Source organism: Acidovorax sp. BLS4, from assembly GCF_032929295.1.
Lineage (GTDB): Bacteria > Pseudomonadota > Gammaproteobacteria > Burkholderiales > Burkholderiaceae_C > Paracidovorax.
The window spans coordinates 726,311-780,552 of record NZ_CP136797.1; the positions used below are offsets into that span (position 1 = coordinate 726,311).

Consider the following 54,242-nt stretch of genomic DNA (forward strand, 5'->3'; position numbering starts at 1 on the left):
GCAGGCTGTCCAGGTAGTTGGGCGGGCAGATGGGCTGGGCATAGCGGTAGCGGCTGGCGCGCAGGGCCAGGAAGTCGCTGTCCTGCAGCTTCGGGTTGATGGCCTTCAGGTAGCGGCGCACCTTGTCGAGGAAGGCCGCGTCGGGCTCGGCGAACTTGGGGTGCTCGCCGGGCATGTAGAACGGCACATACACCACCGACTCCGCCAGCGGGCGCAGGTTGCTGTATTCGACCAGGCCGGGAATGTCCATGTCCGGATCGTTCACGTTGAGCCAGAAGTTCTCGGTCAGCGGCTGGCGCAGCTTGGCGATCACGCAGACCACGGCGATGTTCTGCAGCGCGCCGTACTGCGCCAGCAGCGCGGGCGGGAGGTCGGGCATGGTGCGCGGCACGTAGGGCAGGGGAATGGTGCTCACCACCTTGTCGAAGGCCTCGAAGCCCTGGGCGGTCTCCACGCCCTGCACGCGCGTAGCGTCCATGCGCACGCGGGTGACGGGCGTGGACAGGCGGATCTCGCCGCCGTGGCGCTGGATGTCGGCCACCATGCCGTCCAGCAGCGTGGCCGAGCCGCCGTCGAGGTGGCCGAGCTTTTCGCGCATCAGGCTGTAGCGCGAGCGGCCGATGCGGCGGATGCGGCTCCAGATCCACGCGGCGGACAGGTTGCCGGCGTGGTCGTAGAACTTGTAGTCGAACAGGCGCCGCCACAGCACCTCGTAGGCCTCCTTGCCCACCCAGCGGCGGATCCAGCCCGTGGCCTCTTCGCCGTCGAGCGGCTTCCAGTCGGTGCGCTTCGTGGACAGGAAGGCGTGCAGGCCGTAGCGGAACTTGGCGACCAGGCCCAGACCCTGAAAGCGCAGCAGCGCCACCGGGTTGCCCCAGGGCTGCAGGCGCTTTTGGAACCAGTAGCCCATCCGCGTGGCGCGCCAGCGCATCCGGTCCGAAAGCCCCAGCTCGTCGAGCATCTGCAGGAAGGCGTGGTCGGAGGTGCAGTGGAAGTGGTAGTAGCGCTCGATGGGCAGGCCGTCGAAGTCGAACATCGCGGTCATGCCGCCCACGCGGTCGTCGGCCTCGAAGATCACGGGCCGGTGGCCGTCGCGCGCGAGCTGGTAGGCCACGGCCAGGCCCATGGGGCCGGCGCCCAGCACGGCGATGCGTTGGCCCGGCGCGGCGGCCGTGGATGCGGAAGGAGAGGGGGTCTGCGCGCTCATCAGAACTCCAGCACCACGCGGCTGTATTCCGGGTGGTTGAAGGTTTCGTGGATGGCCTCGGCGAAGGGCGTGGCGCGCACGCCGAAGATGCCGGGCCAGTCGATCACCTCGAACTCGTCGTGGGCCACCAGCGCCTTGAGCTGGTCGGCGGTGAACGGCGGGTCCTTGTCGAACAGCGCCCACACCTTGAGCAGCAGGTAGAAAAGGCCGTAGGGGATCTTCACGATCCAGGCGCCCGCGCCCGTGGCGGCCTTGATCTGGCGAATGATGTCGATGTAGTCCACCTTCTCCAGCCCCGTGATGTTGAACACGCCGCCCACGCGGCGCTCCTCGATGCAGCGCACGATGATGCGGCAGAAGTCCGCCGCGTACAGCGGCTGGCGCATGTAGCGGCCGCTGCCCGGAATGGGGAACACCGGCACCTTGCGCATGAAGCGCGACAGCCAGCCCAGGTGCTTGCGGTCGAACCAGCCGAACATCAGCGTGGGCCGCAGCACCACGCAGGGAATGCCGCTGTCCAGCACCATCTTTTCCTGCGCGCGCTTGGTCTCGGTGTAGTGGTCCTGGGCGACCGACTCGACCACCGAGGAGCTGATGTGCACGGTCTGCGGGATGCGGTGGCGCTGGATCAGATCGAGGATGCGGCCGGTGGAGGTGAGGTTGTTGCGCACGAACGGGTCGGCCTGCGGCGCGCCGATCTGCGCCTGCAGCATGACCACCACGTCCGCGCCCTCGAAGTGGCGCTCCCACGCGCCGGGCTCGGCCAGGTCGGCGTCCTCGGCCACGATGTCGGGGTGCACCTGGCGCAGGATGGCGAGGTTGCTCGCGTGCTTGTCCAGCACGACGAGGTTGTGGTAGCCGTGCAGCTTCAGGTGGGCCACGAGGTTCTGGCCCACGAGGCCGGCGCCTCCCGGCAGGATGATTTTGGCGTTCTTCATGGTGTTGGTTTTTCTCGGCGGGTTCGGGGCGCTCACTGCGGCGCCGGTATCTGCAGGGCCACCGAGCAGTCGGTGCCGGGTGCGGTCAGGGTCACGGCGGTGGGCAGCGCCTCGGGCGCGGCCTGCAGGTAGGCGGTGAAGGTCAGGTAGCGTGCGGGCGCATGGGGGCCGCCCGGCGCGCTCAGCTTGCGCCAGCGGTGGGGCACGCCCAGGCCCACCACGGTGCCATCGGGCGCGACGAGGCGCATCGATGGCGGCGGCGCATCGCCTTCGGAGGGCAGCAGCGCGCCGCTCACCGAGACGAAGCGCGGATCGCCCTGCACGCGCTGCACCCAGTCCACGAAGGCCGTGCAGCGGGCGGGCGGCACGTCGGTGTGCGAGCCCAGGGCCGTGGCTGCGTCGGCGAGCGGCGGCCGACCGAAGATCGAGTGGCCCTGCTGGCGGGCCTTGGCGACGATGCGCTCGCCCAGGGCCCGGTCCCAGATCAGCATGCCGATGCGCCGCTCGTCGTGCACGCCCATCGCCAGCGCGAGCGCGCCGGTCATGCGCAGGTGCGCGACATCGCTGCGCCGGGTCTCGCGCAGCTGCACCGACAGCATCTGCGCCAGCACCGCCACCAGCAGCACGGCGGCACCGGCGCGCGCGAGGCCGCGCAGGGCCAGCACGCGCGGGGCGTACAGCACGCCCAGGGCGGCCCAGGCCATCATCGTGGGCGTGGTGTAGCGGCTGGCCAGCGAGCCCTCCATGCTGAACTGCAGCCGGCCGCTGGCGGTGGCGAAGGCGATGCCCGCCACGAAGGCCACGAAGGTGAGCAGTGACAGCTCCAGCGCGTGCGTGCGCGGGGCGCGCAGCGCGGGCACCAGGCGGGCCAGCGCCAGCACGGTGAACAGCACGCCGAAGGCCTGGCTGATCCACATCGTCTCCATCTTGCGCGCCAGGTGCTGGAACGGGCTGCCCAGGTACTGCAGCGTGTACTGCAGCAGGCCCAGCGGCCGGCTCTGCAGCATGGCCAGCAGGCCGGGCCGGGGCGTCGGCGCGGCGAAGTCCGCCATGTACACGCCGATGCCCGCGGCGCCCAGCAGCGCCAGCAGCGCCACGCGGCGCCAGCCCATGCGCGCCACGGCGGCGTAGAGCGCCATCATGGGCAGCGCCATGATGCCGTTGGCCATGGTGCCGATGCTCAGCACGCCCAGTGCGCAGCCGCCGGCGAACCAGCCCACGTCCTGCGGCGCCTGCGTGGCGCGGTACAGGCAGTACAGCCCGGCCAGCGGCAGCCACTGGGCCAGGAAGAACTGGCTCTGGAATGCCCAGGTGAGGTTTTCCTGCTGCACCCACGACAGCAGCCAGACGGACAGCAGCGCCAGCGCCGCCACCGACGCCGTGCGGGTCATCGGCCCCAGGCGCGCCTTCAGGAAGGCCCAGAAGGTGGCGATGCTGCCCGCCACCAGCAGGTAGTTGACCGCGATCAGGAAGGCCTGCGTGCCACCGAACCAGCGGTATTCCATCCAGAACAGGGCCTTGGACAGCACGAGGCGGTGCTCGTTGAAGAGCCGCCACCAGGCCTGCCAGCCGGCGCCATCGCGCACATCGGCATAGAACTCCAGTGCGCCCCACATGTCCCAGATCGGCACGGACGTGAAGGTGCGCCAGGCCGCCACGGCCGTCGCCAGGGCAAAGAGCGTGGCATAGCCCGCAAGGGCCACCGCCGCCCAGAGGCGGCGGCGTTCAGGGGTCCACGGCATGGCTCAGATGTCCATCTTGTGGAAGACCGCGCGCGGCAGGTTGCGGATCACGGCCATGATGAGCGCCCATTTCGCCGGGGCATACACCACGGGCGTGCCGCGGGCCATGCCGCGCACCACGGCCTGGGCCACCTGCTCCACACTGGCGAGCTTGGCGCCGCGCGCCTTGAGGTGCGCCGTCATCGGCGTGTCGGTGGGGCCCGGCTTGATGAGCACCACCTTCACGCCCGAGCCCGCCAGGCGGTGCTGCAGGCCTTCGGCATAGCGCTCCACCAGGCCCTTGGCGGCGCCGTACACGTAGTTGGATTTGCGGCCGCGGTCGCCGGCCACCGAACCGATGATGCCGATCGTGCCCCGCCCCGCCACCTGCATCGCGCCGGCGAACGCCTCCGCGCACAGCGCGGGCGACAGGCCGTTGACGGCCATGGCCTGCTCGGCGCTGGCCAGATCGCCCTGGCACCGGGCCTGGTCGGGCAGGCTGCCGTGGGCGATGAGCACGGTGTCCGGCACGCCCTGCGCCACCAGGTGCTGCACCAGCGCGGCGATGGAGGCCGCCTGCGTCACGTCGCCGGCCATCACGTCGATGCGGGCCTGGGACTGGCGCACCTGCAGGTCGTCGGCCACGCCCTGCAGACGGGCCGCGTCGCGCCCCACGAGCACCACGCGGCCGATGCCGCCGGCCTGCAGCCATTGGCGCGCGCAGTGCTGCGCGATCAGCGACGTGGCACCGACGATCACGAGGGTCTGTGGTGCGCCGCGGTCGTTGTGGTTGTTTTGCATGTTGGCGGTGACTTCGTTCGTTCTTGTGTGGTCTTGGGGAAAAAGCCGCAGGTCAGTCGCCCATCAGGCGCTGCGACATCGCGGACCGGATGTTCGGGTCGCGGTACGGAAGGAATTGGGCGAGCTTCGGGTAGCCGGCCTCGAACAGGGCGCGCGGCATGCGCGCGTCCTTGGCGGGGTACAGGCGCCCGCCGGCCTCGGCCACGACGGCATCGAGCCGGTCGAACAGCCGCAGCGTGCGCTCGCCGAGGTTGGGAAAGTCGAGCGCCAGCGTGACGCCCGGCTGCGGAAAGCTCAGCAGGCCCACCGATTCGCGGTCGCCGAAGGTCTTGAGCACGCCCAGAAAGCTGCCCTGGCCCGACGCGGTGATCTCGCGCAGCAGGGCGCCCACGGCATCGGGGCCGTGCGGGCGGGGCACCACGCACTGGTACTGGTAGAAGCCCCGGCGGCCATAGATGCGGTTCCATTCCTGCAGGTTGTCCAGCGGGTAGGAGAACGGTTCGTAGTGCTGCAGCGCGCGGCCGGCGCGGCGGCGGTTCAGGTGGTAGTACGCCGCGTTGAAAGGGCGCAGGCTCAGGCGGTTGACGAGCGAGACGGGCGGCGCGAACGGCACGGTGCGCTGGCGGTCCTTCGGGGCGGGGCCGTGCTGGGATTCGGGCGCGGCGGCATTGGCGCGCAGGAAGATGCCGCGCGTGCCGCCGGCCCGGGCGCCCGAGAGGCAGTCGATCCACGAGACGGTGTGTTCCCAGCCCGCCTCGGAGGCATCGGCCAGGGCGAAGAACTCGCCCAGCGACCCGTAGGGCAGGGTCTCGGTGTCCAGCCACGCGCCGGGCACCCGCCGCAGCCGCAGCGTGGCCTGGGTGACCACGCCGGTCAGGCCCAGGCCGCCCACCGTGGCGGCGAACCAGTCGGGGTGCAACTGGGGGCCGCAGCGGATCGACAGCCCGTCGGTGCGCAGCAGCCGCAGTTCCTGCACATGGTCGCCGAAGGAGCCCTGCACATGGTGGTTCTTGCCGTGCACGTCGTTGGCGATGGCGCCGCCCACGGTGGCCAATTGGGTGCCCGGGGTCACGGGCAGCATCCAGCCGCGCGGCACGAAGGTGCGCTGGATGTCGCGCAGCAGCATGCCGGCCTCGCAGGTCAGGTCGCCGGTGGCTTCGTCCCAGGCGATGAAGCGGTCCAGCCCGCGCAGCGACCACAGCGCGCCGCCGGGGTTCAGGCACACGTCGCCGTAGCTGCGGCCCATGCCGAACGCCAGCCCGTACTGGCCGGGCTCGCGTGGCAGGTGCGCCAGCGGCCGTTCGGCCAGGATGCGCAGATCGTGGTCGTCGGCGCTCAGGCTGCCCCAGGAGCGCACGGCTACCACGGCAGTCCCAGGGCGGCGGCGACCATCGCCAGGCTGAACAGCGCGCCCGCGGCCAGGCTGGCGCGGTCCTTGAAGGCGAAGACCAGCGGGTCGTCATGCATCTGCCCGCGCACCGCGCGCAGCCACATCCAGCTCACCCAGAACACCATCACGGGCACGGCGGCCCAGATCATCTCCGGCGCGCGGTACATCAGCAGCACCGATTCGCTGTTGAGGTACAGCGCCAGCACCACCACGGCCGTGTAGCCGGCGGCGATGCCCAGGTTCTGCACGATGGGTGCGTCCGAGGTGAGGTAGCCGCGCCCGTGCGCCTGCGTCTTGCCCGCGGCCTGCTGCACCATCAGCTCGGCATAGCGCTTGACGAAGGCCAGCGACAGGAAGAGAAAGCCCGAGAACGCCAGCAGCCAGAACGACAGCGGCTGCGTGATGGCGTAGGCGCCCGCCACGATGCGCAGCGTGTAGAGCACCGCCAGCGCGATGCAATCGACCAGCACCCAGCGCTTGAGCGCCAGCGAATACGCCCAGGTGATGGCGAAGTACCCTAGCAGCCAGCCGAAGAACCCCTGGCCTACCTGCCAGGCCAGCGCGAAGCTCGCCGCCGTGAGCACCGGGACCAGGGCCACGCCCTGCCAGGCGGCCAGCGCTCCCGAGGCGAAGGGCCGCAGGCGCTTGCGCGGGTGCCGGCGGTCGCTCTCCAGATCGAGCAGGTCGTTGGCCACGTAGACCGACGAGGCGCACAGGCTGAAGGCCAGGAAGGCCACCAGCAGGAGGCCCCAGGCCTCGCCGTCGGCCACGCGGTGGGCGGCCACCAGCGGCACGAACAGCAGCAGGTTCTTGAGCCACTGGTGCAGCCGCAGGGCCTTGCGCCAGGGCTTGAGGCCCGCGGGCTCGCGGGGAAAGCGTTCGGCCACGTTGCCGTGCGCCTCGGCCCGCCGGGTGACGGCGCCCGAGGCATTGACCACGATGGCCGAGCGCGCGGCCTGCCACACCGGCACGTCCGCCTGCGAGTTGCCGGCGTAGTCGAAGCCGCGCTCGCCAAAGGCCTGCACCAGCGCGGCGGCCTTGGCCCGCCCGGCGAGGTTGGTGGCGCCATCGCTGGCCATCACCTGGTCGAAGCACCCCAGGTGGGCGGCGATGGCCTGCGCCACCGAGCGGTCGGAGGCCGTGCACAGCACGGTGCGCCGCCCGGCCGCGTGCTGGTTGCGCAGCCACTGCACGAACGGCACGTTGTAGGGCAGCGTGGCCACGTCCATCTGCACCCGCTGCCCGATCTCCTGCTTGAGCGCCGCCTTGCCCCGCGCCAGCCACACGGGCAGGGCCAGCGCGCGCCACGGCCCGTCCCGCAGCAGCTGCAGCGACGATTCGTGCAGCATGTCCGTCAGGATGAGCGTGCCGTCCAGGTCCACCACCAGGGGCGGTTCCGAGGACGGGCCCGGGGTGGGCAGGGACGAATCGAGGGGCGGGCGCAAAAGGAACCTTTGGTGGGATGGCGTGATGGGGAGGCGCGGCGCATTGGTAACGCTCTGTGCGCAATGGCAACAGGACATTGTAAAAGCCGCCATCCACGCCGCCGCCACCGCCGCCCCGGCGTTACACCCTGCCCGCACGGGTGTGGCGAAGATGCCGCAGCCCGCCCACCACCCCCCGCCGCGCTCAGCCCTGCAGCGTGTACGACACGTCCGGTTCGCGCTGCGTGGCGATGAAGCGCTCGAACCGGCGCGATTCCAGGTGGAAGACCCCGACCCGGTCGTTGTCCTGGCTCACGAAGGCCCAGGGCCGGGTGGGATGCAGGCTGACCGCGATGGGGCGCGCGTCCATGGGAATGTGGGCCTGCTCGGCGAGCGTCGCCGGGTCCACGATGGACAGGCTGCGGTCCCCATAGTGGGACACCAGCAGCCGGCCGTCGCGGCAGCGGTAGATGCGCGTGGGGTCGTTGCGCGCGGGCGCGCTGCGCACGACCTTCATGGTGGCCGTGTCGATGGCGCACAGCGTGTTGCTCCAGCGGCAGGTGACGTACAGCGTGCGCTCGTCCGCGCTGAGCGCATTGCCCTCGGGCTTGTCGCCGGGCACGCAGGCCACGGGCGCGAACGCGGCGTCGTGCGGCCTGAACTGCGTCACCGAGTGCGTGAGCAGGTTCATCGCGTAGGCCGTCTGGCCGTCCCGGGTGAGCGCGAACAGGTGGCTCTTGATGCCGCCCACCGGCACCGCGCGCCGCACGGCGGTGTCGGTCTCGGGCCGGTCCAGCACGGCCAGCTGCGCGCGGTCCTCGCTCAGCACGTAGAGGCGGCCCGACTGGTCCATCTGGATGCCGTGCAGGCGGTTGAAGGGCGCCAGGTCGATGGTGCGCGCCAGCGTGCGCGTGGCCAGGTCGATCTGCAGCACGCTGGTGCCGCCCGGGCCCGGGTGCCCCGAGGTCTCCACGCCGTAGTGGCCCACGTAGGCGTAGCGCTGCGCGGCGTCCACCACGAATTCGTGCGGAAACGGGGGCAGGGCGATCGTGTGCAGCCGCTCGCCGCTGGCGATGTCGTAGTGGCTGATGCAGTGGCTCGATTTCTCGATCAGCAGCAGCACCTCGCGCGGCGCGCGCCCCGCCGGGGCCTGGGCGAGGACCGTGGCCGGCCCCAGGGTGGATGCGGCCAGCGAAAGGCCGGCGGTCTTCAGAAGCTCCCGACGTTGCATGGTGGTGGTCTCCCTTGGTGTGGATCGAACAGCGCCCTGGCGGTCGCGCGGCGGGCGCATCGCCGCTTTTTTTCGCGCGCTTCAGCGCCCCCAGCGCAGCACCAGCGGATCGAGCCGCCGTGCGATGCCGATGAGCTGGCGGCGCACCTCGGGGTGCATCGGCGGCCAGGGCGCGCGCGGCGCCTCGCAGGCGATCACGCCGCCTTCCTTCATGAGCGCCTTGGCGGCCAGGAAGCCCGCCTGGCGGTTCTCGTGGTTGATGAGCGGCAGCCAGCGCTGGTAGTGGGCGAAGGCCGCGTCCGCATCGCCCTGGCGGTGCGCCTCCAGGATGGGGCGGATGCCGTCGGCAAAGCCCGCGCCGGTCATGGCGCCGGTGGCGCCGGCCTCCAGGTCGGCCAGCAGGGTGATGGCTTCCTCGCCGTCCCACGGGCCTTCGATGGCCTCGCCGCCCAGGGCGATCAGCTCGCGCAGCTTCGTGGCGGCGCCGGCCGTCTCCATCTTGAAGTAGCACACCTGCTCGATCGTCGTCGCCATGTCGGCCAGGAAGGCGGGCGACAGCGGCGTGCCGGCCGCCGGTGCGTCCTGGACCATGATGGGAATGCCGATGGCGTCCGACACGCCCTGGTAGAAGGCGCGCACCGGCGCCTCGCCGAAGCGGAAGGTGGCGCCGTGGTAGGGCGGCATGACCATGACCATCGCCGCGCCCATGTCCTGCGCGCGGCGGCTGCGGGCGGCGCAGACGGCGGTGCTGGTGTGCGTGGTGGTGACGATCACCGGCACGCGGCCGGCCACGTGTTCCAGCGCTGTGCGCGTCAGCACCTCGCGTTCGTCGTCCGACAGCAGGAACTGCTCGGAGAAGTTGGCCAGGATGCACAGGCCGTCCACGCCCGAGTCGATCATGAAGTCCAGGCAGCGCCTCTGGCTGGCCAGGTCCAGCGTGCCGTCTTCGTGGAACGGGGTGGGCGCGACGGGGAAGATGCCGCGGTAGCGGGGGTTGGAGAGACTGGCCATGGGACGCCGCCTTACTCGATGATGTCGAACTGGTCGATGTACTCGGTCTTGAGCGAAAGGCCCAGGCCCGGCACATCGTCCTGGAGCTGCAGGAAGCCGTTCTCCGCGACGGGCTCGCCGTCGAAGAGGTACCAGAACAGCTCGTTGCCCACCTCCACGTCGAAGATGGGAAAGTACTCCGCCATGGGCGAGGCCAGCGTGCTCATCGTCAGGTGGTAGTTGTGCATCTGGCCCGCGTGCGGAATCACCGGCACGGAATGCGCTTCGCACAGCGCGTTGATCTTGTGCGCGGCGGTGATGCCGCCCACCCGGTTGGTGTCGTACTGCACGACGCTCACGGCCTTTTTGTCCAGCAGCTGCTTGAAGCCGTACAGGCCGAACTCGTGCTCGCCGCCCGAGATGGGGATGATGTTCATCGCGTTCAGTTCGGCATAGCCATCGATGTCGTCGGCGATCACGGGTTCCTCCAGCCAGCGCGGCTCGAATTTCGCGAGCTTGGGCAGCATGCGCTTGGCGTATTCGAGGTTCCAGCCCATGTAGCACTCGAGCATCAGGTCGGTGTTGTAGCCGATGACTTCGCGGATGGCTTCGACCGACTTCAGGTTCTCCTGCACGCCGTGCTGCAGGTGCGCGGGGCCGTAGCCGAAACGCATCTTGAAGGCCTTGAAGCCCTGGTCGAGGAAGGTTTGCGCCTCGTCCTGCATCGCCTTCAGGTCGGTGCGGTAGAGCTTGCTGTAGTAGCAGGGGATCTTCTCCTTGGTGCGGCCGCCCAGCAGCTTGAACACGGGCTTGTCCACGCTCTTGCCCAGGATGTCCCAGATGGCCAGGTCCACCGCCGAGATGGCGGCCATGGCCACGCCCTTGCGGCCCCAGGCGTGCGTGCTGCGGTACATGCGCTGCCACAGGTACTCGTAGTCCCACGGGTCGTGCCCGATGACCAGGGGCGCGAGGTACTCGTCGATGATGGCCTTGGCGATCTTCGGCGCCAGCGCCACGTTGCCGAGGCCCACGATCCCGTCGTCGGTCTCGATCTCGACCACCGTCCACGAATGGAAACGGAAGGTGCTCATGCTTTCGGCCGGCGAATACAGCAGGTCCATGGCGTTGGAGCAGAAGTGGCCCTGCGGCGGCACGGTCTGGCCCTTCCACTGGAATACACGGGCGCGGACGGATTGGATTTTCATGGTGGAGTCTCTGAACGGAGGGAGTGGGATCAGGCGGCGGCCAGCGCCTTGGCGCGCTGCGCGCTGCCCATGCGGCAGGCGATCTGGAAGGCCTGCCAGGTCGCCTCGGCGCTGGCGCGGCCCTGGCCGGCGATGTCGTAGGCCGTGCCGTGCGCGGGCGTGGTGATCGGGATCGGCAGGCCGCCCTGCACCGTGACCCCGCGCGAGAAACCCAGCAGCTTGATCGCGATCTGGCCCTGGTCGTGGTACATGGTCACGATGGCCTGGTACTCGCCGGCCTGCGCCTTCAGGAAGATGGTGTCGGCCGGAAACGGGCCGTGAAAAGGCGCCGGCGTGGGCCAGTCGCGCGCCTGCAGCGCCTGCACGGCGGGCACGATGGTGTCGATCTCCTCGCGCCCGCACACGCCGCCATCGCCGCCGTGCGGGTTGAAGGCGGCAATGGCCACCTTCGGTGCCGCGACGCCGCTGGCGAGCAGCGAGCGGTAGATCAGCTCGGCCGCCTGCTGGATGCGCTCCACGCTCAGGTAGCTCGCCACGTCCTTGAGCGGCACGTGCGAGGAGATGCGCGAGGTCCACAGGTCGCCCAGCGTGTTGAACTCGCAGAAGTAGCCGGTCACGCCCAGGTGCCGGGCGAAGTGGTGCAGCTCGTCCTCGTGCTGCATGCCGCCGATCTTCATGGCCTGCTTGTTCAGCGGTGCAAAGCAGATGGCGTCGATGTCGCCGGCCAGCGCCGCGTCCATGCAGCGGTCCAGCACCTGCAGCACCGAGCGGCCCCCGGCCGCCCCGGCGCGGCTGCGCTGCACGTCGGCCGGGGCCACCGTGTCCAGGGCCAGGAAGGCGGGCCGCGCGGTGCCGGCGCGGCCCCGCACATCGGCCAGCGCGCCCACGGCATCGGTCGCCACCTGCACACCGGCGATGCGCTGGCCGTCCTCCCACAGCCAGGGGTCGCCCACCAGCACGGTGTTGGCCCGCTGCGCGGTTTCGGGCCTGGCCAGCAGGCGGGCGATGAGTTCGGGGCCGATGCCGGCGGGGTCGCCGAGCGTGAGGGCCACCACGGGGCGGTCTTGCGTGTTCATGGGCGGCTTGTCCTGCTAGTCGATGCGGATGTGGTTCTTGCGGATGAGGTCGCCGTAGCGCTTGAATTCGGCGTTCTGGAAGGCGATGAACTCGGCCTGCGAGATCGGCTTGAGTTCGGCCCCGACGGCGCCCAGGCGGGTCTGGGTCTCGGGCATGGCCAGCACCTCGTTCACCGCGTCGTGCACCTTCTGCTGCACCGCCTTGGGCGTGGCGGCGGGCATGTAGATGCCGTACCAGGCGCTGATGTCCACCTGCGGCAGGCCGGCCTCGGCCATGGTGGGCACCTGCGGCAGCTGCGGGTTGCGCTGCGGCGTGGTCACGGCCAGGGCGCGCATCTTGGCGGACTTGATCTGGCCCAGCACCGAGGGCATGGTGTCGAAGCTCATCTGCACCTGGCCGCCCACCAGATCGACCAGCGCGGTGCCGCTGCCCTTGTACGGCACGTGCATCAGGTCGATGCCGGCCGCGTCCTTGAACATCTCGGCCGCGATGTGCTGCGTGCTGCCCGCGCCGCTGCTGGCGAAGTTGATGGTGCCGGGCGCTTTCTTCGCCAGGGCCACCAGCTCCTTGACCGACTGCGCGGGCAGGGCGTTGGTCACCACCAGCACGTTGGGCACCGCGCCCACGAAGGCCACCGGCACCAGGTCGCGGTTGTTGTCGTAGGCCAGCTTCAAGAGGTGCGGGGCGATGGCGTGCGCGGTGACCACGCCCATCACCATCGTGTGGCCATCGGTGGCCTTGGCGGTGGCATCGGCCGCCAGCGTGTTGGAGGCCCCGGGGCGGTTTTCCACCACCGTGGGCTGCTTGAGCAGCGGGCCCAGCCGGTCGGCCACGGCACGGGCCATGGCGTCGGTGCCGCCGCCCGGGGCCGAGCCCACCAGGATGCGGACGGGCCGGGTCGGCCAGTCCTGGGCGCTGGCGCCCAGGGGGATGAGGACGGCGGCGGCCAGGGCCAGGCCGGGCAGGGGGATGCGGCACCACATGGTTTGTCTCCTGTTGTATGCATGCCCATGGACCGGGCATTGAGGGGCATCCTAGGGCGCGGCCTGCGGGCCGTAAATTGAAATGAAATGATGAATTGATATCCATTGGTTATCGTTTCCGGTCGCGTGTGGATGCCACCGGAATGGGGGCCTGCGGTTGAATGCCCCGCGCGCGGCTCACTAAACTCGGCGCTGCTCCCTCCCCACCGGATTCCCACCCTCCATGCACCGACTGCCCTGGCCCCTGCCCGCCCTCCTGGCCTGGGCCGCCGCATGGCTGGCGTACCTGGGCCTGCAGGGCCGGGTGGCGCCGGTGGCGGCGCTGATCGCAGCCTGCGCCGTGGGCACCGCGGCTAGCGTGCTGGGCACGGGCTGGTGGCGCCGCGGGCTGATCGCGGCGGGGTTTCCGCTGTCGCTGGCGCTGTCCGGCGCGGCCAGCGTGCCGGCCTGGGCCTGGCTGGTGCCGCTCGCGCTGCTGCTGCTGGTGTACCCGCTCAACGCCTGGCGCGATGCGCCCCTGTTTCCCACGCCGCACGATGCGCTGCTCGGCCTGGCCCGCGCGGTGGCGCTGCCGGCGGGCGCGCGGGTGCTGGACGCCGGCTGCGGCCTGGGCGACGGCCTGCTCGCCCTGCGCCGCGCCTACCCGCAGGCGCGGCTGGCGGGCGTGGAGTGGAGCCGGCCGCTGCGACTGCTGTGCGCGCTGCGTTGCCCGTGGGCCGAGGTGCGTCGGGGCGACCTGTGGCGCGCCGACTGGAGCGGCTGCACGATGGTGTATTTGTTCCAGCGCCCCGAGAGCATGGCCCGCGCCTTGGCCAAGGCGCAGGCGGAAATGGCGCCGGGCACCTGGCTGGTCAGCCTGGCGTTCGAGGTGCCGGGGGTCACGCCGCATGCCCGGCTGCCGCCGGACGGCGGGCATGCGGTGTGGATCTACCGCATGGGCGCCGCGCCGGTGGCCGGCCGCCCGGCCGCGGCGCTATGATCCGTCGCTGCCCCTGGCAGGCCGGGCGTTCCGGCCGACGCCCTTGCTCGCGCCCTTTCGCCGCAAGGTGGCGTCTCCACCCTTTTCCCTGAGAGGTACCCTCCAATGTCCAAGAAGACCTTGCCACTGCTGGCCGCCGCCTGTGCCGCCGTCCTGCTGACGGGCTGCGAAACCACCAACATGAAGATGGGCAGCGCCGAGTCCAAGACGGTTGCCACCGGCGCGGCCGCGGGCGGTGCCACGGCCAACGAAAGCAGCGACCTGCAAAAGTGCGCCTCGCCCCTGGGCACCGTGTCGCTGGTGGAAAACCAGCAGGCCGGCTGGTACACCATCCTGCGCAACGAATACCGCCTGCCGCCCACGGCCAACCTGCTGCGCCTGCTGATCCAGCAATCGAACTGCTTCATCGTGGTGGAGCGCAGCGCCTCGGGCATGACGGCCATGGACCGCGAGCGCGCGCTCATGCAGTCCGGCGAAATGCGCGGCGGCAGCAACTTCGGCAAGGGCCAGATGGTCGCCTCCGACTACGGCCTGTCGCCTGAGATCGTGTTCTCCAACAGCGATGCCGGCGGCATCGGCGGCGTGCTGGGCGGGCTCATCGGTGGCGGCAGCGGCCGGGCCATCGGCGCCCTGGGCGGCGGGCTCAAGACGCGCGAGGCCAGCGCCATGCTGACCCTGGTGGACAACCGCTCGGGCGTGCAGATCTCGGCCTCCGAGGGCAGCGCCTCCAAGAGCGATTTCGCCGGCTTCGGCAGCCTGTTCGGCGGCTCGGCCGGCGGCTCGCTGGGCGGCTACCAGAACACGGCGCAGGGCAAGGTGCTCACCGCCGCGTTCATGGACGCGTACAACCAGATGGTCGTGGCGCTGCGCAACTACAAGGCGCAAAGCGTGCAGGGCCAGGGCCTGGGCGGCGGTGGCCGCCTGGGCGTGGACGGCGGTGCCGCACCGTCGCAGACCCGTGCCGGCGTTCCCGCGCCCGCAGGGGCCCCGGCCGGCGCCCCTGCCATGTCGGTGCGCGAGGCGCAGGAGCGCCTGAACGCCCTGGGTTACAACGTGGGCACGCCCGATGGCGCTGCCGGCGCCCGCACGGCCACCGCGCTGCGCAACTTCCAAAAATCGAAGGGCCTGCCGATCACGGGCCGCGTGGACGCCGCCACGGCCGACGCGCTCTCGCGCTGAAGCCAAAAGCGCGAAGGGGACCGCAGGCCCGTGCCTGCCCGTCCCCTTTTGCGCGGCGCCGGGCCCCGGCGCCGCCATGCCACCCCGGTCACTGCCCCCCGATGGGCGCCACCGTGTTCCACAGCGCGGTGCAGTGGGCCGCCGAATCGATGGACGATGCCGGGAGGCTGCTGGGGCTGCCCGCGGTGCTCCATTGCGAAAGCGAGGAGGACAGGCCGGCATAGGGCGTCCAGGCCGTCGGCAGCTGCGCGCCGCTGGCGGCCACCGGCGTCCATGGCGCCGGGCTGGCGGGGCTGTTCACGAAGCTCGCCCAGGCGGCGGCCATGGTCTGGGCCAGGGCCTGGTCGGCGGGCGGCGGCGGCTGGCTGCCCCGGGTGTACACCGCGTAGGCCGTTCCCAGGGTGTTGAACACATAGGGCAGTTCGTTGCCGTGGCAGACGTTGCCGTTCTTGCCCGGTGCGCAGGCCGCGACTTCCGTGGGCGGCTTGCCGGCGCTGTAGAGGTCGATCAGCGGCGGCTGGGCGAACAGGTAGCCGAAGGCCGGCAGCGCGGGGCTCGCCTGCGCGTTGCGGGCGGCCGCCCGGTTCGCCATGGCCAGGTTGCCGCAGCGGAACGCGAAGTCGTTGATCACGCCGGACAGCGTCGCCGCCGTGCCGTTCATGTAGCTCGGCGCGGGCCGGGTGGGCGCGCGGTACGGGAAGACCGGCTGGCCTTGCGCCGTGGTGCTGTAGCCCAGAATGGTCTTGGCGTCGTCCGGCCAGACCATCGACACCAGCTTGCCATTGAAGAACAGGGGATCGAGAACCAGCCCCAGCTTCAGGAAGGCCAGGTTGGCGAAGACGGCGCCCTCGTCGCGGTTCACGCCGAAGACGAAGGGCTTGGGCGGCATCGAGGCCGTGGCGGACACCGCGTTGTAGCCGGCCAGGGGCTGGCCCACGATGACCTTGCCGTCCACGGTGGGCGACCAGGGCAGGCCATCGTTGACCTGGGGCGACGCCTGGGCCAGAAGCCCCACCAGCGGGCGCGTGGCGGCCTCGCGTTCGGCGGCGGCGAGGGCCTTGGGGTTGCCGGCCTTGCCCCGGGTGCCAAACAGCTGGCCCGCCTGGGCCGCGACGATCTGCGCCGGCGTGGCCTTCAGCAGGATGGGCTTGCCCGCGAGGCACCCGCCCACCTGGGTGCACAGGGCATCGCGGAACAGGCTTCCTATGCCTTGCGCCTGCGCGGGCGTGCGGTACACCGAGCCCACCGGGTTGCTCTCCATGATGGCGGCCTGAAAGCGCGTGGCGCTGTCCGGTGCCGAGAACAGGTGCAGCCCCGCCGACATGGCCCCGGCGCTCTCGCCCGCGACCGTCACCCGGGTGGCATCGCCCCCGAAGGCGCCGATGTACTTCTGCACCCAGTCCAGCGCTGCCTGCTGGTCCAGGATGCCGAAATTGCCCCGCAGCGGCCCCCCGACGGTGGGGTTTTCCACCGCGTTGTCGAGGGCCAGGAAGCCCAGCGCCCCCAGGCGGTAGTTGATGGTGACGACCACCATGTCGCCCGCCGCCGCGAGGTACGAGCCGTCGTACAGGTTGCCCACCGTGGCGCCCTTGGCGCTGTCGTACAGCGGCAGGTAGCCGCTGCCCTCCACGAACGCGCCGCCGTGGATGAAGAACAGCACCGGCCGCTGGGCCGGCGCGCTGATGGCCGACTGCGGCGTGAAGACGTTCAGGTACAGGCAGTTCTCGCTCTGCGCGCTGGTGGGGAGGTTCGGCCGCGCGGCCTGCGGGCAGAACGGGCCGGCGGCCGTCTGCGCCACGTTGCTGCCGGCCGGGACCGTCGCCGCCGGGGGCTGGAACCGCGCGGCCGTCGCGTACTGGATGCCCAGGTAGGCGTTCACCGGCACCGGGGCCGATGCGCCCGCGGGGGTGACGGGCGTCTGCAGCCCGCACAGCGTGGGCGCCGCGGGCGCGCCGGCGATGGTGACGGTGGTGCCGCTCGCGCAGGCCGGTGCCGTGGCGGCCGCGGCCATGTTCGGGGCGCCCAGGCACAGCAGGGCAGAGGCCGCCAGCGCCAGCAGGGCGCGTCGGGCGCAAGGGGGTCGTCGCATGGAAATCTCCCTCTCTTGTTCGATGGATCGGTGTGTCGCGCCCCCCGGGCGGGGGGCGGCTCCATTCTTGGAGAAAGCGCGGGCCCCGGGCCGCCGCAGCGCCTGAAGCCTTCTGAATCGTTCTGGGGTGGCGGTGCTGGCCCAGGGTGCCGTGTGCAAGGCGTTACCTGTGGTCACAGCTCCTTGGAATCCTTGGCCTGGCCTGCCATGTTTGCTATTGAAATAATAGCTGCCAAGGCATGTTTCACTAGGGCGTGAGGCCTGAAAGGCTTGCAATCGATCTATACTCCCGCCCGTTGGTGCTCGCGCGGTCATTGCGACCGCGCAGTTAAACGGGAACCAGGGAGGGCGCGTCCGACGGACCGCGCCCCAACCTGGGCTGCCCCCGCAACGGTAAGCGAAAGAAGGCCTCGCCTTCACCCCGTGGAATCGTGCCCACTGGATGCCTCGGCATCTGGGAAGGGTCCACGGGTTTTCGCCAGCCCGGAGACCGGCCGACAGGGGGCCGCGCGCCCCAAGGCACAGGCCTTGGAGCGCGCGGCCCATTTCACGGAACCTGCGGGGAGGCAGGGGTCCGGGCGAATGCATTCCTGTGGTCCCCATGCAAATCTTCTCTGTGCTGGCGCGTGCGCCAGCCCCGCGGCCATGACGCCGGGCACCGTCTGGTTCGTCGGCGCCGGGCCGGGCGATCCCGAGCTCATCACCGTCAAGGGCCGCGCGCTCATCGAGCGCGCCGGTGCCATCCTGTTCGCGGGCTCGCTCGTCAACGAGGCGGCCACGCGCTGGGCCCCGCCCGGCTGCACCATCGCCGACAGCAAGGACATGACGCTGCCGCAGATGGCCGCGTGGCTCATCCTGCAGGCGCAAAAGCACGACACCGTGATCCGCCTGCAGACGGGCGACCCGGCCCTGTACGGCGCGCTGATCGAGGTGGTGCAGCCGCTGGACGCCGCGGGCGTGCCGCTGCGCGTGGTGCCAGGGGTGTCCTCGGCCATGGCCTCGGCCGCGGCGGCGGTGGAGAGCTTCACCCTGCCCGAGGTCACGCAGAGCGTGATCTTCACCCGCGTGGAGGGCCGCACGCCCATGCCGCCGGGCGAGTCGCTGGCCGAGCTGGGCCGCCACCACTGCACGCTGTGCATCTTTCTGTCGATCACGCTGCTGCACAAGGTGCAGGCCGGGCTGCGCGAGGCCGGCTGGGCCGAGGACGCGCCCCTGCTCGTGGTGCACAAGGCGAGCTGGCCGGGCGAGGAGCTGATCGTGCGCGGCACCCTCGCCGACATCCGCGACCGCTGCCGCGAGGCCCAGGTGGTGAGCCAGGCCATGGTGATCGCCAGCCCCACGCTGGGCGCCCGCCAGTGGACGGAGCTGGCCAAGTCCAAGCTGTACGACCCCACCTTCACGCACCGCTTTCGCCGGGCGAGCGAGCCCGCCCGCCCCACCCAACCCCCCCTGGAACGTGCCCCATGAACACCACCATCCTGCTGATCGGCCATGGCTCGCGCGAGCCCGAGGGCAACGACGAGATCCACGCCTTCGTGGCGCAGTGGCGCGCGCGCCAGCCGGCCTGGCGCATCGAGGTGTGCTTCATCGAGTTCGCGCCGCCCGGCCTGCACGACGGCCTGCTGCAGGCGGCGCAGGGCAGCCAGCGCGTGCTGGTGCTGCCGCTCATCCTCAACGCGGCGGGCCACGTGAAGATGGAGATCCCCGAGGCCATCGAGCATGCGCGCGCGCACTGCCCCGGCGTGGCGTTTCTCTACGGCCCGCACCTCACGGCGTGCGAGCCCATCCTGGCCATCCTGCAGCGCCAGCTGCGCCAGTGCATGAACGCGCTGGACATGCCCGACCCCACCACCACCGGCGTGGTGCTGCTGGGCCGGGGATCGTCCGACCGGCAGGCCAACGGCGACGTCGCCAAGATGGCGCGCTGGCTGCAGGAAGACGGCCACCATGAGCTGGTCGAGATCGCCTTCACCGGCATCACCTGGCCGCGCCTGGAGCGCGTGGTGCAGCGCCAGGTGCTGCTGGGCATGAAGCAGATCGTGGTGCTGCCGTACTACCTGTACACCGGCACGCTGATGCAGCGCATCGGCCGGCAGGTGGCGCACCTGCGCGCGCAGTACCCGCAGGTGCGCTTCGCGCAGTCGCCGCACTTCGGCCTGGAGCGCGAGATCTTCGAGTTGCTGGAGGGCCGCGTGGCCGACCTGCTGGAGGGCGCCCCGGGCAGCCTGCTGCCCTGCGACGGCTGCAAGTACCGCGAGATCGCGCACGACCTGGGGCATGGCCACAGCCATGAGCACACGCACGCCCCGGCGGGCGCGCCCGCGCCGACCCCCGAGGCGGCGGTGGCCCTCGCCGCGGGCGGGGCGCCGGTGCACCGGCACGCGCACGCCCCGCACGGGGCCGACCATGCCCATGGCGCGGCGCACCCGCACCCGCACGAGACCGCCACGGCATGAGCACCGTCAACACCGTCACCGAGCAGCTCACGCGCGCCGGCCAGGCCATCGAGCACGACAGCTTCGCCATCATCGACGCCGAGGCCGGCCCGCACCCCTACACCGCGGCGCAGTGGCCCATCGTGCGCCGCATGATCCACGCCAACGCCGACTTCGAGTTCAACGGCCTGACCGACTTCCACCCGAAGGCGGTGGAGGCCGGCATCGCCGCCCTGCTGCGCGGCGGCGCGCCCGTGGTGGCCGATGTGGAGATGATCTGCTCGGGCCTGTCGCAGCCGCGCCTGGCCCACTTCGGCATGCGCACGCACCAGTTCATCAGCGACGCCGACGTGATCGCCCGGGCCCAGGCCGAGGACACCACGCGCGCCGTGCAGGCCATGCGCAAGGCGCACCGGCACGGGCTGCTGCAGGGGGCCGTCGTCGGCATCGGCAACGCGCCCACGGCCCTCATCGAACTGGTGCGGCTGATCCGCGAGGAGGGCGTGCGCCCCGCGCTCGTGGTGGGCATGCCGGTGGGCTTCGTCTCCGCCGCCGAATCCAAGGACCTGATGGCCGGCGTGGACGCGGTGCCGTGGATCGTCATCCGCGGGCGCAAGGGCGGCTCCACGCTGGTGGTGGCCGCGCTGCACGCGCTGCTGGCGCTGGCCGAGGCCCGCCAGAAGGCCGCGATGCCGGGGACGCCGTCGCCATGATGGAAAAGACCGTGCGCCGCGGCACGCGCACCGGCTTCACCACCGGGGCGTGCTCGGCCGCCGCCGCGCGCGCCGCCGTGCTGGGGCTGGTGCACGGCTGCGTGCCCGAGGCGGTGGACTGCCTGCTGCCCAACGGCGACGTGGTGCGCTTTGCCGTGAACGACGGCCGCTGCGACGGCCAGGCCGCGCATGCCATGGTCATCAAGGACGCGGGCGACGACCCCGACTGCACCGACAAGGCCCACCTGACCGCCGACGTGCGCGTGCTGCCCGGCGATGCCGGCGCGGTGCGGCTGGCGGGCGGCTTCGGCGTGGGCACCGTCACCATGGCCGGCCTGGGCCTGGCGGTGGGCGGCCCGGCCATCAACCCGGTGCCGCGCCAAAACATCGAAGAGAACGTGCGCGCCGTGGGCAAGGCGCTGCTCGCCCATGCGGGGCTGGAGGTCACCATCTCCGTGCCGCAGGGCGTGGACATGGCCAAGAAGACGCTCAACGCGCGCCTGGGCATCCTGGGCGGCATCTCCATCCTCGGCACCACCGGCATCGTCAAGCCCTATTCCACCTCGGCCTACCGCGCGAGCGTGGTGCAGGGCGTGCAGGTGGCGGCCACGCTGGGCCACGGCGTGGTGGTGCTCACCACCGGCGGGCGCACCGAGCAGTTCGCCATGAAGGAGCGCGCGCAGCTGCCCGCCGCCTGCTTCGTGCAGATGGGCGACTTCCTGCGCTACGCCCTCGACGAGGCCGTGGCCCAGGGGCTGCGCGAAGTCGTCATCGGCGGCATGGTGGGCAAGCTCACGAAGATCGCCCAGGGCGAGACCATCACCCACGCCAACCGCGCCGAGGTCGACACGCAACTGCTGGCCGAACTGGCCGCCGGCATCGGCGCGCCGGCCGACGTGTGCGCCGAGATCGCCGCCGCCGAGACCGCGCGCTTCGCCGCCGAGCGCATGGAAGCGCTGGGCCTGGCCGCACCCTTTCACGCCGCGCTGGCCCGCGCGGTGGTGGACACCCTCATGGCCCCCGACCGCTACGGGGGCCGCTTCCAGCTCCAGGTGCTCGTCTGCGACTTCGACGGCCGCAAGATGGCCGAGGCCTGCTCCGCATGAACGCTCCCGACACCGTGACCGCCTTGACCACCGCCCCGACCGCCATGCCCGATCCCCAACCCTGCCGCATCATCGGCGTGCTCGACGACGGCGCGGCCAGCCTGGGCGCCACCGCGCTGGCCCTGCTGCGCCGCGCCGACCTGGTGGTGGGCGGCACGCGCGCGCTGGCGCTGTTCGAGGACGACATCGCCCCCGGCGCCACGCGGCGCGACCTCACGGGGCAGCTCTCCGCCGTGCCCGGCTGGATCGCCGCCGCGCGCGATGCGCAGCAGGCCAGCGTGGTGCTGGCCACGGGCGACCCGCTGTGCCACGGCATCGCCAGCTACCTGGCCTCGCGCCTGTGCATCGAGGCCATCGAGGTGATTCCCAACGTCTCCACGCTGCAGCTGGCCTGCGCCCGCCTGGGGCTGGCCTGGCAGGACGCGCGCATCGTCTCGGTGCATGCCAGGGATGCGGGCGAGTGGCAGCAGGGCGCGGCGCCGTCGCATGGCCTGTATGCGCTGGCGCAGGCCGTGCGCGCGCACGACCGGCTGGCGGTGCTCACCAGCCCCGACAACACGCCTGCGCGCATCGCCCGCCTGCTGGTGGCCGAGGGCCTGCAGGACGACTTCCAGCTCAGCGTGGCCGAGCGCCTGTGCACGGCCGACGAGCGCGTGTGCGCCGACCTGGCGCCGGCCGACGCGGCGCAGCAGGCCTTCGCCGACCCCAACGTGGTGCTGCTGGTGCGCACGCGCCAGCGGCCCGCGCCGGTGCGCTTCGGCCTGCCCGATGCGGCCTACCACCAGCGCCAACCGGACAAGGGCCTCATCACCAAGCAGGAGGTGCGTGCCGTGTCGCTGGCGCGCCTGCAGCTGCGCGCCGACAGCCGCGTGTGGGACATCGGCGCGGGCAGCGGCTCGGTGGGGCTGGAGGCCGCGCGCCTGTGCCCCCAGGGCCATGTGTGGGCCGTCGAGAAGAACGAGGCCGATGCGGCCATCGCGCGGCAGAACGTGCAGGCCTTCGGCGTGTCCAACCACACGCTGGTGCACGGCAAGGCGCCCGAGGGGCTGGATGCGTGGCCCGACCCGGACGCCGTCTTCATCGGCGGCTCGGGCGGCGAGCTGGCCGAGCTGATCGCGCTGTGCCTGAAACGCCTGCGCCCGGGCGGCTGGCTGGTGATGAACTTCGTCACGCTGGAGAACCTGGCCGCCGCCACGCAGGCCCTGCAGGCCGCGGGTGCCGCGTGGGACGTGCTGCAGCTGCAGGCCGCGCGCAGCAAGCCCATCCTGCACATGCACCGCATGGCGGCCGAGAACCCGGTGTGGATCGTCTGCGCGCAGGCCGTGGGCACAGAGGCCCCGGCAGCGTCGGTGGTGGAGGAGGGCGCATGACCGATACGACCCCGTCCAGCGCCGCCCTGGGCCGCCTCATCGGCGTGTCGCTCGGCCCCGGCGACCCCGGCCTCATCACCCGCGCGGCCTGGGCGCAGCTGCAGCGCAGCGATGCCGTGTGGACCTACCCGGCCCGCAGCACCAAGACGCCCAGCTACGCCTTCGACATCGCGCAGCGCGCAGGATTGACGCCGCCCGCCACGCACCAGACGCTGCTGTTCCCCATGACGCACGACGGCGACAAGCTCGCCCGCGCCTGGGCGCGCGCCGCCGCCGCCGTGCTGCCCTGGCTGCAGGCCGGGCAGGACGTGCTGTTCCTGGTGGAGGGCGATGCCAGCACCTATGCCACCTTCGGCCACCTGGCGCGCACCGTGCGGGCGCTGGATGCGCGCATCGAGGTGCCGGTGATCGCGGGCGTGAATGCCTTCACCGCCGCCTGTGCCGCGCGCGGCATGCCGCTGGCCGAGCAGGACGACACCGTCGCCATCGTCCCCGCCGCCTACGGCGTGGGCGCGGTGGACCGCCTGCTGCCCGACTTCGACACCCTGGTGCTCATGAAGGTCAAGCCGCTGATGGACGAGCTGATCGACTGGCTCGTGCGGCGCGGGCTGCTGCCGCACACGCAGTTCATCGAGCGCGTGGGCGCGCCCGACGAGCGCTGCGTGAACGGCCCGGACCTGCCGGCCCTGCGCGGCACCAAGGTCAGCTACCTCTCGCTCATGGTGGTCAAGAACCCGCACCGCATCCGCGGCGAGCGCATCAAGGGCTGCCTCAAGAAAACTTCGCCCACTGCGCCGCTCACCGGCGCCCTGGGCCTTCCACTTGCCGAAATGGAGACAGACGAATGAATTCCCCCACCGCCACCCCCGCCGTGGTGCTCTCCGCGCCCGCGCAGCCGCTGGAGGCCGTGCGCGTGTGCCTCGTCGCCATCACCCGCCACGGCGCCGCGCAGGCCGCGCAACTGGCCCGCGACGTTCCGCAGGCCCATGTGTGCACCGCGGCCAAGTTCGCCAGCGCGTTCGAGGGCCTGTCCAACACCGTGCGGGCCTACGAAGGCGCGCTGCGCGACGAGATCGCGCCGCTCTTCGCCGCCTACGACCAGCTGGTGTTCTTCGTCTCGCTCGGCGCCGTGGTGCGGCTCATCGCGCCGGTGCTGAAATCCAAGGACGAGGACCCCGGCGTGACGGTGGTGGACGACGCGGGCCAGTTCGTGATCCCCGTGCTGTCGGGCCATGTGGGCGGCGCCAACGACTGGAGCGAGCGCATCGCCGCGCTGATCGGCGCCACGCCCGTGCTCACCACCGCGTCGGACGTGGGCAAGACCATTCCCGTGGACATCCTCGGGCGCCACCTGGGCTGGCGCGTGGAGGCGCCCAAGATCAACATCACGCGCGTGTCGGCCCACGTCGTCAACGGCGAGCCCATCGCCGTGGTGCAGGAGGCCGGCCGCCGCGACTGGTGGAACCGCCCCACGCCGCTGCCCGCCAACATCGCCTGCTTCGACCGCCTGGACGATGTCGACCTGGCGCACTACCGGGCCGTGCTGTGGGTCACCCATGCGCCGGTGCCGCCCGAGCAGTGGCAGGCCCTGCAAGAGCGCCTGGTGGTCTACCGCCCGCCGCTGGAAGGCGCTGCGGCATGACGGCGGCGTCCGGCACCGGTGGGCTGCGGCTGGCCATCGGCCTGGGCTGCGACCGCGGCACGCCCGAGGCCACCGTTCAGGCCTGCCTGCTGCAAGCCCTGGCGCAGGTGCCCGCCGACCTGCGCCACGTGGCTGCCGCCGCCAGCATCGCCGCCAAGGCCGACGAGGCCGCTTTTCTCGCATTGGCGGCGCGCCACGGCTGGCCGCTGCAGTGGTACACCGCCGCGCAACTGGCGGCCGTGCCCGTGCCCAATCCCTCGGCCACGGTGCTGCGCTACATGGGCACCCCGTCGGTCAGCGAGGCCGCGGCGCTGCTGGCGGCCGGCGCCGCGCACGATGCATCCGCCCTGCTGGTGGAAAAGCACCGGCTGCGCGGCGAAGACGGCCGCAACGCCACCGTGTCGATCGCGCGCATGGCGCACGCGGCCGGCTGATCCCTTCGTTCCGATTTTTCCCCTTCTTCACCCCAAAAGGCCCACACCATGCACATCGAAATCGGCATCCTTTCGCAGGACAAGATCGCCTTTGCCTCCGTCGCCGCCACGGCGCTGCTGGGCGCGCACGCGCTGCCCCTGCTCAAAAGCCCCACCGCCTGGCTGCGCACGGTGCTGGCGGCCTTCTTCTTCAGCGTGCTCATGCAGGTCTGGCACATGCCCGTGGGGCCGTCGGAGCTGCATTTCGTGGGCGCCATGCCCATCTACCTGCTGTTCGGCTTCATTCCCACGCTGTTCGGCTTCGGGCTGGGGCTGCTCGCCCAGGCCCTCGTGTTCGAGCCGCAGGACCTGGCGCACCTGGCCATCAACTTCCTGAGCCTGGCCGTGCCGCTGGTGGCCGTGCACCACGGCCTGGGAAAGCGCATGCAGCGCATCAGCGTGGCCAACGTGCTCAAGCTCGATGCCATGTACTACGCCGGCGTGACGCTCATGGTGGGCTTCTGGCTGTCCATCAGCAGCGACGCGGCGCCCGTGGCCGACTGGGCGCTGTTCGCCGCGTCGTACCTGAGCCTCGTGGCGGTGGAGCCGCTGCTCACCATCGGCATCACGCTGGGCGCCGCCCGCCTGCGCGGCCGCCGCTGGCTGGCCGCCTGCATCGACGAGCGCACGCTGCAGCGTGTCGCGTCCCCCGCCCCCGCGGCCGCTGCGTGAGGGGCCCCGCGACCATGTCCGCAGGAAAGATCATGCTCGTGGGCATCGGCCCCGGCAGCACCGACCACATGACGGCGCGCGCGCGCGCCGCCATCGCCGAGGCCGACACCATCATCGGCTACGTCACCTACATCAAGCTGGTGGCCGATCTCATCGAGGGCAAGGAGATCATCCGCAAGTCCATGACCGAGGAGCTGGACCGCGCCATCGAATCGCTGGCCCGCGCCCGCGAGGGCAAGAAGGTGGCGCTGATCTCCTCGGGTGATGCGGGCGTGTACGGCATGGCCGGCCCCACGTTCGAGGTGCTGTTCCAGGCCGGCTGGACGCCGCCCGCCTTCGACGAGAACGGCGTGGTCGAGCCCGGCGGCATCGAGGTCGAGATCGTGCCCGGCGCCTCGGCCATCAACAGCTGCGCCGCCCGCGTGGGCGCGCCGCTCACGCACGACTTCTGCGCCATCTCGCTGTCCGATCTGCTCACCCCCTGGCCCACCATCGCGCGCCGGCTCGACGCCGCCGCCCTGGCCGACTTCGTGGTCGCGCTCTACAACCCCAAGAGCGGCCGGCGCACGCGCCAGATCGAGGAGGCGCAGCGCCTCTTTCTGCGCCACCGCAGTCCGGACACGCCGGTGGCCATCGTCAAGAGCGCCTACCGCCGCCGCGAGCGCATCGAGTTCGCCACGCTGGCCACCATGTGCGATGCCGACATCGGCATGCTCAGCACGGTGCTGATCGGCAACAGCAACACCATCGTGCAGCACGGCCTCATGGTCACGCCGCGCGGCTACGCCAACAAGTACGACGTGGAGGGCGGCGGCGCCACGCGGGCCGGCGAGCGGCCGGGCCGGTCGCTCTCCACCGGCCTCAATGGCTGGCTGGAGAATCTGCAGCTCGACCACGCGGCCGGCGAGAGCATCGAGGCCCTGGCCCGGCGCCACCGCCTGCCGGCCGATTACATTCGCGACACCCTGGCCCAGCCCCTGGCGGCCGAGGCCGTCGCCACCACCGAGGAAGAGGCATGAGCCAGCAAGACCCCACCACCGCCACCGCCACGACCGCAGCGCCCGAAGGGGTGCGCGTGGCCATCCGGCCGAAGATCGGTGCCTACCGCCGCCACATCCTCATCTGCACCGGCCCGCGCTGCGCCGAAGACGGCCAGGCGCAGGCCCTGTTCGACAGCCTGGGCGACAAGTTCAAGGCCGCGGGCCTGAACGATGGCGAGCTGCGCGTCAAGCGCAGCCGCGTGAGCTGCTTCGCCGCCTGCAAGGGCGGGCCGGTGATGTGCGTGCAGCCCGACGGCACCTGGTACTACGACGTCACACCCGCCAACATGGACCGCATCATCGAAAGCCACCTGGTGGGCGGCCAGCCGGTGCAGGACCTGGTGTTCCACCAGGGGCCTTCCGGGGGCTGAATGGCGCGAATGCGGCGGCCGGGGCGACCGGGCCGTGCACCTTGCGGCCGGCTTCACGCACCGGTGGCCAGGCGCTCCTGCAGGAACTCGATGAAACGCAGCGTTTTCGCCGGCAGGAGCCGCGTTTCGGTCAAGGCGTAGACCGGGACGGGCGTTCCGTACCAGCCGGGCAGGATGCGGCGCAGGCGCCCCTCGGCCACGTGGTCCGCGACGACGCCTTCCGCCAGCAGCGCGATGCCCTGGTCCAGCACGGCCAGGCTGCGGCACATCCCCACGCTGTTGACCTTGAAGCGCTGGCCGATAGCGACTTCCACGGTGGCCCCTCCCTCGTCGGCGTTCAGCACCCATGGGCCGAGCTTCGGAGAGCCGATGCACACATGCTGTGACAGGGCGGCGGGGTCTGCGGGCTCGCCCGCTGCCTGCAGGTAGCGGGGTGATGCATACAGGTGGGTGGTCAGGCGGGCCAGCTGGCGCGCGACCAGCGTCGAGTCCGGTTGCTCGCCCATGCGGATGGCCACATCGAAGGGCTCGGCCACCAGGTCCACCCGGCGCGGGCTGAGGTCCAGATCGAAGGCGATGCCCGGATAGCGGCGGGCGAACTCCGCGATCAGCGGCGCCACATAGATGGTCGCAAAGTCCACCGGCAGCGAGGCACGCAGCACCCCGCTGGGCTGGGCCAGCAGGTCGCCCAGCTGCTCGTGCGCGATCCGCGCCTCCTCGACGATGCGCCGGCAGCGCTCGTAGTAGATCTGCCCCGCTTCGGTCAGCTCGATCCTGCGGGTCGTGCGATGCAGCAGGCGCAGGCCGATCGATGTCTCCAGCGCGCCGATCCGGCGCGACAAGGTCGAGTTGGGCACGCCCGTCGCATCGCCGGCCGCGCGAAAGCTCTTGGCTTTCACCACCTCCACGAAAAGCGCCATGTCGTTCAGGTATTCGAGGGCCATTGCGTCAATATTGGATCAATCATTCCCACCAAGCCATCTTTATCTCATGGGTAGGTTAATCGAAGATGCAGCGTCGCAACCGGAGAAACCCATGACCGCCCTTTTCAGCCCTGCCACCGTCGGACGCTACACCCTCTCGAACCGCCTCGTGATGGCGCCCATGACGCGTTCCCGCGCCGCGCCCGACGGCACGCCCACGGCCCTCGCGGCCACCTACTACGCGCAGCGCGCCGATGTCGGGCTGATCGTCTCCGAAGGCACGCAGCCTTCCGACGACGGCCAGGGCTACCTCACCACCCCCGGCATCTACACCGATGCCCATGTGGCCGGCTGGCAGGCCATCACTGCCGCCGTGCACGCCAAGGGCGCGCGGCTGTTCATCCAGCTCATGCACGTGGGCCGCATGTCGCACCCCGACAACACGCCCCACCACCGGCAGGCGGTGGCGCCTTCGGCGATCGCACCCGGCGCGCCGATGTTCACGATGACGGGCATGCAGCCCATCCCCGAACCACGCGCGCTGTCCACCGAGGAGATTCGCCAGACCGTGGCGGACTTTCGCCGGGCCGCCCGGCGGGCGATCGAAGCGGGTGCCGACGGCGTCGAAATCCACGGTGCGAATGGCTATCTGGTCCAGCAGTTCTTCGCCCCGAGCGCCAACACCCGCACCGACCAGTACGGCGGATCGATCGAGAACCGCGCCCGTTTTGCCATCGAAGTGGTCACCGCGATCGCCGAGGAAATCGGCGCGGACCGTACCGCCATTCGCCTGTCGCCCGGCGCCCAGCTGGGGGGCATCGATGAGGGGCCCGAAGGTCCGGCCCTGTACCGCTACCTGAGCGCCGAACTCTCCCGGCTGGGCCTGGCTTATGTGCATGTGATGCACGTGGGCGACGAAGCCCTGGTGGCGGACATTCGCAAGCTCTGGCGCGGCACGCTTATCGTGAACCGCCCGGGGCGTGCACGCGAGCAGATCGGCACCGACCTGGCGTCGGGCCTGGCCGATCTGGAGGCCTACGGACAGATGGTGCTGGCCAACCCCGACTTCGTCGAGCGCCTGAAAACCAACGCCCCGATGAATGCCCCGGACCACAACACCTACTACGGCGGTGGTGCCAAGGGCTACACCGATTACCCGGGCCTGGCCGGCGCAGCCGCCTGAAACGGCGCGCCCCGCCATCGACACCTGCACAGGAGAACCTCCCATGACCACGACCCAACGCGCGGTCCTGATCCGCGCCTACGGCGGCGCGTCGGCCGCCGAGATCGGCGAGATCCCGAAGCCCACCGCCGGCGACGGCCAGGTGCTGGTCCGGGTTCGCGCGGCCGGCGTGAACGGCATCGACTGGAAAGTCCGCGAAGGCCTGGTCCAGAAGGCTTTCCCGATTCCCCTGCCCGCCGTGCTCGGCATCGAATTGGCCGGCACCGTCGAGGCCGTCGGGCCGGGGGCCTCGCGCTTTCGGGTCGGCGACCGCGTCATGGGCCCGCTGGGCCGGCTCGGCGCGTACGCGCAATTCGTGCCGGTGGCCGAGGCGAACCTGGTGCACACGCCCGCGGGGCTGGACGATGTCCAGGCCGCCGGCATTCCCGTGGCGGCCGTCGCGGCCTGGCAGAGCCTGCACCAGGCGGGGCCCATCGCGGCAGGCCAGCGCATCCTGATCCACGGCGCTGCGGGAGGGCTGGGCGGCTACGCCGTGCAGTACGCCAAGCGGGCCGGCGCCGAGGTCTTCGCCACGGCCTCCGCAGCGCACCTCGACCATGTCCGAAGCCTGGGCGCGGACCACGCCATCGACCACCGAAGCGAGCGTTTCGAGTCGGTGGCGCAGGGCATCGGCCTGGTGCTGGACTACGTTGGCGGCGAGGCGCTCGATCGCTCGTGGACCGTGCTGGCCGAAGGCGGCGCCATCGTCAGCGCGGCCGCGCCCGACATCGCCGCACGCACCCCTGCCGGCCGTCGCGGACTGTGGTTCGTGAACCAGGCGGACGCGGTGCTCCTGGCGCAGTTCGCGCAGGAAATTGCCCAAGGCTCGCTGATCTCGAAGCTGAGCGATACCGTGGGCTTCAACGGCATTCCGGCAGCCATCGAACGCAGTCGCACCGGCCCCCGCATCGGCAAGGTGGTGGCCGACTTCACGCGCTGACCGCTCCCCGGCCGCGAATGCCCGGGAGGTGAACGTCTTTGGCGGTGTATCGCGCCGGCCTTACCGCTGCGCCGGCGGGCGCGCCAGCCAGCGCACCCCCACCCCGGCCAGGTACAGCATCAGCGCCGAGGGCAGCGTGAACATCGACCCCCACGCACCGATCATGAGCACCGAATACGCCGCGTCCGACAGTCCGGGGGCCGCGGCGCATTGCATGCCCGAGCCCTCGTTGCCTTCGCAGCCGAGCAGGCGCAGCAGCGGCCACGACAGCAAGAGCAGCAGCACCGGCGCGAGGCCGAGGACGATGCACAGCAGGCCGAACCAGCAGCGCACGGCGAAGCGGCGCAGCGCGGCGGCCCTCATGCCGGGCCGTCCCGTTCCATCGCAGCCGCCCCGCACCGCGCAGGGGCCGGCTGCGGGCCGTGCCTGCGCATCACTTCTTCGCGCCCAGCACCAGCAGCAGGCCGCCGACGGCGATGGCGCCGATGCCCACCCACAGCGGGATGTTGACGGTCTCCTTCTCCTTGGCCGAGATCTCCAGCGGACCGACCTTCACCACGGTGGTGTCCTTCGTGTAGCTGAAGCCGCCGTAGGCCAGGCCCAGGGCGCCGGCCACGATCAAAACGATGGCGATCAGTCGGGTGGGGTTCATGGTGTCGGTTCTCTGCAGTGGAATGGAAAAGGGTTGGTGGAGCATAGCCGCTGGCCGGCCCCGCCCAGGCCCGCTCAGCGCGGCCGGTGCATCTTGAACAGCTGCTCCGGCCCCACCGTGAAATAGTCCGCCGGGCCGCCCGCGCGCAGGATGTGCCCGGCATGGGCCGTGTCGTACACCCCGTCCTTGAGTAGCGCGCGGTCGATGTGCACCGCCACCACCTCGCCCAGCACCAGCCAGGTGGGCACCTTCTCGCCGTCCGCGCCCTCGAGCTGCACGATCTGCGTGCGGCGGCATTCCATGGCCACCGGGCTTTCGGCGACGCGGGGCACGGACACGATCCGCGAGGCCGCGGGGGTGAGGCCGCCGAGCGTGAACTCGTCCACCTCGGGCGGCACGGCGGCGCAGGTCCGGTTCATGGCCTCGGCCAGCGGGCGGGTGGCCAGGTTCCAGACGAACTCGCCCGTGGCCTGGATGTTGGCGAGCGTGTCCTTGGCGCCGATGCTGGCGAATCCGATGATGGGCGGCGTGTAGTTGAAGGCGTTGAAGAAGCTGTAGGGCGCCAGGTTGAGCACGCCGGCCGCGCTGCGCGAGGCGATCCAGCCGATGGGGCGCGGCCCCACGATGGCGTTGAAGGGGTCGTGCGGCAGGCCGTGGCCCTGGCGCGGCTCGTAGCTGTGGATGCCGGAGGCGGCCGGGGCGGCGTCGTGGGGGGAGGTGGCGGTCGTCATGCCTGCACGATACACAAACGGTTGCGGATTCGCCGGCCAGGGCATTTGCTACTATTTTCATAGCTAACAGGGCAATCAATCTCCCGGCGTGCGGCCTGAAAGGTTCGCAAAGGCTGCGAACGCCCCCTTCACCGCCCGCCCGGGCGCCTTCAGTCCAGCAGGCAGGCGGCCACCGCGCCCAGCAGTTCGCCCAGGTCCGCCGCCGGCACGGCGCCGGGCGGGGCGATGTCGCCGTGCAGCAGGCCGATGGCGATGCCGGCGGCCAAGTGGCGCCCCACGGCGTAGGCGGCCTGGCATCCGCGCACGCCGCCGCTCGCGCGGCCCCGTGGGCTGATCGATCGCGCGCTGGCGCTACCCCGGGCCCAGGCCCGCGGGCGACTGCAGGCCCAGAAAGCGGGCCGGGGGCATGCCCACCGCCCGCCGCACCATGGCGCTGAAGGCGCTGGCGCTGTAGCCCAGTTCGGCCGCGATCTGCCCCACGGGCAGGCGCTCGGCAGCCAGCGCCACCGCCTTGGCCAGGATCACCTGCTGGCGCCACTGCGTGAAGGTGCTGCCCAGCTCGGCGCGGAACAGCCGCGCCACGGTGCGCGGGCTGGCCCCGGTGTCGCGCGCCCAGTCCTCCAGGGCCTCGTGGCGCGTGGGGTCGGCCAGCACGGCCTCGCACAGGTGCAGCAGGCGCTTGTCGCGCGGCAGGTCCACGCCCAGGCGCAGGGCGGCGGCGCGGCGCAGTTCCTCGCAGATCAGGGCGCTCAGGTGGCGCTCGCGCCGCAGCAGCTCGGGCGTGGGGGGCGTGGCGCTGTCGTCGGGCTCGGAGGGCATCTCGCACACCAGGGCGCGCAGCAGGGGCGACACCTCCAGCACGCGGCACTGGCGCCAGGCCGCGTCGTCCGCGCGCGCCGCGCCGATGGGCACGCCCGGCCCGCAGCGCCCGCGCGGCTGGTGGAAGTACAGCGTGCGCAGGTCGGCGTCCTGCACCATGGTCACGGCATGCTCCACGCCGGGCGGAATCCACAGCGCGCGCGAGGGCGGCACGATGTAGGTGCCCTGCGCCGCGGTGAGGCGGATCACGCCCGTGGTCGAGATCGCCACCTGCGCCCACGGGTGGCGGTGGGGCAGCACCTGCGTGTCGGCGGGCAGCCAGCGGGCCTTGGCGCGCACCGGGCGCGTGCCGGCGGGCACGAACAGGTCGGGCGTGAGCGAGCTGACGTACGACACCGCGCGGCGCGGGCGCGGTGCGGCGCTGGGGGCCGGCGCGGGAGTGGAATGGGCGGTGCTTGGCATGATCGCGACAGAAGTTGGCAGTCTATCGTCAACCTGCCGCCGCGCCGCTGCCTAAGATCGCTGCCATGACCTCCACCGCATCCCCCCACCCCGCAGCGCCCGCCGGCACGCTGCGCCAGGACGCCCGCACCATCGGCCTCATCGGCCTGGCCCACGGCTCCTCGCATTTCTTTCACATGCTGCTGCCGCCGCTGTTTCCGTTCCTGATCGCGGAGTTCGGCTTCAACTACTCGGAGCTGGGGCTGCTGGTGTCGGTGTTCTTCGTGATCTCGGGCGTGGGCCAGGCGCTGTCGGGCTTTCTGGTGGACCGGGTGGGCGCGCGCCCCATCCTGTTCTTCGCGCTGTCCAGCTTCGCCGTGGCGGGCCTGGTGGCCGGCACGGCGCAGGGCTATGCGGGGCTGATGCTGGCGGCGGCGCTGGCGGGGCTGGGCAATGCGCCCTTCCATCCGGTGGACTTCACCATCCTGAACAAGCGCGTATCGCCGCAGCGCCTGGGCCACGGCTTTTCGGTGCACGGCATCTCGGGCAACCTGGGCTGGGCCACGGCGCCGGTCTTCATGGCCGGGATCGCCGCGGCCACCGGATCGTGGCGCACCGCCTGCCTGTGCGGGGCCGCGCTGGCGGCGGTGGTGCTGGCCATCATGGTGTGGCAGCGCGACGCGCTCGATGATCGCCAGGGCGCCTGGGCCCACGCGCCCAAGCCCGGCACCGCCGGCGCGCCGGGCGCTGCGGCCGTGGCCGAGCACCCCATGGCCTTCCTCAAGCTGCCCTCGGTGTGGCTGTGCTTCTCGTTCTTCTTCTGGACCACCTGCGCCCTGAGCGCCATCCAGAGCTTCGCCAGCCCCGCGCTGCAGCAGATGTACGGCCTGCCGCTGGCGGTGACCTCCATGGTGGTCACGGGCTACATGCTGTGCGGCGCCGCCGGCATGGTGGTGGGCGGTTTTCTCGCCGGCCGCGTGGCGCGGCTGGAGGGCATCATCACCGTGTGCCTGCTGGCCACCGGCGTGCTGCTGCTGCTGGTGGGCACCGGCTGGCTGCCCGGCATGGGCGCCGTGGCGTTCGCCGCCATCGCGGGCCTGGGCACGGGCCTGGCGGGCCCCTCGCGCGACATGCTCATCAAGCGGGCCGCGCCCCCCGGGGCGACGGGCCGGGTCTATGGCACGGTGTATTCGGGCCTGGACCTGGGCTTTTGCGTGGCGGCCCCGATCTTTGGCGCGCTGCTGGACCGCGGCGCGGCGCACGGGATCTTCTATGGATCGGCCGCGGCGCTGGTGCTGGGCGTGGCCTCGGCCGGCGTGGTCGGTGCGGGCGTGGCGGCCCGGGCCCGCGCGGCCCGGCCCATGGCCGCCTGACGCGGGGGGCGCCGGCGGAAGGGCTTCGAGCCTTTCAGGGCTCCAGTGCAGATTCCACTAGGGCATATTGCTATTAAAAGTGTAGCAATGTGCTTTGGGGCTCAGAACGCTTCGGTATCCACCTCGGCCTGTGCCTGGGGCGGATAGCGGTCGCCCGCCATGGCGCGGTCATGCACGAGCGCATCGAGCCGCGCCAGCAGCTCGGGCGGCAGTCGCACATCCGCCGCGCCCAGGTCGTCGCGCAGGTGCGCCACGCTCGTGGTGCCCGGAATCGGGATGATCTCCGGCCCCTGCGCCAGCAGCCAGGCCAGGGCCAGCTGCGCGGGCGTGCAGCCGGCCTCGCGGGCGAGGGCCTCGTAGGCGCCCAGCAGCCGCAGGTTGGCCGCGTAGGCCTCGGGCGCGAAGCGGGGCATCGTGCGGCGGATGTCGCCCGGCGCCAGCGTGGATACATCGCGCAGTGCGCCGCCCAGGAAGCCCCGCGCCAGCGGGCTGAACGCCACGAACGCCGTGCCCAGCTCGCGGCAGGCCTGCAGCACGGCGATCTCGGGGTTGCGCGTGCACAGCGAATATTCGGTCTGCAGCGCGGTGATGGGGTACTCGGCATGCGCGCGGCGCAGCGTGGCGGCCGACACCTCCGACAGGCCCACGCCGCGGATCTTGCCCTCGCGCACCAGATCGCCCAGCGTGCCCACGCTGTCTTCGATGGGCACGCGCCGGTCCCAGCGGTGCAGGTAGTACAGGTCGATCACGTCCGTGCGCAGCCGGCGCAGGCTGGCCTCGCAGGTCGCGCGCAAGGTGGCGGGGCGGCCATCGATCACGCGCACCAGCTTGCCATCGCCGTTCGCGTCCACGCCCTGCATGCCGCACTTGCTCGCCAGCGTGATGCGCTGGCGGTGCGGCGCGAGGATCTCGCCCACCAGTGTCTCGTTGGCCCCGAAGCCGTAGAGCGCCGCGGTGTCGAACAGCGTCACGCCCTCGTCGAGCGCGGTGAGCAGCACCCGCTCGGCCTGCTCGCGCGAGGCCGGTACGCCGTAGGCATGGCTGAGGTTCATGCAGCCCAGGCCGATGGGGTGGACTTGGAAGGGGCCGAGGGAGCGGGGGGTGGTGGGCATCGAATGGCGCTGGTGTGCGAAGCGGAAGGTGGCGTGACGGTAGCGGCCGGGCAGGCACCAGTCAATACACGATGCGCGCCACCGCACGCAGCGCCTCGGGCGTGGCGCCGCCCCAGCCGAAGAACTCCAGGTACGCGGGAATCATCTCGAACAGCATGTCGGTGCCCTGCTGCACCGGGCAGCCCCGGGCCATCGCGGCCTGCAGCAGCGGGGTGTGGGCCTGCGCCATCACCACCTCGCCCACGAAGGTGCCGGGGGCGATGCGGTCCACGTCGAAGGGCAGGGGGTCGTCCTCGCGCATGCCCAGGGGCGTGGCGTTCACGACCAGGTCGAAGCCGGCGGGGTCGTTGTGGCCCACCGCCGTGCGCAGGGCGGGGTAGTGCTGCCGCAGCCGGTCGGCCAGCGCCTGCGCGCGGTGGCCGTCCACGTCGAACAGGGCCAGCTCGGCCACCCCTGCGGCGGCCAGCGAGGCGGCGATGGCCGACCCGACCCCGCCGCTGCCGGACACCAGCGCGCGCCGGCCCGCCAGGGCCAGGCCCTTGCGCTGCACGCCGCGCACGAAGCCGGCGCCGTCGAACTGGTCGCCCAGCAACGTGCCGTCGGGTCGGCGCACGATGGCATTGCAGGCCCCGGCGATGCGCGCCGTGGGCGTGAGCGCATCCACCAGCGCCAGCGTGCTCACCTTGTGCGGCATGGTCACCAGCGCGCCGTGCCAGTTGGTCATGCGGCGCAGCACCTGCAGGGTGGCGGGGTAGTCCTCGGCCTGCACGCCCATGGGCACCACCAGGGCGTTGATGCCCTGCTGCGCGAACCACGGGTTGTAGATCATCGGGGCCTTGAAGGCCTCGGTCGGGTAGCCCAGGTGGGCGATCAGGCGGGTGCTGCCGTTGATGGTTTGCTGCTGCATGGGGAACGATGGTGGGCCGATTGCCGTGGGTCTTTCAGCGGCCGCGCCCGTGGCTGCGCAGGGCTTCCTGGCGGGCCTGTTCGTAGGCGGCTTCGGACAGGGGCTGGGCGTCGGGCTGGCCCAGGTCCTGCGTGGGAATGCGGAAGGTCTCGCGCGCCGACCACGCGGCCAGCGCCGCGATGGCCGTCACGCCGAACGCGATCGCGCCCACGGTGGCCGGCACGTTGGTGGAGCCGGGCGGCGCCACGGCGGCGAACAGCGCGGGCAGCAGGGCCGTGAGCGTGGTGCCCACGTTCTGCGAGATGGCCATCGAGGTCACGCGGGTGCGGGCCGGGAACAGCTCGGGGTAGAAGCTCGGGAACACCGCGTTGTAGCCCTGGTACACCACGCCCCACATGAGCAGCGACATGCCGATCGCCATCGGCACGTGGTGGATGCTGATGGCATACAGGTACAGGAACGCCAGCAGCCCCGACAGCAGCGCGCCCACGATGATCGGCGGGCGCCGGCCGATGCGGTCCGACAGGTTGCCCACGTGCGGGATCACCAGCACCGCGACGATGTTGCCCAGCACCGGAATCCACAGGTACACGCTCTTGTCGAAGCCCACGCCATAGCCCGGCTGCACGGCATAGGCCGCGCCGAACACCGTCGCCACCACCGGGATCACGTTCATGAGCGCCATGCACACCACGCGCAGCATGTTCGGCCCGTTCTCCTGGAACGCCTGCACGATGGGCGCGCGCGGCACGGCGCCCTGCCGGCGCTCGGCGGTGAACACGGGGGTTTCCTGCACTTCGCGGCGGATGTAGTAGCCCACCAGGATGACGATGAAGCTCAGCAGGAACGGCACGCGCCAGCCCCAGGTGTTGAACTGCTCGGCCGGCAAAAAATACGCCAGCGGCAGGAACACCGCCGCCGCCAGCACCTGCCCCGCCTGCACGCCCTGCAGCGCGAAGCTGGCATAAAAGCCCCGCCGCCCGGTCGGCGCGTGCTCCAGGATCATCGAGCTGGCCCCCGAGATCTCGCCGGCCACCGCGAAGCCCTGGATCAGGCGCAGCACCACCAGCATCGCCGGGGCCAGCAGGCCGGCCTGCGCATAGGTGGGCAGCAGGCCCACGGCCAGGGTGGAAAAGCCCATCAGGAACATGCACAGCACCAGTACCTGCTTGCGGCCATGGGTGTCGCCCCAGTGGCCGAGCACCAGGGCACCGATGGGCCGGGCCACGTAGCCCACGCCGTAGGTGGCGAGCGAGGCCACGATGGCCGCCGTCGGGTTGCCTGCGGGAAAGAAGATCTGCGGAAAGATCAGCGATGCGGCGGTGGCGTAGATGAAGAAGTCGTAGTACTCCAGCACCGAGCCGATCCAGCCACTGGCGGTGGCCTTGCGCGTTTGCTGTAAGCCGCTGTCGGCGGCGTGGTGGTCTGGCATGGGTTTGTCTCCCCTGTTGGAATGGTTGGATGGACGCAAAAGCCTGCGTTGGGCGTTTGGCGGAGCATCTCATGCCTTGGGGTGCCTTTTGGCCATCCGTGCATGGCGGATGGCGCTGGCCGGCGGCGCATCAGGCCTTGCGTTCGAGCTCCCTGGCGTACCGGTGGCTGGCGATGCCCAGGACGATGCCGAAGACGATGAACCCCAGCCCGAAGGCATGGCCGAAACTGAACCACGACCCTTTGCCGCTGCCGGAAAAGGCGATGAACAGGGCACCGGCAGCAATGAAGAACAGGGGCGCGAGGAACCGGTTGCGCCGCTGCGTGGCCAGCACCACGCTGCTTTGCGCGACCTGCGAATCCAGCGTGCGCGCCTTGGTCTCGCAAGGGCCCTGGCTGCAGCAGATGGAATGGCCCAGGTCCTTGGCGCAGGCCGGGCAGACTCCCTTGTTGCAGGCGCGGCAGGTGCCCACGGCGTCGGCGCCCTGGTGTACGAAGCACTTCATGGATTCTCCGGGTGGTTGGTGGCCATCACGCGGACTTTAGCGTTGCAGGCGCGGCGGCCCCAGGCGTCATGCCCCATCGGCTGGAAGCGGCGGGGCGGCGTCGATGGGCGCCCAGCCCTCCACGGATTCCAGTGCCACCCGGGCGCACCGGGCCGTGGATCGGGCCGCAAAGGCCTGCTGGTACCGAAGGGTGGCCGCGTCCCATTGGAAGTCCTGCGCAAACCCCCTGGCCAGCACCTCCAGCCGGGCGATCTTCCACCCGTCCACGTCGATCAGCGCAGCGCAGGTGATGGGCCCTGCGGCGTAGTCGGTGGTCAGCCATTCCTGCGCGGCCAGAAAGCGCGAGTCGGGCGACCATTGGAGGGACTGGCCGAAGATCCGGTGCGGGATGCCGCGGCCGTCGATCGACAGGCGAAAGTACTCCGGGCCGAACCGGATCTCGCCTTCGAAGCGCAGCGCCGCCCGGTGGGTTCCGTCCGGAGAACGTGCCATGTTTGAATCGCTGCAAGGGGCCGGCCTTCGGCCGCCCGCGTCACAGCGCGAAGATCTTGCCCGGGTTCAGGATGTTCTTCGGGTCCAGCGCGCGCTTGATGGCCCGCATCATGTCCACCGCGCCCGCGCCGGTCTCGTCCAGCAGGAAGCCCATCTTGTGCAGGCCCACGCCGTGCTCGCCCGTGCAAGTGCCGCCCAGGCGCAGGGCGCGGGCGACGAGCTGGTGGTTCAGGTCCTCGGCCTTCAGGCGCTCTTCGGCGCTTTCGGGGTCGATCAGGTAGCCGAAGTGGAAGTTGCCGTCGCCCACGTGGCCGACGAGGAAGTAGGGGATGCCGCTCGCGTCGGCCTCGGTCACCGAGTCGAGCAGGCAGTCGGCCAGGCGGCTGATGGGCACGCAGGTGTCGGTGCTGATGGCGCGGCAGCCAGGGCGGCTTTGCACCGCGGCGAAATAGGCGTTGTGCCGCGCGGTCCACAGGCGGGTGCGTTCCTCGGGGGTGGTGGCCCATTCGAACGCGTTGCCGCCGAACTCGGCCGCGATCTCCTGCACCACCTCGGCCTGCTCCTTCACGCCGGCCGGCGAGCCGTGGAATTCCATGAGCAGCATGGGCTCCTCGCGCAGGCCCAGCTTGCTGTGGGCGTTGACCATGCGCACGGTGTGCGCGTCGATCAGCTCCACGCGCGCGATCGGCACGCCCAGCTGGATGGTCTGGATGGTGGTGCGCACGGCGGCCTCGATGCTCGGGAATGAGCAGATGGCGGCCGACACGGCCTCGGGCAGCGGGTACAGGCGCACGGTGACCTCGGTGATCACGCCCAGCGTGCCTTCGCTGCCCACCAGGAGGCGGGTGAGATCGTAGCCCGCCGCGCTCTTCTTGGCGCGTGTGCCGGTGCGGATGGCCTCGCCGCCGGCCGTGACCACTTCGAGGGCCAGCACGTTCTCGCGCATGGTGCCGTAGCGCACGGCGTTGGTGCCGCTGGCGCGGGTGGCGCACATGCCGCCGATGCTGGCGTCCGCGCCGGGGTCGATGGGAAAGAACAGGCCCGTGTCCTTGATGGCATCGTTGAGCTGCTTGCGCGTGATGCCGGGCTGCACGGTCACGGTGAGGTCGTCGGCATCGACGCTGAGCACGCGGTTCATGCGGTTCACGTCGATGCTGATGCCGCCCTGCACGGCCAGCAGGTGGCCTTCGAGCGAGGAGCCCGCGCCGTACGGAATCACCGGCACGTCGTGCTGCGCGGCGAGCTTCACGGCGTCGGCCACGTCCTGCGTGGTTTCGGCGAACACCACGGCCGAGGGGGGCGGCGCCTTGAGCGAGCCCTCGTCGCGACCGTGCTGTTCACGCACCGCCTGGGCCGTGGAGCACTGCGCGCCGAAGCGGGCGGCCAGTGCGTCGAGCAGTGCCTGCGGAACGGGGCGCAGGTGGATTTCGGGAAGCAGGTGCTTGGCGGCGGCGGGGGCGTTCATGGCGTGTCTCCAGGCTGGAATGGGTGCGGCTTTTTCATTGTAGGCAGCCCGTCGCAGGCAGGGGATTGCCCGGGATTGACGGTCTCGCTGCCGCGTATTTACATTACGTTCGAAATGTATAACGTTTGCCGCCGATGATCCACCGCACGCCCCGCCGCACCCATGCCGAGCGCAGCGCCGCCACGCAGCAGCGCCTGATCGCCACGGCCATCGAGGTCATCCAGTCGCGCAGCTTCGAGGCCATGTCGATCCACGAGCTGGCCCGCACGGCGGGAATGACGTCGGGGGCGGTGCAGCACCACTTCGAGTCGAAGGCCGCGCTGATGATGCGCGTGCTCGCCGAGCTGATCGCGGCGCAGGACCGCGAGGGCCTGCTGTGGCCCGCCGCATCGCTGCCGGCGCTGGAGCGCGCCCGGCATTTCGTGCGGTCCGCGTGGCACATCGTCTATGCCCAGCCGCGCTTCATGGCGGCGTGGAACATCTACCTGGGCAGCCGCAACCAGCCCGAGGTGGTGGCGCACATCGCCGCGCTGCGCCAGGACCTCAATGCGCGCATGCACACGGGGTTCTTCGAGGCGTTTCCCGAACTGGCAGGCGACCCGGAGCGCGAAGGGTTCGTGGGGCTGGTGTTCTCCACCCTGCGCGGCCTGGGCCTGCTGGAGATGTTCCGCCCCGCCGACGAAGCCGCCCATGCGCAGCTCGATTGCCTGGCCACGCTCATCGCGCAGCGCTGCGACGGCCTGGCCCGCGCGGGCGCTCCGGCATCGAAACCCCGACCCCGCGCCAAGCCCCCGCGCGCGGCATGACCGGCGCCGTGCCCTGGCCCGGGCACGTTCGCACCCCAGGGCACCCGGCATCCATCACGACAACAGGAGACACACCATGAACCCCCCTTGCACGGGCGCACGGCGCGCCCTGGCCGGCGCCGCGTTCGCGTCGCTGGCTTTCGCGGCCGGCGCCCAGCCCGCGGCCTACCCCGCCAAGCCGATCCAGCTCATCGCCCAGCAGCCGCCGGGCAGCGCGTCCGATGCGATGACGCGCGCCTGGGCCGACTGCGCCGCGCGCGAGATGGGCCAGCCCGTGGTGGTGCAGAACAAGCCGGGGGCCAACGGCATCCTGGCGGTCAATGCGCTCAAGTCCCAGCCGGCCGATGGCTACACGCTGATGACCATCGGCATGTCGCAGATGACCATCACGCCCTACGTCTACCGGCAGCCGCCCTATGACCCGCTGCACGACTTCGACAGCGTGGCGGTGCTGGGCAGCACGCCGCTGGTGCTGGCCGTGCCGGCGGGGCTGGGCATCACGCGGCTGGCGCAGTTGGCGGACCAGGCCAGGGCCCACCCGGGCGGGCTCGATTTCGGCTCGCCCGGCAAGGGCAGCCCGGCGCACCTGCTGACGTCGGCGCTGCTCGACCGCATGGGCCTGTCCGGCACGCACGTGCCCTTCGTGGGCGAGGGCGCTGGCCTCACCGCCCTCGTGGGCCAGCAGATCCAGGCGATGACGCTGGTCATCGGCACGGCCGCGCCGCATGCCAGGTCGGGCAAGCTCGTGCCGCTGGCGGTGTTCGCGCCGCAGCGCTCGCCCCTGCTGCCGGATGTGCCCTCGATCGGCGAGGCCCTGCCGGCCGCCAAGGACCTGGCCCGCACCGCGTGGATCGCCGTGGTGGCCCGGGCCGGCACGCCGCCCGCGCTGCTGGGCACGCTGAACGCCGCGACCGAAAAATGCCGCAGCGGCGATGCGTCCTACCGCGCGCGGATGGAGGCCATGAACGTGACGCTGGCCGCGTCCGTCCCGGGGGATGCGCGCACCTGGGCGGCACGCGATACTTCGGTCTGGAAACCGTTGATCGACAAACTGGGATTGGCCACTGAATGACTCTGGATACCGTGCCGTGCGTGCACCTTTCCCACGGAGGTGGGCTGCAGGGGCGCCTTGACCATGGCGTCGCCGTGTTCCGCGGCGTGCCCTATGCGCAGGCCCCGCAAGGCGCACTGCGCTTTCTAGCCCCCCAGCCCGCGCCCGCCTGGTCGGGCCTGCGCGAGGCGATGGCTTTCGCGCCGGTGCCGCCCCAGTGGCCGCGCGGCGGCGGTGCCCGGGCCCGCCCGCTGGGCGGCCCGGACTGCCTGGCGGTGAACGTGTGGACCCCCGAGCCCCGCGCGGGTGCGAACCTGCCGGTGATGGTGTGGATTCCCGGCGGCGGCTTTCTGCGCGGCGGTGCGAGCGACCCGCTGTACGACGGCGCGTCGTTCGCTCGCAAGGGCATCGTGTTCGTGTCGCTGCAATACCGGCTGGGCGTGGACGGCTTCATGCACTTCGGTGGCGAGGCGCCTGCCAACCGGGGCCTGCTCGACCTGCTGGCCGCGCTGCGCTGGGTGCGGGAGCACATCGAGGCCTTCGGCGGGGATGCCGGGCGCGTGACGGTGTTCGGCCAGTCGGCGGGCGCGGGCGCCATCGCCTGCCTGATGGGCATGCCGGCGGCGCAGGGCCTGTTCCAGCGCGCCATCCTGCAAAGCCCGAGCGTGGCCTGCCAGACCGTCGAAGAGGCCACCGTGGTGCGCACTGCCGTGGCGCAGCTGCTGGGCGTGGCCCCCACGCTCGCGGCGCTGGGCGCGGCGCCGCCGGCGGACGTGCTGTTCGCCGTGCACCGGCTGGCCGAGGACGCGGCCCTGCGCGACCAGCACGGCATCAGCCGCCGCAACGTGTTCCCGCTGCGTCCGGTGATCGACGGTCAGGTGCTCGCCCAGGCGCCGCTGGCAGCGCTGCAGCGCCAATGGTCCGATCCGTCGCGGCCGCCGCTGCAGGTGCTGGTGGGCAGCAATGCCGAGGAGATGCGCCTGTACCACGTGCCCGGCGGCGCCATCGACCGCGTGACCGATGAACAGGTCACGGCCTTCATGCGGGACACGGGCCTGCCACCCGCGGCGCGTGCGGCGTATGCGGCGCTGCCCGCGTGCGAGGGCGGCGCCCATGCGGGCGAGATGCTGTGCGCCATGCAGTCCGACTACTACTACCGCGTGCCGGCGCGCCGCATCGCGGCCCTGGCCGTCGCGAACCGGCTGCCGGTGCACCGGTACGAGCTGGAATGGCGCTCGCCGCAGTGCGGCGGGCAACTGGGCGCCGCGCACGGGGTGGACCTGCCGTTCGTCTTCGACCGCCTGGCCACGTCCACCGGGCGCGAGTTGACCGGCGATGCCCCGCCGCAGCCGCTGGCCGATGCCATGCACGGTGCGTGGGCGGACTTCGTGGTGCAGGGCGACCCCGGCTGGCCGGAGCACGGCCCCGGAACGCCCTGGATGCAGTTCTTCGACGACCTGGGCTGGTGCGGCCCGGCGCCGGCCTCCGCCACGCTGGACGCGTGGGACGGCGTGCTTTGAACTGACCGGATCCGGGGCGGCCCGCCAGTCGCCAAACTGGTGCATCTGGCTTGTATACCAGTTGGCACGGAACCTGCGTGGTTCCGTGGCAATGACCAGTGCCACCGAAATCAGCAACCGCATCATCGAAGCCGTGATGGCCCAGAAGCTCGCCCCCGGCGCGCGCCTGGGGGAGCAGCAACTCGCCATGCTGTTCGACTGCAGCCGCACCATCGTGCGCGAGGCGCTCACGCGGCTGTCCACGCGCGGCATCGTCACCGTCAGCGCGCGCCGTGGCTGGTACGTGATCGAGCCCTCCGAGGACGAAGCGCGCGAGGCCTTCGAGGCGCGCCGCGTCATCGAGCTGGGCCTGCTGCACCAGCTGAAGACGGTGGACAAGGCCGCGGTGCGCAAGCTGCGCGCCCACCTGCAGCGCGAGAAGGCGGCCCTGGCGGGCAGCGACGTGGGCGCGCGCAGCTTCCTGCTGGGCGACTTCCATGTGTGCCTGGCCGAGTGCCTGGGCAACGGCCTGCTGGCCGACACGCTGCGCGACTTCACCGCGCGCACCACGCTCATCGCCATGCTGTACCAGTCGTCGCACGACGCGGCGCAATCGTGCGAAGACCACGTGCGCATCGTCGAGGCGCTGGAGGCGGGCGACATCGCCCGCGCCGAATCGCTGATGGCCGAGCACATCGGCTCGGTGCAGTCCGCCCTGCGGCTGCAGGCCAGCGCCGATCCGCTCGAACACCTGCGCAGCGCGCTGGCGCCCGTGCGCGCCGGCGCCGCCAGTGGCCCGGCCGCCCCTTCCGCTTCCCCTTCCCCCGCCGCGTCCCCAGGCGACGCATCCACCTACCTAGGAGCCTTACTATGACCTTCGCCACCCGCTTTCTCTCCCGCCGCCTGGCCCTGGGCCTCGTGGCCGCCGCCGGCCTCGTGTGCGCCGTGGCGCCCGCACAGGCGCAGACCGCGCTGGACGACATCCTGAAGTCCAAGACGATCAAGATCGCCATTCCCACCGACTACCCGCCCTACGGTTTCGTCGGCACCGACCTCAAGCCCCAGGGCCTGGACATCGACATGGCCGAGCTCATCGCCGCCAAGCTGGGCGTGAAGGTGGAACTGGTCGCCGTCACCAGCGCCAACCGCATCGCCTACCTGCAGACCAAGAAGGCCGACCTCGTCATCTCCACGCTGGGCAAGAACCCCGAGCGCGAGAAGGTCATCGACTTCACCTCGGCCTATGCACCCTTCTACCAGGCCGTGTTCGGGCCCAAGTCTCTTACCGCCAAGGCCTGGAGCGATCTGGCCGGCAAGAGCGTGGCGGTCACGCGCGGCGCCATGGAAGACCAGGAACTCGCCAAGGTCGCCCCGCCCAGCATCGACGTGAAGCGCTTCGAGGACAACAACGCCACCATCGCCGCCTTCGTGGCCGGCCAGACGCAGTTCGTGGCCACCAGCGCCTCGGTGGCGGGCAACATGATGCAGAAGAACCCGCAGCTGCAGGCCGAGTACAAGCTGCTGCTCAAGGACAGCCCGTGCTTCATCGGCCTGCCCAAGGGCGAGGCCGCGCTGATGGCCAAGGTCAATGAAATCATCGCCGGCGCCAAGAAGAGTGGCGAGCTGGACACCATGGCCAAGAAGTGGCTGGGCCGCCCCGCCGGCGACCTGCCGGTCTGAGCCCCTTCGCGCCGCCCGCATCCCCTGACCCGTTGACCTGATCGGCTGCCCATGCGCATCGAGTTCGACTTCATGGCCGTGCTGTCGCAGTGGCCGCTGCTGGCCACGGGCGTGGCCTGGACCCTGGCCCTCACCGCCGTGGCCACCGTGGTGGGCATGGCGGTGGGCATCGCCTGCGCCTGGGCACGGTCCCAGGGGCCGGCGGCGCTGCGCTGGCCCGTGGCGGCCTATGTGGAACTGGTCCGCAACACGCCCTTCATCGTGCAGCTGTTCTTCATCTTCTTCGGGTTGCCCGCCGCGGGCCTGAAGCTCTCGCCCGAGGCGGCCTCGTTCATTGCCATGGTGATGAACCTGGGCGCGTACTCGACCGAGATCGTCCGCGCCGGCATCCAGGCCACGCCGCGCGGCCAGATCGAGGCGGCGGTGAGCCTGGCGCTGTCGCGGGTGCAGGTCTTCACGCGCGTGGTGCTGCCGCCCGCGCTCAAGAAGGTGTGGCCGGCCATGGTGAGCCAGATCGTCATCGTGATGCTGGGCTCGGCCGTGTGCAGCCAGATCTCGGTGCAGGACCTGAGCTACGCCGCCAATCTGATCCAGAGCCGCAACTTCCGCGCGTTCGAATCGTTCATCGTGGCCACGGGCATCTACCTCGTGCTCTCGATCGCGCTGCGCCGGCTGCTGCACTGGGTGGGCCCGCGCTTTCTCTTCGGCCGCTGAGCCATGGCCCGGGCATTTTTCTAGGAACGCGAGATGGTCGACTTCACCTTCTGGGACATCCTGCGCAACCTGCTGCTGGCCGCGCGCTGGACCGTCGTGCTTTCGCTGATCGCCTTCGTCGGCGGCGGCCTGGTGGGCGGGCTGCTGCTCGTGGCCCGGCTCACCGGCGGCCGCGTGGCCGAGCGTGCCGTGGGCGTTTACGTGCAGGTCTTCCAGGGCACGCCGCTGCTGATGCAGCTGTTCCTGTCGTACTTCGGCCTGGCGCTGCTCGGGCTCAACGTGTCGGCCTGGACCTCGGCCGCCGTGGCGCTCACGCTCTACACCAGCGCCTTCCTGGTGGAGATCTGGCGCGGCTGCGTGGCCGCCGTGCCCAAGGGCCAGTGGGAGGCCTCGGGCAGCCTGGCCCTGTCGTTCGGCGAGCAGATGCGCCACGTGATCCTGCCGCAGGCCGTGCGCATCGCCACGGCGCCCACGGTGGGCTTTCTGGTGCAGGTGGTCAAGGGCACGGCGCTGGCCTCGGTGATCGGCTTCGTGGAGCTGACCAAGGCCGGGGGAATGATCGCCAACACCACCTTCAAGCCGTTCGCCGTCTTCGCCTGCGTGGCGCTCGTCTATTTCGCGCTGTGCTTTCCCGTGAGCCTGTATGCGCAACACCTCGAAAGGAAGTTCCATGGCCGCCGCTGAAACCCTGGCCGACGCGCCCGCCGTGGCGCCTGCCGTGTCCGCACCGCCGGGCCGCCCCATCGTGCAGGTCACCGCGCTGCGCAAGTCCTACGGCACCAACGAGGTGCTCAAGGGCATCGACCTCACGGTGCAGCCCGGCGAGGTGATCGCCATCATCGGCAAGAGCGGCTCGGGCAAGAGCACGCTGCTGCGCTGCATCAACGGCCTGGAAACCTTCCAGGACGGCGCGCTCACGGTGGACGGCAAGCCGCTGCTGCACGACAGCGCCATGGCCATGCGCGAGCTGCGCCAGCGCGTGGGCATGATCTTCCAGAACTTCAATCTCTTTCCGCACCTCTCGGTGGGCCGCAACGTCATGCTGGCCCCCACGCTGGTCAAGCAGCGCTCGCAAAAGGACGCGGCCGCACAGGCGGCCCGGCTGCTGCAGCGCGTGGGCCTGGGTGAGAAATTCGACGCCATGCCCGACCAGCTGTCGGGCGGGCAGCAGCAGCGCGTGGCCATCGCCCGCGCGTTGGCCATGGAGCCGGCCGTGCTCCTGTGCGACGAGATCACCTCGGCCCTCGACCCCGAACTGGTGGGCGAGGTGCTGCGCGTCGTGGAGTCGCTGGCCCGCGAGGGCATGACCCTGCTGATGGTCACGCACGAAATGGCCTTCGCCCGCAAGGTGAGCAACCGCGTGATCTTCATGCACCAGGGCCGCGTGCACGAGATGGGCCCGCCGCAGGATCTGTTCGGCAACCCGCAGACGCCGGAACTGCGGCAGTTCCTGTCCTCGCTCAAGGATTGAGCTGCCTTCCCCGGTGGCCCCCATGGCGGCGGGCCGTCCGTGCCCGCGCACGCATCAAGGCCCGCATGCCTCCTCAGCATGCGGGCCCGTCGGGGTGGAGTGGAGTTCGTGTGGTAGTTGCTCCGGGCGGCGTCAGGAGTGAGCGCCGGCCTCGAATTCCGAGCGCGACAGGGCACCGTTATGGTCCTTGTCGAGCTCCTTGAAACGGTTGCCGATGGCGGGCAGGCGTGCGGCCTCTGCCAGGGTCAGTTGTCCGTTCTTGTCGCTGTCAACGCGATCGAATGCGCTGGAAGTTTGTGCGGCCGGCTGCGAGCCGCCGAAGGTGGCGCCCTTGGCGCCGGGATGCAGGCCCATGGAGGTGCCCGACGCGGTCTGGGGAGGTTGGTTGGACGGGGAGGTGAGGGTCGGGGAAGGTGTTTGTGCATGCACTGCGGCACCTCCCAGGGTGATCGCCGCGAACAGCATCACGCTGCGGCTGTCGAAAGGAAGGGTGCGTCGTTGCTGAGCTGCCATGGGTTCACGCTCCGTGAAAGTTGAACAGGATTGCATTGCACCGCAACCTGCGGTGCCCGGCCAGTGATTTTGCCCGCTGTTGCCCTGATACACATTTGCCTGCCGGTTGTAACGCACAATGCCCGCGGCCGCCTCCAGCGCGGCTTGCAACGCACAAGGAGCAGCCCATGGGCAACCGACTGACACAGATCGCCACGCGCACCGGAGACGACGGCACCACGGGCCTGGGCGACAACACCCGCGTCTCCAAGGACAGCCCGCGCCCGCATGCCATGGGCGATGTGGACGAACTCAATTCGCACATCGGCCTGCTGCTGTGCGAGCCGTTGCCGGCCGAGGTGCGCACGCTGCTGTCGGACGTGCAGCACCAGCTGTTCAATCTGGGCGGCGAGCTGTCCATCCCCGGCTTCGAGTTGCTCAAGGACGAGGCGCTCGCGCAGCTCGACGAGGCTCTGGCCACCCACAATGCGGCGCTGCCGCGGCTGGCCGAATTCATCCTCCCCGCCGGCACGCGCGCCGCGGCGCAGGCCCATGTGTGCCGCACCGTCGCCCGCCGCGCCGAGCGCGCGGTGGTGGCGCTTGGCGCGGCCGAGCCGGTGCGCGATGCGCCGCGGCGCTACCTCAACCGGCTGTCGGACCTGATGTTCGTGCTGGCGCGCGTGCTCAACCGCCTGGATGGCGGCGACGATGTGTACTGGAAGAGCGAGCGCATGGCGCGTGCGGAGCCCGGCGCGGCCTGACTGGCACCGCCGCCGGCCTGAAATCCGCCGCCACGGCGGTCAGCGCGGCGCCAGCATGGCGATCGTCAGGCGCGACACGCAGGTCAGCTCGCCTTCGTCGTTGACCATGTCGATCTGCCATACCTGCGTGGTGCGGCCGATGTGCACGGGCCTGGCGGTGGCGGTCACCCAGCCGCTGCGGGCCGAGCGCAGGTGGTTGGCGTTGATGTCCAGGCCCACGGCATGCCAGCCCTCGGGCGAGGCGTACACCGCGCCCACGGAGCCGAGTGTTTCGGCCAGCACCACGCTCACGCCCCCGTGCAGCAGCCCGAAGGGCTGCTTGGTGCGCGCATCGACGGGCACGCGGGCGCGCAGGAAATCTTCGCCGATCTCGGTGAACTCGATGCCGAGGTGGGACACGGCGGTGCCTTCGTTACCGGCTTGCACGGTGGGCAGGTCGATGGGGCGCTTCCAGATGGGCATGGGGACTCCTTGCGTTGGTGGGTGGGGCCCGCCCGCCGCGGGCGGCCGGGAAAGTGGCCCGGATTATCCGGCGCCCTTGCCGCGGCAGGAGTCGCTCAGGCGCGCATGGTCCCCGTGCGCACGTAGCGCTCGTGCCAGGACAGCGCCTCGCCCAGCAGGTGGGGCGTGTGGCGGCCGCAGCCGCTGGCCTCGGCGCGGGCCACGTAGTCGCGCAGCGCGGGGCGGAAGTCCGGGTGCGCGCAGCGCTCGATCACCACGCGCGAACGCTGCGAGGGCGAGAGCCCGCGCAGGTCGGCCAGGCCCTGCTCGGTCACGATCACCTGCACGTCGTGCTCGGTATGGTCCACGTGCGAGGCCATGGGCACGATGCACGAGATGGCGCCGCCCTTGGCCAGCGACGGCGTGAGGAACATCGACAGGTAGGCGTTGCGCGCATAGTCGCCCGAGCCGCCGATGCCGTTCATGATGGACGAGCCCATCACGTGCGTGGAGTTCACGTTGCCGTAGATATCGGCCTCGATCATGCCGTTCATCGAGATCAGGCCCAGGCGGCGGATCAGCTCGGGGTGGTTGCTGATCTCCTGGGGGCGCAGAACGATGCGCTCGCGGTAGAAGTCGATGTGGCGGTTGAATTCCTCGGTGGCCGCCGGGCTGAGCGACAGCGCCGTGGCCGAGGCGCTGTCGAGCTTGCCCGAGCGCAGCATGTCCAGCATGCCGTCCTGCAGCACCTCGGTGTAGGCCGTCATGTGGTCGAACGGCCCGGCGTTCAGGCCGGCCAGCACGGCATTGGCGATGTTGCCCACGCCGGACTGCAGCGGCAGCAGGCCGGGCGGCAGGCGGCCCCGCGCCACCTCGTGCTGCAGGAACTCGATGATGTGGCCGGCGATGCGCTGGGAGGTGTCGTCCGGCGCGGCATAGGCCGAGTTGCGGTCCGGTGCGTGCGTGGCCACCACGGCGACCACCTTGGCCGGGTCGCAGCGCAGGTAGGGCTCGCCGATGCGGTCGGCCGGGCGCACCAGCGGGATCGGCACGCGGTTGGGCGGCAGGTCGGTGCCGTAGTAGATGTCGTGCATGCCCTCCAGGCCCTCGGGCTGCCAGCTGTTGACCTCCAGGATGATGCGGTCCGCCTGGTCCAGCCAGGTCTTGTTGTTGCCCACCGACGACGAGGGGATCAGCCGGCCGTCGGGCAGCACGCCGGCCACCTCGATCACCGCCACGTCCAGCTTGCCCCACAAGCCGAACCACACGTAGGGCGCCACGTGCGACAGGTGGGCGTCCACGTACTGCATCTGGCCGGCATTGATCTGCTGGCGGCAGGTGGGGTCGGACTGGTAGGGCATGCGCATGCTGATGCCCCCCACCTTGGCCAGCGCGCCGTCCAGCTCCGGCGCGGTGGAGGCCCCCGTCCACAGCCCGATGCGAAAGGCCTCGCCGGCCGCGTGCAGCCCTTCGATGCGGCGGGCCAGCGCCGCCGGCACGGCCTTGGGATAGCCCGCGCCGGTGAAGCCGCTCATGCCCACGCGCGCGCCGTCGGGAATCAGCTCGGCGGCCTGTTCGGCCGACAGGGTGCGTTCGCGCAGCAGGGGGTTGAGAACGCGGCTGGGTGGGGTCATGGAAGGGGCTTTCTGCGCAAGGAGGGGCGGCCACAAGGGGCCGCAAAGGCTGCGCGAAATCTTAGCAGCCGCCGGTGTCATGCCTCAGGGTTTACCCGAGCGCCAAAGCGGTCCCGGTCACTTTGGAATGCACCCGCGGCGACCGGCGGTACGATCGATGCCACCCATGTCCACGACGTCCCTTTGCCCCTCCTGCCGGCAGCCCGCCGAGTCCCATCGCTTCCGCTCGCACGGCAGCGAGACCATCGAGCTGGACCTGTGTTTTGCCTGCCAGGGCCTGTGGTTCGACCCGCGGGAGAACACGCGCCTGGCCCCGGTCGGGGTGGTGGCGCTGTTCGAGCTGTTGCACCAGCACCGCGGGGATGCGCGCCACCCGGTGGCCCAGCGGCTGCAATGCCCGCACTGCCCGCGCGCGCTGGAGCCCGGCTTCGACGTGGTCAAGGGCGGGCGGTACAAGACCTTCCGCTGCCCCGCGGGGCACGGCCGGTTCAGCACCTTCGGCTCGCTCATGGTGGAAAAGGGGTTCGTGCGGCACCTGTCGGTGGCGGAGATCGACGCGCTGGCCGAGCGCGTAGGCACCATCCAGTGCACCAGTTGCGGCGGCACGGTGGACATCCGCAACGACCACGCCTGCCCCTATTGCCGCTCAGCCCTGTCGCTGCTGGACCCGCAGGCCGTGGACCGGGCATTGGACCGCCACGCCAGCGCGGCGCGGGCCGCACCGGCTGCCGCCGCGCCCGGGCCCTCCGACGTGGCCGATGCGCTGGTGGCCCTGGAGCGCGTGCGTTCGCGCGAGCGGCGCGAGATGGAGCGGGAACGGCTGACCGGCGCGGGCGAAGGCTTCGATCTGCTGGCCGCGGGGCTGGAACTGGTCTGGACGCTGGTGCGGCGCTGAGGCCGCACCGGCGGCCCGGCGCCCGCTGCGGCAGGGGTCAGCGCCGGCGGTTCAGCAGCGCGTAGAGGCCGATGGCGCCGAAGGTGGCGGTGCCGATGCCGCCCAGCGCGAAGTCGCCGAATTTCAGCGTGAAGTCCCCCGTGCCGATGATGAGCGTGATGGCCGCCACGATGAGGTTCTTGTTGTCCGAGAAGTCCACCCGGTTGTCCACCCAGATCTTGGCGCCGGCCACGGCGATGAGGCCGAACACGACGATGGAGACGCCGCCCATCACCGGCAGCGGAATCGCCTGGATCAGCGCGCCGAACTTCGGGCTGAAGCCCAGCAGCAGCGCGATCAGCCCCGCCACCAGGAACACGGCGGTGGAGTAGATCTTGGTGGCGGCCATCACGCCGATGTTCTCGGCATAGGTGGTCACGCCCGTGCCGCCCGCGCTGCCGCTCACCATGGTGGCGATGCCGTCGCCGATGAAGGCGCGGCCCATGTAGCGGTCCAGGTTCTGGCCCGTCATGGCCGTCACGGCCTTGATGTGGCCCAGGTTCTCGGCCACCAGGATGACGGCCACGGGCGCGATCAGCAGCATGGCCGGGCCGCTGAACACCGGCGCCGTGAAGTGCGGCAGGCCCAGCCAGGGCGCGGAGGCCAGGGCCGACAGGTCGATCGGCTTGCCCCATCCCAGCAGGTTGGTGAACACCGCGTACACCCCGCTGGCGGCGATCAGCCCCAGCAGGATCAGCAGGCGCTGCGCCATGCCCCGCGTGAGCACGGCCACCAGGCCCACGCACACGAAGGTGACCGCCTGCATCCAGCTCTCGAAGTTGTTGGCCGCCATGTTCTTGATGGGAATGCCGGCCAGGTTCAGCCCGATCACCGCCACCACCGCACCGGTCACCACGGGGGGCATGAAACGCTCGATCCAGCCGGTGCCGACGGCCTGCACCAGCGCGCCGATCAGGGTGTAGACCAGGCCGCACGCGACGATGCCGCCCAGCGCCACGGCCATGTTGGCGTTGGGGCCCTGGCCGGCGTAGCCCGATGCGGCCACGACCACGCCGATGAAGGCGAAGCTGGAGCCCAGGTAGCTCGGCACCCGCCCGCCGGTGATGAGAAAGAAGATCAGCGTGCCCAGCCCGCTCATCAGGATGGCCACGTTGGGATCGAACCCCATCAGGATGGGCGCGAGCACCGTGGCGCCGAACATCGCGATCACGTGCTGCACGCCCATCACGGCCGTCTGCCCCCAGGGCAGGCGTTCGTCGGGGGCGACGACGGCGCCCTGGGCGGCGGTGGTCACCCGCCAGCGGGGAAAGTAGGGGGAAGTCACGGGAAGGTCTCCTGAAAGGGTATGGGCACCGCGGCGTGCGGGTGCCATCTGGATGGGGGAACGGCCGGTGGCGCGTGGGCGAGTTTAGGGTCAATGCCCGCCGTCCTGCCGAGGACCGGGTACCGCGTTTCGGCCCCTGGGCCCACAGCCACGTAGGACAGAGCCGACCTGCCGCAGCCGGCCCCTGCGATAACGTAGCCCTTCGGTACCGCAGCACCGTCCCGCCCCCCCCGCCTGGGCTCTTCATACCCTCTCGAACCTTTCTGACGCACATGCCGCGCCACCGCTTCCGCTGGATTGCCCTGGGCGCCACTGCCGTGGCGATGGCGTGCGCGGGCGCCCTGGCGATCTGGTGGCCGTCCGAGGCCGAGCTGGCCCGCCGCGCGGGCGATGCCGCGACCGAGCGGCTGGGCGTGCCGGTCAAGGTCGGTCAGTTGCACTGGTCGCTGTTTCCTTCGCCGCGCGTGGAGCTGCGCGACGTGCGCACCGAACAGGAGGCCCCCTTGAGCGCCGAGCGCCTGTCGGCCGGCGTGCGCTGGGGCGACCTGCTGCACCGGCGCCTGGCGCTGACCGACCTGCAGCTGGAGAACGCCACCATTCCCCAGGCCTCGCTCTCGGAGTTCCAGGTGCGGCCCACCGATGATGGCGCCGAATCCTCCCTGCCGTTCACCCTGGCCCCCGTCCCGGTGGAGCGGGCCGACTGGCAGGGCGTGCGCTGGATCGGCCGCAACGGCCGCACGCTCGTCTATGCCGGCAGCGCCGAATTCGACACCGCATGGCGGCCCCGCCAGGCCTGGCTGGAGCGCACCGGCGCACCCGTGCCCACGCGCATGGCCCTCGCACGCGAGGGCACTGAGGACCGCTGGCGGGCCGACGTGTCCGCCGGCGGGCGCACCGAGCAGGGCACCCTGCGCCTGCAGGAGATCAACGGCCGCTACCGCGTCACGGGCGCCATCGACTTCACCGGCGTCGATGTGGAGGGCGTCATGGCCGCCTTCGAGCGCCGCGCCGTGGTGGCCGGCAAGGCCAGCGGCCACACCGACCTGATCGCCGAAGGCGCCGACCCGGCCGAGGCGGTGCAGGCCCTGCACACCCGCACCCGTTTCACCGTGGCTCGCGCCCGCCTGCTCACCTTCGACCTGGAGCGGGCCGTGAAGACCGTGGGCACCCAGCGCGGCGGCACCACGCAGCTCGACAGCCTGGAAGGCGTGGTGCGCACCGAGGCGGACCGCGGCGGCACCATCGTGCGCTACAGCGACCTCAAGGCGACCTCCGGCGTGCTCACGGCCACGGGCGACGCGGTGCTGCAGAACCGGCGGGTGAGCGGCCACGTGGCCGTGGACCTGGTGGATGGCGTGGTGGGCATTCCACTCGAATTCGGCGGCACCATGGACGACACCACGCTGACCCTTCCGCCGGCCGCG

Annotated in this window: 55 protein-coding genes and 1 riboswitch (2 of these 56 running past the window's edge); of the genes, 27 read left to right on the top strand and 28 right to left on the bottom strand. The window is 71.2% G+C overall.

Translation table 11 applies throughout. The features are described 5' to 3' along the window. The 11 genes from R1Z03_RS03445 to R1Z03_RS03495 form a co-directional block, all read right to left on the bottom strand. A protein-coding gene (locus R1Z03_RS03445; RefSeq protein WP_272566269.1) for an NAD(P)/FAD-dependent oxidoreductase crosses the window boundary here: on the bottom strand, nt 1-1,207 show its 5' portion. 134 nt of this gene lie to the left of the window's left edge; 1,207 of the gene's 1,341 nt are visible here — the first part of the coding sequence; the start codon lies at nt 1,205-1,207; its stop codon lies off the left edge, out of view. Beyond that, nucleotides 1,207-2,145, bottom strand: a complete 939-nt coding sequence (locus tag R1Z03_RS03450) for an NAD(P)-dependent oxidoreductase (protein ID WP_272566268.1) — start codon at nt 2,143-2,145, stop codon at nt 1,207-1,209. The genes R1Z03_RS03445 and R1Z03_RS03450 overlap by 1 nt, the downstream gene beginning before the upstream one ends. A gap of 32 nt (nt 2,146-2,177) precedes the next feature. Then, complete coding sequence (locus tag R1Z03_RS03455) at nt 2,178-3,887, bottom strand: hypothetical protein (RefSeq protein ID WP_317356904.1); 1,710 nt, start codon at nt 3,885-3,887, stop codon at nt 2,178-2,180. Nucleotides 3,888-3,890: 3 nt separating this feature from the next. Next, a complete protein-coding gene (locus R1Z03_RS03460; RefSeq protein WP_317356906.1) occupies nt 3,891-4,667 on the bottom strand; it encodes an SDR family NAD(P)-dependent oxidoreductase in 777 nt (258 codons plus the stop codon). A 52-nt stretch (nt 4,668-4,719) separates the two neighbouring features. Next, complete coding sequence (locus R1Z03_RS03465; protein WP_317356908.1) at nt 4,720-6,033, bottom strand: FAD-binding oxidoreductase; 1,314 nt, start codon at nt 6,031-6,033, stop codon at nt 4,720-4,722. Then, the gene (locus R1Z03_RS03470) at nt 6,027-7,502 is read right to left on the bottom strand and encodes a UbiA family prenyltransferase (protein WP_317356910.1); all 1,476 of its coding nucleotides are present in this window, start codon (nt 7,500-7,502) and stop codon (nt 6,027-6,029) included. The genes R1Z03_RS03465 and R1Z03_RS03470 overlap by 7 nt, the downstream gene beginning before the upstream one ends. A gap of 184 nt (nt 7,503-7,686) precedes the next feature. Then, nucleotides 7,687-8,712: a YncE family protein gene (locus R1Z03_RS03475; RefSeq protein ID WP_317356912.1), complete on the bottom strand. Its 1,026-nt coding sequence runs from the start codon at nt 8,710-8,712 to the stop codon at nt 7,687-7,689. An 81-nt stretch (nt 8,713-8,793) separates the two neighbouring features. Beyond that, nucleotides 8,794-9,723 carry a dihydrodipicolinate synthase family protein gene (locus R1Z03_RS03480; RefSeq protein WP_317356914.1) on the bottom strand — a complete coding sequence of 310 codons (930 nt, stop codon included), beginning with the start codon at nt 9,721-9,723 and terminating at the stop codon, nt 8,794-8,796. Nucleotides 9,724-9,734: 11 nt separating this feature from the next. Then, on the bottom strand, nt 9,735-10,907 hold the full coding sequence (locus R1Z03_RS03485; protein WP_317356916.1) for an L-rhamnonate dehydratase: 1,173 nt from the start codon (nt 10,905-10,907) through the stop codon (nt 9,735-9,737). Nucleotides 10,908-10,936: 29 nt separating this feature from the next. Then, a complete protein-coding gene (locus R1Z03_RS03490) occupies nt 10,937-11,983 on the bottom strand; it encodes a 4-hydroxythreonine-4-phosphate dehydrogenase PdxA (RefSeq protein WP_317356918.1) in 1,047 nt (348 codons plus the stop codon). A gap of 15 nt (nt 11,984-11,998) precedes the next feature. Beyond that, entirely contained in the window at nt 11,999-12,967 is a 969-nt protein-coding gene (locus R1Z03_RS03495; RefSeq protein WP_317356920.1) for a tripartite tricarboxylate transporter substrate binding protein, read from the bottom strand. Between the two features lie 223 nt (nt 12,968-13,190). Here R1Z03_RS03495 and R1Z03_RS03500 point away from each other — a divergent pair, with 223 nt between their 5' ends. Continuing rightward, on the top strand, nt 13,191-13,946 hold the full coding sequence (locus R1Z03_RS03500; protein ID WP_317356922.1) for a class I SAM-dependent methyltransferase: 756 nt from the start codon (nt 13,191-13,193) through the stop codon (nt 13,944-13,946). Nucleotides 13,947-14,051: 105 nt separating this feature from the next. Then, nucleotides 14,052-15,125 (top strand): peptidoglycan-binding domain-containing protein, encoded by a 1,074-nt coding sequence (locus R1Z03_RS03505; RefSeq protein ID WP_284397188.1) that lies wholly within the window; start codon nt 14,052-14,054, stop codon nt 15,123-15,125. An 88-nt stretch (nt 15,126-15,213) separates the two neighbouring features. Here R1Z03_RS03505 and R1Z03_RS03510 read toward each other — a convergent pair whose 3' ends face one another. Then, nucleotides 15,214-17,214 carry a carboxylesterase family protein gene (locus tag R1Z03_RS03510; protein ID WP_317356924.1) on the bottom strand — a complete coding sequence of 667 codons (2,001 nt, stop codon included), beginning with the start codon at nt 17,212-17,214 and terminating at the stop codon, nt 15,214-15,216. Between the two features lie 280 nt (nt 17,215-17,494). Beyond that, nucleotides 17,495-17,728: riboswitch (cobalamin riboswitch) on the top strand. A 131-nt stretch (nt 17,729-17,859) separates the two neighbouring features. Here R1Z03_RS03510 and cobM point away from each other — a divergent pair. From cobM to R1Z03_RS03565, 11 genes are read left to right on the top strand one after another with little or no spacing between them, the layout of a single operon-like run. Continuing rightward, nucleotides 17,860-18,681, top strand: coding sequence for a precorrin-4 C(11)-methyltransferase (gene cobM, locus R1Z03_RS03515; protein ID WP_317356926.1), 822 nt, complete (start codon nt 17,860-17,862; stop codon nt 18,679-18,681). Then, nucleotides 18,678-19,670, top strand: a complete 993-nt coding sequence (locus R1Z03_RS03520; protein ID WP_317356928.1) for a sirohydrochlorin chelatase — start codon at nt 18,678-18,680, stop codon at nt 19,668-19,670. The genes cobM and R1Z03_RS03520 overlap by 4 nt, the downstream gene beginning before the upstream one ends. Next, a complete protein-coding gene (locus tag R1Z03_RS03525; protein ID WP_317356930.1) occupies nt 19,667-20,362 on the top strand; it encodes a precorrin-8X methylmutase in 696 nt (231 codons plus the stop codon). Before R1Z03_RS03520 ends, R1Z03_RS03525 begins: the two co-directional genes overlap by 4 nt. Next, on the top strand, nt 20,359-21,468 hold the full coding sequence (locus R1Z03_RS03530) for a cobalt-precorrin-5B (C(1))-methyltransferase (protein ID WP_317356932.1): 1,110 nt from the start codon (nt 20,359-20,361) through the stop codon (nt 21,466-21,468). The genes R1Z03_RS03525 and R1Z03_RS03530 overlap by 4 nt, the downstream gene beginning before the upstream one ends. Then, complete coding sequence (gene cbiE / locus R1Z03_RS03535; RefSeq protein WP_317356934.1) at nt 21,465-22,838, top strand: precorrin-6y C5,15-methyltransferase (decarboxylating) subunit CbiE; 1,374 nt, start codon at nt 21,465-21,467, stop codon at nt 22,836-22,838. Before R1Z03_RS03530 ends, cbiE begins: the two co-directional genes overlap by 4 nt. After that, nucleotides 22,835-23,686, top strand: coding sequence for a precorrin-2 C(20)-methyltransferase (gene cobI / locus R1Z03_RS03540; protein WP_317356937.1), 852 nt, complete (start codon nt 22,835-22,837; stop codon nt 23,684-23,686). Before cbiE ends, cobI begins: the two co-directional genes overlap by 4 nt. Continuing rightward, the gene (locus R1Z03_RS03545; RefSeq protein WP_317356939.1) at nt 23,683-24,480 is read left to right on the top strand and encodes a cobalamin biosynthesis central domain-containing protein; all 798 of its coding nucleotides are present in this window, start codon (nt 23,683-23,685) and stop codon (nt 24,478-24,480) included. The genes cobI and R1Z03_RS03545 overlap by 4 nt, the downstream gene beginning before the upstream one ends. After that, the gene (locus R1Z03_RS03550; protein ID WP_284430457.1) at nt 24,477-24,914 is read left to right on the top strand and encodes a cobalamin biosynthesis protein; all 438 of its coding nucleotides are present in this window, start codon (nt 24,477-24,479) and stop codon (nt 24,912-24,914) included. The genes R1Z03_RS03545 and R1Z03_RS03550 overlap by 4 nt, the downstream gene beginning before the upstream one ends. Nucleotides 24,915-24,962: 48 nt before the next feature. Beyond that, the gene (locus R1Z03_RS03555) at nt 24,963-25,625 is read left to right on the top strand and encodes an energy-coupling factor ABC transporter permease (protein WP_272566245.1); all 663 of its coding nucleotides are present in this window, start codon (nt 24,963-24,965) and stop codon (nt 25,623-25,625) included. Nucleotides 25,626-25,639: 14 nt separating this feature from the next. Continuing rightward, nucleotides 25,640-26,644, top strand: coding sequence for a precorrin-3B C(17)-methyltransferase (cobJ, locus tag R1Z03_RS03560; RefSeq protein WP_272566244.1), 1,005 nt, complete (start codon nt 25,640-25,642; stop codon nt 26,642-26,644). Next, nucleotides 26,641-27,036 (top strand): ferredoxin, encoded by a 396-nt coding sequence (locus R1Z03_RS03565; RefSeq protein ID WP_272566243.1) that lies wholly within the window; start codon nt 26,641-26,643, stop codon nt 27,034-27,036. Before cobJ ends, R1Z03_RS03565 begins: the two co-directional genes overlap by 4 nt. Nucleotides 27,037-27,089: 53 nt before the next feature. On the opposite strand, the gene R1Z03_RS03570 is transcribed toward R1Z03_RS03565, so the two are convergent. After that, nucleotides 27,090-27,980: a LysR family transcriptional regulator gene (locus R1Z03_RS03570; protein WP_317356944.1), complete on the bottom strand. Its 891-nt coding sequence runs from the start codon at nt 27,978-27,980 to the stop codon at nt 27,090-27,092. A 91-nt stretch (nt 27,981-28,071) separates the two neighbouring features. Between R1Z03_RS03570 and R1Z03_RS03575 the strand changes: the two genes are divergently transcribed. Continuing rightward, nucleotides 28,072-29,142: an alkene reductase gene (locus R1Z03_RS03575; RefSeq protein ID WP_317356946.1), complete on the top strand. Its 1,071-nt coding sequence runs from the start codon at nt 28,072-28,074 to the stop codon at nt 29,140-29,142. 43 nt (nt 29,143-29,185) lie between these two features. Beyond that, a complete protein-coding gene (locus R1Z03_RS03580) occupies nt 29,186-30,121 on the top strand; it encodes an NADP-dependent oxidoreductase (RefSeq protein ID WP_317356948.1) in 936 nt (311 codons plus the stop codon). A gap of 60 nt (nt 30,122-30,181) precedes the next feature. Here the strand turns inward: R1Z03_RS03580 and R1Z03_RS03585 are convergent, their stop codons facing one another. The 5 genes from R1Z03_RS03585 to R1Z03_RS03605 all read right to left on the bottom strand — a co-directional run bounded on the left by R1Z03_RS03585 (nt 30,182) and on the right by R1Z03_RS03605 (nt 32,785). Continuing rightward, a complete protein-coding gene (locus R1Z03_RS03585) occupies nt 30,182-30,484 on the bottom strand; it encodes a hypothetical protein (protein WP_284410152.1) in 303 nt (100 codons plus the stop codon). Between the two features lie 70 nt (nt 30,485-30,554). After that, complete coding sequence (locus tag R1Z03_RS03590) at nt 30,555-30,773, bottom strand: hypothetical protein (protein ID WP_272566235.1); 219 nt, start codon at nt 30,771-30,773, stop codon at nt 30,555-30,557. Nucleotides 30,774-30,847: 74 nt separating this feature from the next. Continuing rightward, nucleotides 30,848-31,504 carry a flavin reductase family protein gene (locus R1Z03_RS03595; RefSeq protein ID WP_317356952.1) on the bottom strand — a complete coding sequence of 219 codons (657 nt, stop codon included), beginning with the start codon at nt 31,502-31,504 and terminating at the stop codon, nt 30,848-30,850. A 149-nt stretch (nt 31,505-31,653) separates the two neighbouring features. After that, a complete protein-coding gene (locus tag R1Z03_RS03600; RefSeq protein WP_317356954.1) occupies nt 31,654-31,809 on the bottom strand; it encodes a hypothetical protein in 156 nt (51 codons plus the stop codon). A 46-nt stretch (nt 31,810-31,855) separates the two neighbouring features. Then, entirely contained in the window at nt 31,856-32,785 is a 930-nt protein-coding gene (locus R1Z03_RS03605; protein WP_284405599.1) for a helix-turn-helix domain-containing protein, read from the bottom strand. Nucleotides 32,786-32,850: 65 nt separating this feature from the next. On the opposite strand from R1Z03_RS03605, the gene R1Z03_RS03610 reads away from it, so the two are divergent. Next, nucleotides 32,851-34,137 (top strand): MFS transporter, encoded by a 1,287-nt coding sequence (locus R1Z03_RS03610; RefSeq protein WP_284397137.1) that lies wholly within the window; start codon nt 32,851-32,853, stop codon nt 34,135-34,137. Between the two features lie 101 nt (nt 34,138-34,238). On the opposite strand, the gene R1Z03_RS03615 is transcribed toward R1Z03_RS03610, so the two are convergent. The 6 genes from R1Z03_RS03615 to R1Z03_RS03640 form a co-directional block, all read right to left on the bottom strand. Next, the gene (locus R1Z03_RS03615; RefSeq protein ID WP_284397135.1) at nt 34,239-35,249 is read right to left on the bottom strand and encodes an aldo/keto reductase; all 1,011 of its coding nucleotides are present in this window, start codon (nt 35,247-35,249) and stop codon (nt 34,239-34,241) included. 61 nt (nt 35,250-35,310) lie between these two features. Continuing rightward, nucleotides 35,311-36,156 carry a shikimate dehydrogenase gene (locus R1Z03_RS03620; protein WP_317356959.1) on the bottom strand — a complete coding sequence of 282 codons (846 nt, stop codon included), beginning with the start codon at nt 36,154-36,156 and terminating at the stop codon, nt 35,311-35,313. 34 nt (nt 36,157-36,190) lie between these two features. Then, nucleotides 36,191-37,588: an MFS transporter gene (locus R1Z03_RS03625; RefSeq protein ID WP_272566220.1), complete on the bottom strand. Its 1,398-nt coding sequence runs from the start codon at nt 37,586-37,588 to the stop codon at nt 36,191-36,193. Between the two features lie 130 nt (nt 37,589-37,718). Further along, nucleotides 37,719-38,093 (bottom strand): hypothetical protein, encoded by a 375-nt coding sequence (locus R1Z03_RS03630; protein ID WP_317356962.1) that lies wholly within the window; start codon nt 38,091-38,093, stop codon nt 37,719-37,721. Between the two features lie 66 nt (nt 38,094-38,159). Then, nucleotides 38,160-38,585 carry a hypothetical protein gene (locus tag R1Z03_RS03635; RefSeq protein ID WP_317356963.1) on the bottom strand — a complete coding sequence of 142 codons (426 nt, stop codon included), beginning with the start codon at nt 38,583-38,585 and terminating at the stop codon, nt 38,160-38,162. 40 nt (nt 38,586-38,625) lie between these two features. After that, nucleotides 38,626-40,050, bottom strand: coding sequence for an FAD-binding oxidoreductase (locus R1Z03_RS03640; protein WP_284405607.1), 1,425 nt, complete (start codon nt 40,048-40,050; stop codon nt 38,626-38,628). A gap of 134 nt (nt 40,051-40,184) precedes the next feature. On the opposite strand from R1Z03_RS03640, the gene R1Z03_RS03645 reads away from it, so the two are divergent. The 8 genes from R1Z03_RS03645 (at nt 40,185) to R1Z03_RS03680 (ending at nt 47,271) form a co-directional block, all read left to right on the top strand. Then, entirely contained in the window at nt 40,185-40,856 is a 672-nt protein-coding gene (locus tag R1Z03_RS03645; protein WP_317356967.1) for a TetR/AcrR family transcriptional regulator, read from the top strand. Nucleotides 40,857-40,932: 76 nt separating this feature from the next. Next, the gene (locus R1Z03_RS03650; RefSeq protein WP_317356969.1) at nt 40,933-41,928 is read left to right on the top strand and encodes a tripartite tricarboxylate transporter substrate binding protein; all 996 of its coding nucleotides are present in this window, start codon (nt 40,933-40,935) and stop codon (nt 41,926-41,928) included. After that, a complete protein-coding gene (locus tag R1Z03_RS03655) occupies nt 41,925-43,427 on the top strand; it encodes a carboxylesterase family protein (protein WP_317356971.1) in 1,503 nt (500 codons plus the stop codon). Before R1Z03_RS03650 ends, R1Z03_RS03655 begins: the two co-directional genes overlap by 4 nt. A gap of 91 nt (nt 43,428-43,518) precedes the next feature. Next, complete coding sequence (locus R1Z03_RS03660; RefSeq protein ID WP_284397649.1) at nt 43,519-44,280, top strand: GntR family transcriptional regulator; 762 nt, start codon at nt 43,519-43,521, stop codon at nt 44,278-44,280. Then, complete coding sequence (locus R1Z03_RS03665) at nt 44,277-45,086, top strand: transporter substrate-binding domain-containing protein (protein WP_272566205.1); 810 nt, start codon at nt 44,277-44,279, stop codon at nt 45,084-45,086. The genes R1Z03_RS03660 and R1Z03_RS03665 overlap by 4 nt, the downstream gene beginning before the upstream one ends. A gap of 51 nt (nt 45,087-45,137) precedes the next feature. Beyond that, nucleotides 45,138-45,800: an amino acid ABC transporter permease gene (locus tag R1Z03_RS03670; RefSeq protein ID WP_284397113.1), complete on the top strand. Its 663-nt coding sequence runs from the start codon at nt 45,138-45,140 to the stop codon at nt 45,798-45,800. Nucleotides 45,801-45,833: 33 nt separating this feature from the next. After that, entirely contained in the window at nt 45,834-46,484 is a 651-nt protein-coding gene (locus tag R1Z03_RS03675) for an amino acid ABC transporter permease (protein WP_272566202.1), read from the top strand. Then, entirely contained in the window at nt 46,471-47,271 is an 801-nt protein-coding gene (locus R1Z03_RS03680) for an amino acid ABC transporter ATP-binding protein (RefSeq protein WP_317356975.1), read from the top strand. The genes R1Z03_RS03675 and R1Z03_RS03680 overlap by 14 nt, the downstream gene beginning before the upstream one ends. 132 nt (nt 47,272-47,403) lie before the next feature. Here R1Z03_RS03680 and R1Z03_RS03685 read toward each other — a convergent pair whose 3' ends face one another. Continuing rightward, nucleotides 47,404-47,784: an EF-hand domain-containing protein gene (locus tag R1Z03_RS03685; RefSeq protein WP_317356977.1), complete on the bottom strand. Its 381-nt coding sequence runs from the start codon at nt 47,782-47,784 to the stop codon at nt 47,404-47,406. Nucleotides 47,785-47,951: 167 nt separating this feature from the next. On the opposite strand from R1Z03_RS03685, the gene R1Z03_RS03690 reads away from it, so the two are divergent. Continuing rightward, nucleotides 47,952-48,524 carry a cob(I)yrinic acid a,c-diamide adenosyltransferase gene (locus R1Z03_RS03690; RefSeq protein ID WP_317356979.1) on the top strand — a complete coding sequence of 191 codons (573 nt, stop codon included), beginning with the start codon at nt 47,952-47,954 and terminating at the stop codon, nt 48,522-48,524. Nucleotides 48,525-48,563: 39 nt separating this feature from the next. Here R1Z03_RS03690 and R1Z03_RS03695 read toward each other — a convergent pair whose 3' ends face one another. Both R1Z03_RS03695 and R1Z03_RS03700 read right to left on the bottom strand, forming a co-directional pair. Continuing rightward, the gene (locus R1Z03_RS03695; protein ID WP_317356981.1) at nt 48,564-48,986 is read right to left on the bottom strand and encodes a hotdog fold thioesterase; all 423 of its coding nucleotides are present in this window, start codon (nt 48,984-48,986) and stop codon (nt 48,564-48,566) included. Between the two features lie 95 nt (nt 48,987-49,081). Continuing rightward, nucleotides 49,082-50,599, bottom strand: a complete 1,518-nt coding sequence (locus R1Z03_RS03700) for an acetyl-CoA hydrolase/transferase family protein (RefSeq protein WP_284430439.1) — start codon at nt 50,597-50,599, stop codon at nt 49,082-49,084. Nucleotides 50,600-50,765: 166 nt separating this feature from the next. Between R1Z03_RS03700 and R1Z03_RS03705 the strand changes: the two genes are divergently transcribed. Beyond that, a complete protein-coding gene (locus tag R1Z03_RS03705) occupies nt 50,766-51,494 on the top strand; it encodes a zf-TFIIB domain-containing protein (protein WP_317356984.1) in 729 nt (242 codons plus the stop codon). Nucleotides 51,495-51,531: 37 nt separating this feature from the next. Here R1Z03_RS03705 and R1Z03_RS03710 read toward each other — a convergent pair whose 3' ends face one another. Then, entirely contained in the window at nt 51,532-52,818 is a 1,287-nt protein-coding gene (locus tag R1Z03_RS03710) for a solute carrier family 23 protein (protein ID WP_317356986.1), read from the bottom strand. A gap of 272 nt (nt 52,819-53,090) precedes the next feature. Between R1Z03_RS03710 and R1Z03_RS03715 the strand changes: the two genes are divergently transcribed. Then, a protein-coding gene (locus R1Z03_RS03715; RefSeq protein ID WP_317356988.1) for a hypothetical protein crosses the window boundary here: on the top strand, nt 53,091-54,242 show its 5' portion. 144 nt of this gene lie beyond the right edge of the window; 1,152 of the gene's 1,296 nt are visible here — the first part of the coding sequence; the start codon lies at nt 53,091-53,093; its stop codon lies beyond the right edge, outside the window.

What these genes read in the sequence shown, in the direction of transcription:
- R1Z03_RS03450 (WP_272566268.1), bottom strand. Translation starts at nt 2,145, where the DNA reads ATGAAGAACGCCAAAATCATCCTGCCGGGAGGCGCCGGCCTCGTGGGC.
- R1Z03_RS03455 (WP_317356904.1), bottom strand. Translation starts at nt 3,887, where the DNA reads ATGCCGTGGACCCCTGAACGCCGCCGCCTCTGGGCGGCGGTGGCCCTT.
- R1Z03_RS03460 (WP_317356906.1), bottom strand. Translation starts at nt 4,667, where the DNA reads ATGCAAAACAACCACAACGACCGCGGCGCACCACAGACCCTCGTGATC.
- R1Z03_RS03475 (WP_317356912.1), bottom strand. Translation starts at nt 8,712, where the DNA reads ATGCAACGTCGGGAGCTTCTGAAGACCGCCGGCCTTTCGCTGGCCGCA.
- R1Z03_RS03480 (WP_317356914.1), bottom strand. Translation starts at nt 9,723, where the DNA reads ATGGCCAGTCTCTCCAACCCCCGCTACCGCGGCATCTTCCCCGTCGCG.
- R1Z03_RS03485 (WP_317356916.1), bottom strand. Translation starts at nt 10,907, where the DNA reads ATGAAAATCCAATCCGTCCGCGCCCGTGTATTCCAGTGGAAGGGCCAG.
- R1Z03_RS03490 (WP_317356918.1), bottom strand. Translation starts at nt 11,983, where the DNA reads ATGAACACGCAAGACCGCCCCGTGGTGGCCCTCACGCTCGGCGACCCC.
- R1Z03_RS03495 (WP_317356920.1), bottom strand. Translation starts at nt 12,967, where the DNA reads ATGTGGTGCCGCATCCCCCTGCCCGGCCTGGCCCTGGCCGCCGCCGTC.
- R1Z03_RS03500 (WP_317356922.1), top strand. Translation starts at nt 13,191, where the DNA reads ATGCACCGACTGCCCTGGCCCCTGCCCGCCCTCCTGGCCTGGGCCGCC.
- R1Z03_RS03505 (WP_284397188.1), top strand. Translation starts at nt 14,052, where the DNA reads ATGTCCAAGAAGACCTTGCCACTGCTGGCCGCCGCCTGTGCCGCCGTC.
- R1Z03_RS03510 (WP_317356924.1), bottom strand. Translation starts at nt 17,214, where the DNA reads ATGCGACGACCCCCTTGCGCCCGACGCGCCCTGCTGGCGCTGGCGGCC.
- cobM (WP_317356926.1), top strand. Translation starts at nt 17,860, where the DNA reads ATGACGCCGGGCACCGTCTGGTTCGTCGGCGCCGGGCCGGGCGATCCC.
- R1Z03_RS03520 (WP_317356928.1), top strand. Translation starts at nt 18,678, where the DNA reads ATGAACACCACCATCCTGCTGATCGGCCATGGCTCGCGCGAGCCCGAG.
- R1Z03_RS03525 (WP_317356930.1), top strand. Translation starts at nt 19,667, where the DNA reads ATGAGCACCGTCAACACCGTCACCGAGCAGCTCACGCGCGCCGGCCAG.
- R1Z03_RS03530 (WP_317356932.1), top strand. Translation starts at nt 20,359, where the DNA reads ATGATGGAAAAGACCGTGCGCCGCGGCACGCGCACCGGCTTCACCACC.
- cbiE (WP_317356934.1), top strand. Translation starts at nt 21,465, where the DNA reads ATGAACGCTCCCGACACCGTGACCGCCTTGACCACCGCCCCGACCGCC.
- cobI (WP_317356937.1), top strand. Translation starts at nt 22,835, where the DNA reads ATGACCGATACGACCCCGTCCAGCGCCGCCCTGGGCCGCCTCATCGGC.
- R1Z03_RS03545 (WP_317356939.1), top strand. Translation starts at nt 23,683, where the DNA reads ATGAATTCCCCCACCGCCACCCCCGCCGTGGTGCTCTCCGCGCCCGCG.
- R1Z03_RS03550 (WP_284430457.1), top strand. Translation starts at nt 24,477, where the DNA reads ATGACGGCGGCGTCCGGCACCGGTGGGCTGCGGCTGGCCATCGGCCTG.
- R1Z03_RS03555 (WP_272566245.1), top strand. Translation starts at nt 24,963, where the DNA reads ATGCACATCGAAATCGGCATCCTTTCGCAGGACAAGATCGCCTTTGCC.
- cobJ (WP_272566244.1), top strand. Translation starts at nt 25,640, where the DNA reads ATGTCCGCAGGAAAGATCATGCTCGTGGGCATCGGCCCCGGCAGCACC.
- R1Z03_RS03565 (WP_272566243.1), top strand. Translation starts at nt 26,641, where the DNA reads ATGAGCCAGCAAGACCCCACCACCGCCACCGCCACGACCGCAGCGCCC.
- R1Z03_RS03570 (WP_317356944.1), bottom strand. Translation starts at nt 27,980, where the DNA reads ATGGCCCTCGAATACCTGAACGACATGGCGCTTTTCGTGGAGGTGGTG.
- R1Z03_RS03575 (WP_317356946.1), top strand. Translation starts at nt 28,072, where the DNA reads ATGACCGCCCTTTTCAGCCCTGCCACCGTCGGACGCTACACCCTCTCG.
- R1Z03_RS03580 (WP_317356948.1), top strand. Translation starts at nt 29,186, where the DNA reads ATGACCACGACCCAACGCGCGGTCCTGATCCGCGCCTACGGCGGCGCG.
- R1Z03_RS03585 (WP_284410152.1), bottom strand. Translation starts at nt 30,484, where the DNA reads ATGAGGGCCGCCGCGCTGCGCCGCTTCGCCGTGCGCTGCTGGTTCGGC.
- R1Z03_RS03590 (WP_272566235.1), bottom strand. Translation starts at nt 30,773, where the DNA reads ATGAACCCCACCCGACTGATCGCCATCGTTTTGATCGTGGCCGGCGCC.
- R1Z03_RS03595 (WP_317356952.1), bottom strand. Translation starts at nt 31,504, where the DNA reads ATGACGACCGCCACCTCCCCCCACGACGCCGCCCCGGCCGCCTCCGGC.
- R1Z03_RS03605 (WP_284405599.1), bottom strand. Translation starts at nt 32,785, where the DNA reads ATGCCAAGCACCGCCCATTCCACTCCCGCGCCGGCCCCCAGCGCCGCA.
- R1Z03_RS03610 (WP_284397137.1), top strand. Translation starts at nt 32,851, where the DNA reads ATGACCTCCACCGCATCCCCCCACCCCGCAGCGCCCGCCGGCACGCTG.
- R1Z03_RS03615 (WP_284397135.1), bottom strand. Translation starts at nt 35,249, where the DNA reads ATGCCCACCACCCCCCGCTCCCTCGGCCCCTTCCAAGTCCACCCCATC.
- R1Z03_RS03620 (WP_317356959.1), bottom strand. Translation starts at nt 36,156, where the DNA reads ATGCAGCAGCAAACCATCAACGGCAGCACCCGCCTGATCGCCCACCTG.
- R1Z03_RS03625 (WP_272566220.1), bottom strand. Translation starts at nt 37,588, where the DNA reads ATGCCAGACCACCACGCCGCCGACAGCGGCTTACAGCAAACGCGCAAG.
- R1Z03_RS03630 (WP_317356962.1), bottom strand. Translation starts at nt 38,093, where the DNA reads ATGAAGTGCTTCGTACACCAGGGCGCCGACGCCGTGGGCACCTGCCGC.
- R1Z03_RS03635 (WP_317356963.1), bottom strand. Translation starts at nt 38,585, where the DNA reads ATGGCACGTTCTCCGGACGGAACCCACCGGGCGGCGCTGCGCTTCGAA.
- R1Z03_RS03640 (WP_284405607.1), bottom strand. Translation starts at nt 40,050, where the DNA reads ATGAACGCCCCCGCCGCCGCCAAGCACCTGCTTCCCGAAATCCACCTG.
- R1Z03_RS03645 (WP_317356967.1), top strand. Translation starts at nt 40,185, where the DNA reads ATGATCCACCGCACGCCCCGCCGCACCCATGCCGAGCGCAGCGCCGCC.
- R1Z03_RS03650 (WP_317356969.1), top strand. Translation starts at nt 40,933, where the DNA reads ATGAACCCCCCTTGCACGGGCGCACGGCGCGCCCTGGCCGGCGCCGCG.
- R1Z03_RS03655 (WP_317356971.1), top strand. Translation starts at nt 41,925, where the DNA reads ATGACTCTGGATACCGTGCCGTGCGTGCACCTTTCCCACGGAGGTGGG.
- R1Z03_RS03660 (WP_284397649.1), top strand. Translation starts at nt 43,519, where the DNA reads ATGACCAGTGCCACCGAAATCAGCAACCGCATCATCGAAGCCGTGATG.
- R1Z03_RS03665 (WP_272566205.1), top strand. Translation starts at nt 44,277, where the DNA reads ATGACCTTCGCCACCCGCTTTCTCTCCCGCCGCCTGGCCCTGGGCCTC.
- R1Z03_RS03670 (WP_284397113.1), top strand. Translation starts at nt 45,138, where the DNA reads ATGCGCATCGAGTTCGACTTCATGGCCGTGCTGTCGCAGTGGCCGCTG.
- R1Z03_RS03675 (WP_272566202.1), top strand. Translation starts at nt 45,834, where the DNA reads ATGGTCGACTTCACCTTCTGGGACATCCTGCGCAACCTGCTGCTGGCC.
- R1Z03_RS03680 (WP_317356975.1), top strand. Translation starts at nt 46,471, where the DNA reads ATGGCCGCCGCTGAAACCCTGGCCGACGCGCCCGCCGTGGCGCCTGCC.
- R1Z03_RS03685 (WP_317356977.1), bottom strand. Translation starts at nt 47,784, where the DNA reads ATGGCAGCTCAGCAACGACGCACCCTTCCTTTCGACAGCCGCAGCGTG.
- R1Z03_RS03690 (WP_317356979.1), top strand. Translation starts at nt 47,952, where the DNA reads ATGGGCAACCGACTGACACAGATCGCCACGCGCACCGGAGACGACGGC.
- R1Z03_RS03695 (WP_317356981.1), bottom strand. Translation starts at nt 48,986, where the DNA reads ATGCCCATCTGGAAGCGCCCCATCGACCTGCCCACCGTGCAAGCCGGT.
- R1Z03_RS03700 (WP_284430439.1), bottom strand. Translation starts at nt 50,599, where the DNA reads ATGACCCCACCCAGCCGCGTTCTCAACCCCCTGCTGCGCGAACGCACC.
- R1Z03_RS03705 (WP_317356984.1), top strand. Translation starts at nt 50,766, where the DNA reads ATGTCCACGACGTCCCTTTGCCCCTCCTGCCGGCAGCCCGCCGAGTCC.